General features: G+C 47.8%; 67 protein-coding genes, 1 tRNA gene, 1 other RNA gene and 1 other annotated feature (2 of these 70 running past the window's edge). Of the genes, 11 read left to right on the forward strand and 58 right to left on the reverse strand.

Translation table 11 applies throughout. The features are described from left to right. From H569_RS0106125 to H569_RS19395, 5 genes are all read right to left on the reverse strand, one after another. Nucleotides 1-15, reverse strand: the 5' end (the start) of a protein-coding gene (locus H569_RS0106125) for an anti-sigma-F factor Fin (RefSeq protein ID WP_027364282.1). The gene continues 222 nt to the left of window position 1, outside the view; only the first 15 of its 237 coding nucleotides appear in the window; the start codon lies at nt 13-15; its stop codon lies off the left edge, out of view. An 86-nt stretch (nt 16-101) separates the two neighbouring features. Next, nucleotides 102-506, reverse strand: a complete 405-nt coding sequence (locus tag H569_RS19390) for a hypothetical protein (RefSeq protein WP_051273345.1) — start codon at nt 504-506, stop codon at nt 102-104. Between the two features lie 148 nt (nt 507-654). After that, complete coding sequence (gene pth, locus H569_RS0106135) at nt 655-1,221, reverse strand: aminoacyl-tRNA hydrolase (RefSeq protein WP_238492486.1); 567 nt, start codon at nt 1,219-1,221, stop codon at nt 655-657. 102 nt (nt 1,222-1,323) lie between these two features. Then, nucleotides 1,324-1,644 carry a hypothetical protein gene (locus H569_RS0106140; protein ID WP_027364284.1) on the reverse strand — a complete coding sequence of 107 codons (321 nt, stop codon included), beginning with the start codon at nt 1,642-1,644 and terminating at the stop codon, nt 1,324-1,326. A gap of 83 nt (nt 1,645-1,727) precedes the next feature. After that, entirely contained in the window at nt 1,728-2,357 is a 630-nt protein-coding gene (locus H569_RS19395; protein WP_051273347.1) for a 50S ribosomal protein L25, read from the reverse strand. Between the two features lie 138 nt (nt 2,358-2,495). On the opposite strand from H569_RS19395, the gene H569_RS19400 reads away from it, so the two are divergent. Further along, nucleotides 2,496-3,194 carry a PRC-barrel domain-containing protein gene (locus H569_RS19400; RefSeq protein WP_051273350.1) on the forward strand — a complete coding sequence of 233 codons (699 nt, stop codon included), beginning with the start codon at nt 2,496-2,498 and terminating at the stop codon, nt 3,192-3,194. A gap of 29 nt (nt 3,195-3,223) precedes the next feature. On the opposite strand, the gene H569_RS0106155 is transcribed toward H569_RS19400, so the two are convergent. The 7 genes from H569_RS0106155 to ispE form a co-directional block, all read right to left on the reverse strand. Beyond that, nucleotides 3,224-4,168: a ribose-phosphate diphosphokinase gene (locus tag H569_RS0106155; RefSeq protein ID WP_027364285.1), complete on the reverse strand. Its 945-nt coding sequence runs from the start codon at nt 4,166-4,168 to the stop codon at nt 3,224-3,226. A gap of 21 nt (nt 4,169-4,189) precedes the next feature. Beyond that, nucleotides 4,190-5,581 carry a bifunctional UDP-N-acetylglucosamine diphosphorylase/glucosamine-1-phosphate N-acetyltransferase GlmU gene (gene glmU / locus H569_RS0106160; RefSeq protein WP_027364286.1) on the reverse strand — a complete coding sequence of 464 codons (1,392 nt, stop codon included), beginning with the start codon at nt 5,579-5,581 and terminating at the stop codon, nt 4,190-4,192. Nucleotides 5,582-5,810: 229 nt separating this feature from the next. Then, a complete protein-coding gene (gene spoVG, locus H569_RS0106165) occupies nt 5,811-6,065 on the reverse strand; it encodes a septation regulator SpoVG (RefSeq protein ID WP_027364287.1) in 255 nt (84 codons plus the stop codon). Between the two features lie 102 nt (nt 6,066-6,167). Further along, nucleotides 6,168-7,388, reverse strand: a complete 1,221-nt coding sequence (gene ilvA, locus H569_RS0106170; protein WP_027364288.1) for a threonine ammonia-lyase — start codon at nt 7,386-7,388, stop codon at nt 6,168-6,170. 190 nt (nt 7,389-7,578) lie between these two features. Beyond that, a complete protein-coding gene (locus tag H569_RS0106180; RefSeq protein WP_027364289.1) occupies nt 7,579-8,337 on the reverse strand; it encodes a nucleotidyltransferase family protein in 759 nt (252 codons plus the stop codon). Further along, nucleotides 8,330-9,022, reverse strand: coding sequence for a GntR family transcriptional regulator (locus H569_RS0106185; RefSeq protein WP_027364290.1), 693 nt, complete (start codon nt 9,020-9,022; stop codon nt 8,330-8,332). The genes H569_RS0106180 and H569_RS0106185 overlap by 8 nt, the downstream gene beginning before the upstream one ends. Before the next feature lie 71 nt (nt 9,023-9,093). Continuing rightward, entirely contained in the window at nt 9,094-9,945 is an 852-nt protein-coding gene (ispE, locus tag H569_RS19405; RefSeq protein WP_114679264.1) for a 4-(cytidine 5'-diphospho)-2-C-methyl-D-erythritol kinase, read from the reverse strand. A 115-nt stretch (nt 9,946-10,060) separates the two neighbouring features. Between ispE and H569_RS0106195 the strand changes: the two genes are divergently transcribed. Further along, a complete protein-coding gene (locus H569_RS0106195) occupies nt 10,061-10,609 on the forward strand; it encodes a L,D-transpeptidase family protein (protein WP_027364291.1) in 549 nt (182 codons plus the stop codon). Nucleotides 10,610-10,632: 23 nt separating this feature from the next. After that, entirely contained in the window at nt 10,633-11,352 is a 720-nt protein-coding gene (locus H569_RS0106200) for a ZIP family metal transporter (protein ID WP_027364292.1), read from the forward strand. Here H569_RS0106200 and H569_RS0106205 read toward each other — a convergent pair. From H569_RS0106205 to H569_RS0106215, 3 genes are all read right to left on the reverse strand, one after another. Further along, the gene (locus tag H569_RS0106205) at nt 11,341-11,787 is read right to left on the reverse strand and encodes a DMT family transporter (protein WP_027364293.1); all 447 of its coding nucleotides are present in this window, start codon (nt 11,785-11,787) and stop codon (nt 11,341-11,343) included. The genes H569_RS0106200 and H569_RS0106205 overlap by 12 nt on opposite strands. A 255-nt stretch (nt 11,788-12,042) precedes the next feature. Beyond that, nucleotides 12,043-12,270 (reverse strand): heavy-metal-associated domain-containing protein, encoded by a 228-nt coding sequence (locus H569_RS0106210; protein WP_238492481.1) that lies wholly within the window; start codon nt 12,268-12,270, stop codon nt 12,043-12,045. 28 nt (nt 12,271-12,298) lie between these two features. Beyond that, nucleotides 12,299-12,934 (reverse strand): hypothetical protein, encoded by a 636-nt coding sequence (locus H569_RS0106215; protein ID WP_027364295.1) that lies wholly within the window; start codon nt 12,932-12,934, stop codon nt 12,299-12,301. 106 nt (nt 12,935-13,040) lie between these two features. Between H569_RS0106215 and H569_RS0106220 the strand changes: the two genes are divergently transcribed. After that, on the forward strand, nt 13,041-13,397 hold the full coding sequence (locus H569_RS0106220; protein WP_027364296.1) for a hypothetical protein: 357 nt from the start codon (nt 13,041-13,043) through the stop codon (nt 13,395-13,397). A gap of 27 nt (nt 13,398-13,424) precedes the next feature. On the opposite strand, the gene H569_RS0106225 is transcribed toward H569_RS0106220, so the two are convergent. The 11 genes from H569_RS0106225 to H569_RS19425 all read right to left on the reverse strand — a co-directional run bounded on the left by H569_RS0106225 (nt 13,425) and on the right by H569_RS19425 (nt 23,435). After that, entirely contained in the window at nt 13,425-13,682 is a 258-nt protein-coding gene (locus tag H569_RS0106225; protein ID WP_027364297.1) for a hypothetical protein, read from the reverse strand. A gap of 17 nt (nt 13,683-13,699) precedes the next feature. Further along, on the reverse strand, nt 13,700-14,077 hold the full coding sequence (locus H569_RS0106230) for a YbaB/EbfC family nucleoid-associated protein (RefSeq protein WP_081410891.1): 378 nt from the start codon (nt 14,075-14,077) through the stop codon (nt 13,700-13,702). 20 nt (nt 14,078-14,097) lie between these two features. Then, nucleotides 14,098-15,195 (reverse strand): cupin domain-containing protein, encoded by a 1,098-nt coding sequence (locus H569_RS0106235; RefSeq protein ID WP_027364299.1) that lies wholly within the window; start codon nt 15,193-15,195, stop codon nt 14,098-14,100. Nucleotides 15,196-15,227: 32 nt separating this feature from the next. Then, nucleotides 15,228-16,766 carry a DUF3794 and LysM peptidoglycan-binding domain-containing protein gene (locus H569_RS0106240; protein WP_027364300.1) on the reverse strand — a complete coding sequence of 513 codons (1,539 nt, stop codon included), beginning with the start codon at nt 16,764-16,766 and terminating at the stop codon, nt 15,228-15,230. Nucleotides 16,767-16,938: 172 nt separating this feature from the next. After that, complete coding sequence (locus tag H569_RS23445; protein ID WP_051273352.1) at nt 16,939-18,489, reverse strand: CAP domain-containing protein; 1,551 nt, start codon at nt 18,487-18,489, stop codon at nt 16,939-16,941. Nucleotides 18,490-18,899: 410 nt separating this feature from the next. After that, nucleotides 18,900-19,292 carry a hypothetical protein gene (locus H569_RS0106255; RefSeq protein ID WP_027364301.1) on the reverse strand — a complete coding sequence of 131 codons (393 nt, stop codon included), beginning with the start codon at nt 19,290-19,292 and terminating at the stop codon, nt 18,900-18,902. Between the two features lie 54 nt (nt 19,293-19,346). Continuing rightward, on the reverse strand, nt 19,347-19,817 hold the full coding sequence (locus H569_RS19415; protein ID WP_157833472.1) for a chymotrypsin family serine protease: 471 nt from the start codon (nt 19,815-19,817) through the stop codon (nt 19,347-19,349). Nucleotides 19,818-19,921: 104 nt separating this feature from the next. Beyond that, nucleotides 19,922-21,559 carry a recombinase family protein gene (locus H569_RS19420; RefSeq protein WP_034629738.1) on the reverse strand — a complete coding sequence of 546 codons (1,638 nt, stop codon included), beginning with the start codon at nt 21,557-21,559 and terminating at the stop codon, nt 19,922-19,924. A 23-nt stretch (nt 21,560-21,582) separates the two neighbouring features. After that, a complete protein-coding gene (locus H569_RS22450) occupies nt 21,583-21,747 on the reverse strand; it encodes a hypothetical protein (protein ID WP_157833473.1) in 165 nt (54 codons plus the stop codon). Nucleotides 21,748-21,870: 123 nt separating this feature from the next. Next, nucleotides 21,871-22,749, reverse strand: coding sequence for an Rpn family recombination-promoting nuclease/putative transposase (locus H569_RS0106270; protein ID WP_309294774.1), 879 nt, complete (start codon nt 22,747-22,749; stop codon nt 21,871-21,873). Nucleotides 22,750-22,835: 86 nt separating this feature from the next. After that, nucleotides 22,836-23,435, reverse strand: a complete 600-nt coding sequence (locus tag H569_RS19425) for a replication-relaxation family protein (RefSeq protein ID WP_238492482.1) — start codon at nt 23,433-23,435, stop codon at nt 22,836-22,838. A 192-nt stretch (nt 23,436-23,627) separates the two neighbouring features. Here H569_RS19425 and H569_RS0106280 point away from each other — a divergent pair, with 192 nt between their 5' ends. Next, nucleotides 23,628-23,915, forward strand: a complete 288-nt coding sequence (locus H569_RS0106280; protein ID WP_027364303.1) for a hypothetical protein — start codon at nt 23,628-23,630, stop codon at nt 23,913-23,915. Nucleotides 23,916-23,967: 52 nt separating this feature from the next. On the opposite strand, the gene H569_RS19430 is transcribed toward H569_RS0106280, so the two are convergent. From H569_RS19430 to H569_RS0106295, 3 genes are all read right to left on the reverse strand, one after another. Then, a complete protein-coding gene (locus tag H569_RS19430) occupies nt 23,968-25,854 on the reverse strand; it encodes a type IV secretory system conjugative DNA transfer family protein (RefSeq protein WP_081410893.1) in 1,887 nt (628 codons plus the stop codon). A gap of 4 nt (nt 25,855-25,858) precedes the next feature. Continuing rightward, entirely contained in the window at nt 25,859-26,302 is a 444-nt protein-coding gene (locus tag H569_RS0106290; RefSeq protein ID WP_027364304.1) for a helix-turn-helix transcriptional regulator, read from the reverse strand. 91 nt (nt 26,303-26,393) lie between these two features. Continuing rightward, entirely contained in the window at nt 26,394-26,597 is a 204-nt protein-coding gene (locus tag H569_RS0106295; protein ID WP_027364305.1) for a helix-turn-helix domain-containing protein, read from the reverse strand. A 75-nt stretch (nt 26,598-26,672) separates the two neighbouring features. Here H569_RS0106295 and H569_RS23325 point away from each other — a divergent pair, with 75 nt between their 5' ends. Together H569_RS23325 and H569_RS21220 are read left to right on the forward strand one after the other, a co-directional pair. Next, nucleotides 26,673-26,909 (forward strand): helix-turn-helix domain-containing protein, encoded by a 237-nt coding sequence (locus tag H569_RS23325; protein WP_257720094.1) that lies wholly within the window; start codon nt 26,673-26,675, stop codon nt 26,907-26,909. 18 nt (nt 26,910-26,927) lie between these two features. Then, the gene (locus H569_RS21220) at nt 26,928-27,305 is read left to right on the forward strand and encodes a hypothetical protein (RefSeq protein ID WP_051273357.1); all 378 of its coding nucleotides are present in this window, start codon (nt 26,928-26,930) and stop codon (nt 27,303-27,305) included. 16 nt (nt 27,306-27,321) lie between these two features. On the opposite strand, the gene H569_RS21225 is transcribed toward H569_RS21220, so the two are convergent. The 3 genes from H569_RS21225 to yabG form a co-directional block, all read right to left on the reverse strand. Continuing rightward, nucleotides 27,322-28,242, reverse strand: a complete 921-nt coding sequence (locus H569_RS21225; protein WP_051273359.1) for a hypothetical protein — start codon at nt 28,240-28,242, stop codon at nt 27,322-27,324. Between the two features lie 115 nt (nt 28,243-28,357). Further along, on the reverse strand, nt 28,358-28,837 hold the full coding sequence (locus H569_RS19440; protein WP_207637527.1) for a hypothetical protein: 480 nt from the start codon (nt 28,835-28,837) through the stop codon (nt 28,358-28,360). Nucleotides 28,838-28,896: 59 nt separating this feature from the next. Beyond that, entirely contained in the window at nt 28,897-29,775 is an 879-nt protein-coding gene (yabG, locus tag H569_RS0106320; protein WP_027364308.1) for a sporulation peptidase YabG, read from the reverse strand. A 132-nt stretch (nt 29,776-29,907) separates the two neighbouring features. Here yabG and H569_RS0106325 point away from each other — a divergent pair, with 132 nt between their 5' ends. After that, entirely contained in the window at nt 29,908-30,720 is an 813-nt protein-coding gene (locus H569_RS0106325) for a glycosyltransferase family A protein (protein ID WP_027364309.1), read from the forward strand. Nucleotides 30,721-30,861: 141 nt separating this feature from the next. Here H569_RS0106325 and H569_RS0106330 read toward each other — a convergent pair whose 3' ends face one another. From H569_RS0106330 to metG, 6 genes are all read right to left on the reverse strand, one after another. Continuing rightward, nucleotides 30,862-31,332, reverse strand: coding sequence for a ribonuclease H-like YkuK family protein (locus H569_RS0106330; protein WP_027364310.1), 471 nt, complete (start codon nt 31,330-31,332; stop codon nt 30,862-30,864). 25 nt (nt 31,333-31,357) lie between these two features. Beyond that, the gene (gene rsmA, locus H569_RS0106335) at nt 31,358-32,221 is read right to left on the reverse strand and encodes a 16S rRNA (adenine(1518)-N(6)/adenine(1519)-N(6))-dimethyltransferase RsmA (protein WP_027364311.1); all 864 of its coding nucleotides are present in this window, start codon (nt 32,219-32,221) and stop codon (nt 31,358-31,360) included. Between the two features lie 91 nt (nt 32,222-32,312). After that, nucleotides 32,313-33,311, reverse strand: coding sequence for a 3D domain-containing protein (locus tag H569_RS23055; protein WP_051273361.1), 999 nt, complete (start codon nt 33,309-33,311; stop codon nt 32,313-32,315). A gap of 233 nt (nt 33,312-33,544) precedes the next feature. Then, the gene (gene cobO, locus H569_RS0106345; RefSeq protein WP_027364313.1) at nt 33,545-34,081 is read right to left on the reverse strand and encodes a cob(I)yrinic acid a,c-diamide adenosyltransferase; all 537 of its coding nucleotides are present in this window, start codon (nt 34,079-34,081) and stop codon (nt 33,545-33,547) included. 108 nt (nt 34,082-34,189) lie between these two features. Next, on the reverse strand, nt 34,190-34,981 hold the full coding sequence (locus tag H569_RS0106350) for a TatD family hydrolase (RefSeq protein WP_034629742.1): 792 nt from the start codon (nt 34,979-34,981) through the stop codon (nt 34,190-34,192). Further along, on the reverse strand, nt 34,982-36,565 hold the full coding sequence (gene metG, locus H569_RS0106355; RefSeq protein ID WP_257720096.1) for a methionine--tRNA ligase: 1,584 nt from the start codon (nt 36,563-36,565) through the stop codon (nt 34,982-34,984). It abuts the gene before it with no gap. Between the two features lie 187 nt (nt 36,566-36,752). Beyond that, nucleotides 36,753-37,021 (reverse strand) — a binding site (T-box leader). Nucleotides 37,022-37,207: 186 nt separating this feature from the next. Between metG and H569_RS0106360 the strand changes: the two genes are divergently transcribed. Beyond that, nucleotides 37,208-37,462: an AbrB/MazE/SpoVT family DNA-binding domain-containing protein gene (locus tag H569_RS0106360; RefSeq protein WP_027364316.1), complete on the forward strand. Its 255-nt coding sequence runs from the start codon at nt 37,208-37,210 to the stop codon at nt 37,460-37,462. A 6-nt stretch (nt 37,463-37,468) separates the two neighbouring features. On the opposite strand, the gene rsmI is transcribed toward H569_RS0106360, so the two are convergent. From rsmI to H569_RS0106390, 6 genes are read right to left on the reverse strand one after another with little or no spacing between them, the layout of a single operon-like run. Beyond that, nucleotides 37,469-38,341, reverse strand: a complete 873-nt coding sequence (gene rsmI, locus H569_RS0106365; RefSeq protein ID WP_027364317.1) for a 16S rRNA (cytidine(1402)-2'-O)-methyltransferase — start codon at nt 38,339-38,341, stop codon at nt 37,469-37,471. Between the two features lie 6 nt (nt 38,342-38,347). Continuing rightward, the gene (locus tag H569_RS0106370) at nt 38,348-38,623 is read right to left on the reverse strand and encodes an initiation control protein YabA (RefSeq protein ID WP_269464935.1); all 276 of its coding nucleotides are present in this window, start codon (nt 38,621-38,623) and stop codon (nt 38,348-38,350) included. Continuing rightward, nucleotides 38,568-39,500 (reverse strand): PSP1 domain-containing protein, encoded by a 933-nt coding sequence (locus H569_RS0106375; protein ID WP_027364319.1) that lies wholly within the window; start codon nt 39,498-39,500, stop codon nt 38,568-38,570. The genes H569_RS0106370 and H569_RS0106375 overlap by 56 nt, the downstream gene beginning before the upstream one ends. 2 nt (nt 39,501-39,502) lie before the next feature. Further along, nucleotides 39,503-40,477, reverse strand: coding sequence for a DNA polymerase III subunit delta' (holB, locus tag H569_RS0106380; RefSeq protein WP_027364320.1), 975 nt, complete (start codon nt 40,475-40,477; stop codon nt 39,503-39,505). A gap of 4 nt (nt 40,478-40,481) precedes the next feature. Continuing rightward, a complete protein-coding gene (gene tmk / locus H569_RS0106385; RefSeq protein ID WP_027364321.1) occupies nt 40,482-41,099 on the reverse strand; it encodes a dTMP kinase in 618 nt (205 codons plus the stop codon). An 18-nt stretch (nt 41,100-41,117) separates the two neighbouring features. Further along, on the reverse strand, nt 41,118-42,578 hold the full coding sequence (locus H569_RS0106390) for an aminotransferase class I/II-fold pyridoxal phosphate-dependent enzyme (protein WP_034629746.1): 1,461 nt from the start codon (nt 42,576-42,578) through the stop codon (nt 41,118-41,120). 358 nt (nt 42,579-42,936) lie between these two features. Here H569_RS0106390 and H569_RS0106395 point away from each other — a divergent pair, with 358 nt between their 5' ends. Next, nucleotides 42,937-43,194 (forward strand): hypothetical protein, encoded by a 258-nt coding sequence (locus H569_RS0106395; protein ID WP_051273366.1) that lies wholly within the window; start codon nt 42,937-42,939, stop codon nt 43,192-43,194. Here the strand turns inward: H569_RS0106395 and H569_RS21670 are convergent. The 12 genes from H569_RS21670 to H569_RS0106450 form a co-directional block, all read right to left on the reverse strand. Next, nucleotides 43,104-43,319, reverse strand: a complete 216-nt coding sequence (locus H569_RS21670) for a sigma factor G inhibitor Gin (RefSeq protein WP_081410895.1) — start codon at nt 43,317-43,319, stop codon at nt 43,104-43,106. The two genes, H569_RS0106395 and H569_RS21670, sit on opposite strands and share 91 nt — an antisense overlap. 86 nt (nt 43,320-43,405) lie before the next feature. After that, entirely contained in the window at nt 43,406-43,666 is a 261-nt protein-coding gene (locus H569_RS0106400) for a 4Fe-4S dicluster domain-containing protein (protein ID WP_027364324.1), read from the reverse strand. A 15-nt stretch (nt 43,667-43,681) separates the two neighbouring features. Beyond that, nucleotides 43,682-44,248 (reverse strand): 2-oxoacid:acceptor oxidoreductase family protein, encoded by a 567-nt coding sequence (locus tag H569_RS0106405; protein WP_027364325.1) that lies wholly within the window; start codon nt 44,246-44,248, stop codon nt 43,682-43,684. Nucleotide 44,249: 1 nt separating this feature from the next. After that, nucleotides 44,250-45,008 carry a thiamine pyrophosphate-dependent enzyme gene (locus H569_RS0106410; RefSeq protein ID WP_027364326.1) on the reverse strand — a complete coding sequence of 253 codons (759 nt, stop codon included), beginning with the start codon at nt 45,006-45,008 and terminating at the stop codon, nt 44,250-44,252. A gap of 132 nt (nt 45,009-45,140) precedes the next feature. Next, nucleotides 45,141-46,229 carry a transketolase C-terminal domain-containing protein gene (locus tag H569_RS0106415; RefSeq protein ID WP_027364327.1) on the reverse strand — a complete coding sequence of 363 codons (1,089 nt, stop codon included), beginning with the start codon at nt 46,227-46,229 and terminating at the stop codon, nt 45,141-45,143. A gap of 43 nt (nt 46,230-46,272) precedes the next feature. Then, nucleotides 46,273-46,947 (reverse strand): ATP synthase, encoded by a 675-nt coding sequence (locus H569_RS0106420; RefSeq protein WP_027364328.1) that lies wholly within the window; start codon nt 46,945-46,947, stop codon nt 46,273-46,275. 153 nt (nt 46,948-47,100) lie between these two features. Next, nucleotides 47,101-47,361, reverse strand: coding sequence for a pro-sigmaK processing inhibitor BofA family protein (locus H569_RS0106425; RefSeq protein WP_051273369.1), 261 nt, complete (start codon nt 47,359-47,361; stop codon nt 47,101-47,103). 60 nt (nt 47,362-47,421) lie between these two features. Then, a complete protein-coding gene (recR, locus tag H569_RS0106430) occupies nt 47,422-48,018 on the reverse strand; it encodes a recombination mediator RecR (RefSeq protein WP_027364330.1) in 597 nt (198 codons plus the stop codon). A 20-nt stretch (nt 48,019-48,038) separates the two neighbouring features. Further along, nucleotides 48,039-48,353, reverse strand: coding sequence for a YbaB/EbfC family nucleoid-associated protein (locus H569_RS0106435; protein ID WP_027364331.1), 315 nt, complete (start codon nt 48,351-48,353; stop codon nt 48,039-48,041). Between the two features lies 1 nt (nt 48,354). Continuing rightward, entirely contained in the window at nt 48,355-50,082 is a 1,728-nt protein-coding gene (gene dnaX / locus H569_RS19445) for a DNA polymerase III subunit gamma/tau (protein ID WP_157833475.1), read from the reverse strand. A gap of 253 nt (nt 50,083-50,335) precedes the next feature. After that, nucleotides 50,336-50,600, reverse strand: an RNA gene (gene ffs, locus H569_RS21675) — signal recognition particle sRNA large type. A 73-nt stretch (nt 50,601-50,673) separates the two neighbouring features. Continuing rightward, nucleotides 50,674-50,767: transfer RNA gene (locus tag H569_RS0106450), tRNA-Ser, on the reverse strand. Nucleotides 50,768-51,575: 808 nt separating this feature from the next. Here H569_RS0106450 and H569_RS19450 point away from each other — a divergent pair. Further along, a complete protein-coding gene (locus H569_RS19450) occupies nt 51,576-52,961 on the forward strand; it encodes an alanine/glycine:cation symporter family protein (RefSeq protein ID WP_034629748.1) in 1,386 nt (461 codons plus the stop codon). A 211-nt stretch (nt 52,962-53,172) separates the two neighbouring features. Here H569_RS19450 and H569_RS19455 read toward each other — a convergent pair whose 3' ends face one another. Together H569_RS19455 and typA are read right to left on the reverse strand one after the other, a co-directional pair. Further along, on the reverse strand, nt 53,173-54,609 hold the full coding sequence (locus H569_RS19455; protein ID WP_034629751.1) for a DEAD/DEAH box helicase: 1,437 nt from the start codon (nt 54,607-54,609) through the stop codon (nt 53,173-53,175). Between the two features lie 129 nt (nt 54,610-54,738). Then, nucleotides 54,739-56,433, reverse strand: the 3' portion of a protein-coding gene (gene typA, locus H569_RS0106465; protein WP_027364332.1) for a translational GTPase TypA. It continues 168 nt past the right edge of the window; only the last 1,695 of its 1,863 coding nucleotides appear in the window; the start codon falls outside the window, past its right edge — the gene reads right to left on this strand; its stop codon occupies nt 54,739-54,741.

Here is a 56,433-nt window from a genome sequence, read left to right on the forward strand (position 1 = left end):
ATAGTAAGTTTTCATAGTTTACTCCATTATGTTTGCTTCTGTGCTATCCTAAAAAACTTTTACAGATTATCCCGGGTGCCTGACACGTCGGGCATGCAAATCTATTTACTTTTTTTAAGATTGGGACCCAGCAGCACCACTGATGTATAGTTCCACATCGCATGCAACAGCACGGCCACCGTCAGGGCAAGGGCCAGCGATCCGTACAGGCCAAGAAGCCATTGGGTTGCAAACCCCAATATGCTGTGCAGCACCAGTGCCGCCAATCCGGGCCACACTCCCCGGCGGCGCAGGGTATCCATAACCAGCTCCAGGCTGCCGAAAACCACATGGGTGTAAAATATGCCGGCATTAAAGAGCATCGCTGACCCTGTTTTCGCTATTTCCTCCACCACAGGCCCAAGCAACACGATTACCGGTTTTGAGTTACTGTTAACAGCGACCGCTCCCAGGATAACCCTTGCCGACAGTGCGGAAAAAAAACCTGAAATGAGGTAATAAATCACGTGTTACTATTTAGGTATTCAGAATACAGTAGTCAGAATTCAAAAATACTTCGATACGATAAACCCTTCTCTCATTCTGACTTCTGACTTCTGACTCCTGAGTAGTTACAAATCATGTTATGCTTAGTATTGACACCCTGAAGATAGATTATACCACAGACATGCCGTTAAACTTATTCATGGCTGCCCCGACACCATTTTCAACGATTTCCCAAAGCACCTCCGGCACCATTTCCAATGCCCGGTTGAGTGCGATTGTCTCCTCGGGGTCCGGACGCCCCAATACCCAGTTGACAACGTCCCGCCCCTTCTCACGAGGCCTGCCGATGCCAATGCGGATCCTGTTGAAATCGCCGGATCCCAGTAAACTAATTATTGATGCCAGCCCACGATGGCCACCGTCCCCGCCACGGTGTCGTACTTTTAGTTTCCCTGGTTCAAGATCCATGTCATCATAAATTACCGTCATATCGCCCGTACTTAATTTATACCAGTTGAGTAGTTTGATCACAGCCTCGCCGCTCAAATTCATATACGTTTGAGGCTTGGCCAGTATTATTTTTTCACCCTTATGTAAACCCTGTCCCACAACAGCCCGCATAAAATTTTTGTCCAACTTGATACCAAGCTGGCCGGCAACCAGATCAACGGCCATAAAACCAATATTATGCCTCGATCGGGCATATTGAATCCCCGGGTTTCCCAGGCCCACCACCAGTTTCAAATTTTATCTACCTCCCTCCGCTTTGCCCCGGCTATTAAATTACCCCCTCCCCGCACGATGGGGAGGGGGTTTAGCCAGCTTATTGAGTTGAAATTACCTCCCCGGTGTCTCCGGCGGCATCGTCATAGGTGGCTGCTGCATGGGAATTACCACCGATGCTACTGCCGGCAGTTGAATGATAACCGCCTCATGGGCATTAGTATCTGTTGCCCGGTGAATTTCCAAATAGTTTGGTCCCACAGCGTGCAGCATTCCCATTACGGGCACATTTCCTTCACCGACATAAACTGTGATAACTCTCCCAACGCACCTTTGGAGCCTTTCATAAAGTGTCATTCCATAACCAGGGCCGTAGCCAGGGCCATAATTTCCCCCGGGTGGGTAGTACCCCCCAGCTCCAGTGGCATCAGCCATAAGAATCTCCTCCTTGAACATCATGTTGCTCCCATATTATGCAAAATAAGGATGATCTGTTAACGGATATAACTTATATAGATTTATTCTTCGGCGGCCACTGCACCTGCCCCTTCTCCGGTGCCGGCTGGTTCTTCGCCGGCAGGCTCTTCTGCTTTACGCTCGGGCAACACAGTAACAATTAAAGCATCAGGATCATCCAATATTGTGACATTATCTAAAGCAGTGATGTCCCTGACAGCCACCGTGTCACCAACATTCAGGCTGTCCAAGTCAACCGCAATTTCCGCCGGAATATTAGAAGGCAGGCAGGAAATTTGAAGCTCTCTTATACCATACTGAGGAATACCTGATTTTATTTCACCATTGAAAGTTATAGCCACGGAAGTGGTAATGGATTCTTTCATTGAAATTTGATGAAAATCTATATTCATTATCGCCCTATTGATTGGGTCATACTGCATGTCCTTGATTAATACCTTGAAGTTCTTAGGCGCATCAACGCCCTGAACGGTTAAGTCAATAATTGAATTCTTGGCATTAGCCAAAACGTTTTTCAGTGGCTTAAACTCCACTTCCACCGGAATGCTGCCGCCGTCGCCAACCTCCTTACCGTATACGACCCCGGGAACCATACCCCGGCGAATTAATTCCTTACGGTACGCCTTACCGGTTTTAGTGCGATAATTAACCTGTAAACTTACATTTTCCATATATGTAACCTCCTTTGGGATAATATTCCCTGTTTAAAGTTATATCAAACACATTATTATCATAACATTAATTAAATACTTATTGGGGACATTCCTCCGGTGTGTCCCCTTTCCTAAGAACGCAGGGGGGGGTTTGCCATGCGTAAAAGCAAACAATTTTATAACTTGCCTGTAATAAGCCTGGAAGAAGGCACCCAAATAGGGATAATTAAGGGGCTGATTATCAACCCCGCCGACAAAAAAGTTGTAGCCCTGGCCGTTGACCAAAAGGGCTGGTTTAACGACCAAAAATTTATCCCCTACGGGAAAATACACAGTGTCGGCGAAGACGCCGTAACCGTAAATCGCAGTGCTATAATCCAAAAAGGCAACAGTCTACCGGAAATAATCGGCCTGGTTAAGGAAAAAAACAATATCAGCGGCGCTCGCATAATATCAGAAAGCGGCACCATGCTTGGGATAGTGGACGATTATTATGTCAATCTTGCCTCAGGCGATATTGTAGGCTTGGAATTCGGGGGCGGTTATCTAAGCGGCGTTTACAGTGGGTCAGCTTTTCTGGACATAGATCATGTCCTTACCATCGGCAAGGAAATGATTGTATGTACAGATGAAGCCATGGAAAAAGCGGTCAAGCTTGACGGCGGACTGCAGGACAGATTGCGGGGAGTAAGTAAAACCACCGGCAAGCTGTTAGAAACCACGGTACAGAAAAGTAAACGTATCGGATCAAACTTAGGCTCCAATGTAACCAGGTCTATTTCGCGGCTAAAATGGAATAAAGATGATAATTCACCTCAGGATGAGGCTAACCCGGAGGAACCTCCCAAGCAATAATCTGATGCTAAGTGAACGGCTATTAGGTCTTAATCAAACAGCTTGCTTACCGACAGGTCCTCATGGACCCGGATGATAGCCTCTCCAAGCAACGGCGCTACCGATAGAATTTTAAGGTTATCAATTATTTTGCTCTGCGGTAAGGCAATCGTATTTGTTACCAAAACTTCTTTTATTGGCGCCTTGGGCAGTCTGTCCACCGCCGGACCGCTCAGCACAGGATGTGTGCAGCATACATAAATTTCTTCTGCGCCCCACTTTTTCAGTGCAGCCGCCCCCTGGGTGATGGTACCGGCGGTATCGATAATATCATCAATCATGATTACTTTTTTACCTTGAACGCTTCCGATAATATTCATAATTTCGGCTACATTGGGCTCCGGGCGTCTCTTATCGATGATAGCGAGGGGGGCGCCAATTCTTTCAGCCAAATCCCTGGCGCGCTGCACTCCGCCTAAATCAGGACTCACTACAACAACATCACTTAATTGCTGCTGTAGAAAATACTGAGCTATCAGCGGTACACCGGGCAGGTGATCTACGGGTATATCAAAAAAACCCTGTATTTGCCCCGCATGCAAATCCATTGTAATAACCCGCCTGGTGCCGCTGGCATATAGCAAATTTGCCACCAACTTAGCAGTTATGGGATCACGGGCCCTTGTTTTGCGGTCTTGCCGGGCATACCCGTAGTAAGGCATGACGGCTGTAATTCTCCGTGCCGATGCCCTGCGTACGGCGTCAACCATTACCAGCAACTCCATTAAATGCTCGTTGACGGGCTCCGAGGTCGGCTGAATAATGAAAACATCCGCACCTCTAACACTTTCATTTATTCTAACCTGAATCTCTCCATCACTGAAGCGGGTTACTTTGGCCGCCCCAACCGAAACACCCAGGTAATGGGCTATTTCCTCCGCCAAAGCAGGATTGGCGTTACCGGTAAAAATTTTAAGCCGTTGACGCGATGACATTTCTTAGCTTACCTCCAAATATTATTGATCGCCTTGATTATTGCCGGGCAACCTTTTTCTTTTTTCAGCCCAGTCGCTAATATTTTTTTGTTTACCCCGGGCCACCCCGAGCGCCCCGGCAGGTACATCCCGGGTTATTGTGGAACCTGCGCCTGTATAAGCTCCCTCACCAACCACAACAGGAGCCACCAAGTTAGTGTTGCTGCCGATAAACGCTTTGTTGCCAATTACCGTCAAAGACTTTTTCTCACCATCATAATTGCATGTAATCGTACCGGCGCCAATATTGGCTCCAGATCCGACCCGGGCATCGCCCACATAACTCAGATGGGGCACTTTGCTGCCTTGGCCTAACCGCGCGTTTTTTAATTCCACAAAGTCCCCGACCTTAACCCGGGCTTCCAGCACACAACCGGGCCGGATGTAGGCAAACGGCCCGATATTGCAGCCATCTGCTATGCTGCTTTCCAGGATAATAGAATTTTGAACTGTAACCCCGGATCCAATAGTTGAGTTTACCAGACGGGTAGAAGGACCAATAATACAATTCTCGCCAATCTTCGATTTTCCTTCTATGAATGTGTACGGATAAATAACTGAATCCGGCCCGATTTCTACTGAATCATCAATAAATGTAGAAGCAGGATCAACTATCGTAACGCCTGACATCATCAGCCGCTCCAAAATCCGGCGGCGTAACATACTTTCCACTGCAGCCAGCTGGCAGCGATCATTAATGCCGGTAATTTCTTCCGGATCTGCAATGACCACTGCGCCAACCTTTTTACCCTCCCGGGCATAGTATTGGATTATATCAGTAAGGTAATACTCTCCCTGAGCGTTGTTGGCATCTAAAGCTGCAAGCGCTTCAAACAAACCCTCCGAACAAAAACAGTAAATACCCGCGTTAATTTCATTAACCGCCAGTTCTTCGGGCTTCCCATCTTTTTGTTCCACTATTTTCTCCAGATTACCTTCATTATTCCGAATTATCCTTCCGTAACCTTTCGGATCGGGAAGAATAGCGGTAAGAACAGTGGCCGAGTTTTTTTGCTTAATATGCTGCCGGTAAAGTTCATTGAGGGTTTCCGGGCGAACCAAAGGAGTGTCCCCGCATAAAACAAGAATGTCTCCTTCATATTTACCAAGCAGGCCCCGCGTCTGCAGCAATGCATGGGCGGTACCCAATTGTTCAACCTGATAAGCAATTTCTGCTTTGTCTCCCACTAAATTGGCTACACGTTCACCCTGATGACCCAATACCATAACGATTTTTTGCACCCCTGCGTTCTTAACGGATAAAAGCACATGTTCCACCATGGCCTTCCCGCATACACGGTGCATTACTTTGGGCAGTTGGGATTTCATCCGGGTCCCCTTTCCGGCAGCAAGTATTACCGCAGCTAACTGCATTTAATAACCCCCTGAAATATTCGTACCTGAGTTGGGGACATTCATACGTTGGGGACATTCCCCGAAGGGGTGTGTCCCCTAACCGCTAAGTTGTGTCCCCTTTCCTATCTATTCAACAAAACATGATTATCCCCTGCCTGGTAAAAAAGGGACATGTAGACATGTAGACAGGTACTATGTCCCTGAAATATACTTTTCCAAAGTACATAAAAAGAGAGCTGGCGCTCTCTTAAATAGCATTTGCGTATGCTTCCAATACCGCGTTTTGTATTATTTCCCGGGCTGAAGAATTAATGGGGTGAGCTATATCTCTAAACTCCCCGTCTGGTGTCTTTCGACTTGGCATGGCTACGAACAGGCCGTTCTGGCCTTCCACCACCTTAACATCATGGATGACAAACATGTCGTCCAGGGTTACCGATACAATAGCCTTCATTTTACCTTCAGTGAGTACTTTGCGCACTCTCACGTCGGTAACATTCATTTACTCACCACCTTCCGCTATCCAAATATGCCTGATTTTGCATATTTTTCTCTATGCAAATGAAAATTCCTGCAATTTTCCAAAAAATTTAGGAAAACTTTACTAAATATTTTTGTCACTTATTATTTCGTAGCCTTTTGCCATTAATAAATTGCTGATTTCCCTGACATGTAAATCATTGCGAGTTTCCAAAAGCAATTTTACTTCAGCCTTTTTCAATGGTACCCGGGGGTCAACCCGGTCATGACTTACCGAAATAATATTAGCCTGCAACTCCGCTATTGCCCCCAGTAAGTTTTGCAGAGTTCCCGGCCGGTCATCCACAATAGCTCTCAGATATACCCTGCGTCCTGACCTGAGCAAACCGCGTTCAATTAAAATAGAAACAGTGTTAATATCGATATTGCCCCCGCTTAACACCACCACTACGTTCTTACCCGGCATGACCACCCGTTTTTGCAGCATTGCAGCCAGGCCTACGGCGCCCGCGCCTTCAACCACCATTTTAGAGCGTTCCAGTAGCATAGTAATTGCCCGGGCAATTTCTTCATCTTCCACTGTGACCATTTCATCAACACAACGGCAGATCAAGTCAAAATTAAGCCGGCCCGGGCGGCGCACCGCAATACCGTCCGCCAGCGTGCAAACCTGGCCAGGCAATTCCTGCCAGCATTTTGATTGATGACTTAAATACATGGCCGGTGCAGCCTCCGACTGCACCCCGATTATTTTCACATCAGGGCGTATGGATTTAACGGCAAGCGCCACCCCTGCAATCAGTCCGCCGCCGCCGACCGGCACCACTATGGCATCGGTTTCCGGCAATTGTTCAAGTATTTCCAAACCAATGGTACCCTGCCCGGCTATGATTTCGGGATCGTCAAACCCGTGCACAAAAGTCGCCCCGGTTTCTGCCTGCAGCTCCATAGCCCGGGCATAAGCATCATCATACCCCTTACCCGCCAGCACGGTTACCGCTCCGTAATCCCTGACAGCCTCCACCTTGGCTATCGGGGCATTGGACGGCATGACCACTGTGGCGCTGATGCCTGCTTTTGCCGCAGCATAAGCTACACCCTGGCCGTGGTTGCCCGCCGAGGCCGTGATTACCCCTTTATCCCGCTGCTCCGGGGTTAGTTTGGAAATTTTGCAATACGCCCCTCTAATTTTAAAGGAACCTGTTTTTTGAACGTTTTCTGTTTTAAAATAAACGTTACTGCCTGTCAGCCCGCTAAAAGTACGCGAATAATCGACGGGAGTCCTGTAAATCACTCCCTTTAATATCCCGGCCGCTTCAATAATTCCGGCAATGGTCGGGGACATCCGGTCCCAACCTCCGCTTTTATCAATTTCCACTATTTTCCCCCACCTTTAGCCCTAAAATACATAAACCCCGCGCTTGTAAAAAAGCCGGGGCAAATTAAATAACTACCCAGAAAAATCGTATCAATTGGGGACATACCTCCGACCCCAAAGCATTGACACCCTAAAGAGGAGGTGTGTCACCTTTCCTCTAAGCCAAACCTAATTGTGCATTTACCAGTTCCAAATCACTGGGTTTGTCAACATCAACCCCAACTTCGGGATACATGCTGATTACTACCTGGCCATGGACTCCCAAAAGCCGGGATACTTTCCTTTGTGCTTCCTGTAAGGTTATATTTTTCATTAAAAACTTAATTAAAAACATAATCCCTACAATTCTGCATAGCTTTATCGGGCTTTTTCTAGCTTCGACCAACTTTTGCCCGCGGGGTAGACACTCCTCAACAATGCCGGGGTTAAACATGAACATATTACCCCCTGTAAAAGACCCTTCCTTTAAGCTGACATAGGTTCGGTTGCAGAAAGCGTATCTCTTTTCAATAACTTCCCTGGGCACAATTGGGTAATAAAGATCAGCTTTAACTTTTTCACATTGTTTTATAAAATCTTCAATGGCAGTGTGCGTGATTAAAGGAATGTCAGAAGTAAATAATAATACCTTTTTTGATCCCGGCAACTTTTTTAGCCCCAGGAGCACATTTTCGGTTAGCTCACTGCCGTGGTCAATCAGCAAAATATGATCATCTTCAGTGATATACTTGGCTAGCTCGTTGCGCGGCCCCACAATGGCAATCCTGTTAATCCGCTTGCATTCTTTTATTGCCTCAATCACATATTGCACCATTAGCTTGTCACCAATGGTAATCATGGCCTCATAAGCTGCTTTGCTACAGGAACTGAGTGCTCCATTGTTGGGACTGCCGGCAAGAACCAGGGCGTCAATCATATTTTTCCTTGACCTCCCCCATGGCAGTTAAGAATAATTGCTCGGCTGTTTCTATATGCTCCCTGGCCAAATTTCCAGCAAGTTCTACGTTTCGGCTACTGATGGCCTCAACAATATTTTTGTGCTCCTCCACTGCGTGTTTGCCGCGACCGGGAAGGGCCAAAGACGTGGTGCGAAATCTCTGTATCTGCTCTTTTAAATGAACCAATGTCTGCACTAGCCGCTGGTTGCGGCTGGCTTTGTAGATTAATTCATGAAAATTGGTATCACGTTCAACCAAAGTATTAAGATTATTGCCGTTGCTAACCTCATAAATTTGCAGCACGGCTCTCTCCATTTCCTCCAGTTCCTCGGCAGTGGCCCTCTCCGCTGCCAGTCCGGCCGCCAGTGCCTCCAGCGCCGCCCGAACTTCAAAAACATCAACTATATCTTTGACTGATATGCCCGCAACGTAGGCTCCCTTGCGAGGAACCATCACCACAAAACCTTCCAACTCAAGTTTTCTGATAGCTTCCCGCACTGGAGTGCGGCTAACACCCATTTCCTCGGCCAATTGGATTTCCATTAAGCGCTCGCCCGGCTCAAGCCGGCCCTGAATAATTGCCTCACGCAACGTCTCGAAAACTATTTCCCGCAGGGGCTTATAATTATCAAGTTTAATGGGGACCAACCTGGGTTGTTCCATTCCCCCCGCCTCCTTAAAAAATTACTTCACTTATTCTACCTTTTTTAAGCTTACCTAGCAAGCCGGACCAGTTAGAGTGTTGGACCGGTAAATTCTGTTGCACAGACCCAATTATCGCCGCGCGCAAATTTTTCTACAGCCCGTGCAGCGGTGCTACGGTCAGGGAAAATGCCAAACACAGTTGGACCGCTGCCGCTCATCAAAACACCCTGGGCCCCGGCAGCCAGCATATTATTTTTAATATCACCGATTAAAGGGTGCATGGCGATCGTTACTGCTTCCAGATCGTTGGCAAGCAGGCTTGCAATTTGGCCGGTTTCACCCCGCCTAATCGCTTCAACCATTTCCAAGCAGCAGGGCTCAGGCAAATCGACAGCCTGGTCGTACCTCCGGTAAACATCTGCAGTATTCACGCCGAAAGGAGGTTTAGCCAAAAGAACACCAAATGGGGGCAGATCCGGCAAAGACTCAATTAATTCCCCCCTGCCCCGGGCCAGGGCAGTACCTCCGGATAAACAAAAAGGAACATCAGAGCCAATACTGGCGGCAAGTTTCAGCAGCTCTTCCCGGGTCAACCCCAACCTCCAAACCTGGTTAAGGCCACGCAAAACTGCGGCAGCATCCGAAGAGCCGCCGGCCAAACCCGCCGCTATAGGAATTCTTTTAATTAACCTGATCCGAACCCCCTCGCGACAGCCGGTTTCACAACGCAACAAATCAGCAGCCCGGTAGGCAAGATTCTCCGGTCCGGACGGCAAATCTGCGCCATCTACTGTAATTTCAATACAATTTGCCGGGCTCAGCTCCAGAACATCATGAAGAGCCAGGGTTTGCATGACAGTTTCCAATTCATGATAACCGTCGGTTCTAACTCCGGTTATATTTAGTGCCAAGTTAATTTTTGCATAAGCTTTCACCAACATAACAATTAAAGTATATCCAAAAAATACCGGACAAGCAAGTAGGAGCGTAAAGCAACCCAAGAGAATTCATTAACCTGCAACTTTGATCATATATTTATTTTTAAGGAGGGATGATATGAGATCGGATAAAGCAAGCAGCGCAGGCAAGCGCCTTGCTATCAACACTGTTGCCCGGCGTTTAAGCCATTTTGACGGTAACCGGCTGGTCAAGGAATACCCGGTGGCGGTAGGTAAACCGTCCACCCCTACTCCCAGTGGCAGTTACAAAATTAAAAACAAAGTGGTCAACCCCGGGGGTGTACTGGGCACAAGGTGGATGGGAATGGACATACCCGGTGGTAATTACGGCATTCACGGCACCAACAACCCCGCTTCTATTGGCACAGCCGCTTCTCTGGGCTGTGTGCGCATGTATAACCATGACGTTGAGGAGCTTTTTCCCAATATCCCCATAGGAACTCCCGTACATATTAGCGGCACTAAAACTGACTGGTCAATTACCAATAAACCCGTCCCGGGCAAAAGAACCTATACGGTTAAATCCGGGGACACCCTATGGCAGATTGCCCGGAACTTCAATATTTCTCTTGACGAATTGATTGCTGCCAACAACATCGGCAACCCTGATCAGATCCATCCCGGGCAGGTGATTATAATCCCCTGACCCGAAACGGGGGTAAGATTTTATTGGTCGAAATATTATTACAATCCACCGTCGCGGGCCTCGGAACCTGCCTTGGCGCCGGAGCAGTATTGCTTTTCGGCCCGATGCGCAGCGGCGTCCTTTCATTACTGCTGGGATTTGCCTCGGGAATAATGGCGGCAGTGGTAATTATAGATTTGCTTCCCACCTCGCTCCATTATGGTCAGCCGGTTATTTGTATTTTGGGCTTTTTAACCGGTTTTCTTTTCGTTACGGGAATGGACTATTTTATGGGCAAAGCAATTCCGGGACACCGGTTACAACAAATCTATCTGCGCATGGGCTATCTGATAGCTCTCGGGATTGCTCTGCACGACCTGCCGGAGGGAATTGCCATAGCAGCGGGTTATTCAGCCTCTACAGCGTTAGGGCCTGTTCTGGTGCTGGCCATTGGCATGCATAATATCCCTGAGGGAATGGCGACAGCCGCGCCGTTAAAGGCCGGCGGGGCCAGCGGCAGACTTGTGCTGGCCTTAAACGCGCTGGTCAGCCTGGTCACCCCCCTGGGCACTTTACTTGGGCTTTTTATTTTGCAAGTTTCAAAAGAAATGAATGCCCTACTGCTTGCTCTGGCCGCCGGCGCCATGATTTATATCATTCTTGAGAAATTGTTGCCCGCATCGATCGGCAACAACGGTTTCGCGGCCTTAACCGGCCTGGTTACAGGCTTTTTATTTATGTATGGACTTCATTCACTTCTTTAAAAGCAACCAGGACCCTGATGCCATTAATAATGTACCCGCCACCCGGTACCAGTTAAATGGAATTCTTTCCAGACCGAATAAACCAAGGTGATCGATCAATGCGGCCGTCAGTACCTGCCCTACAATAATCGCTGTGGTTGCAACCGCCACTCCTAAACTGGGGATGCTTTTTACCACTCCATAAGTAATCGCAACGCCCAGAACCCCACCCAAATAAAAGTACCAGGGAACACCGGCATAATGCTGCCAGTTACCGCCTCCCAGGCTGAAAACAAAAAGCAAAATTCCCACTAACACCAGCCCCACCAAATTGACAATAAAAGTTGTTTCCAGCAAACCGATAATCTTCCCCAGCGCGGAATTTAATGAACCCTGAACCGCCATGGTAACCCCGGATAAGGCGGCGATCAAAAGGGCCAAAACCTTTATGCTCATTATATCCCCCCTATCACAAACAACGCCTTTATTATTTGCTGTTGATCAAACAATAATGCTCACTGGTGTAAATATGTTTTTGATCATGTTACTGGCGCATGGGATTAATTCCTGGCATAAATAAAAAGACCGCTGACAGCACTGGTCAGCAGCCGTATAGAAAATATAACCAACTGTGATCTGATTAAAGCGAGCGTAGCGCTTCATTCCTCCGACCCCAAAGCCATGACCTCAAAGAGGAGGTGTGCCCCTTACCTAAATGTACGGAGAATACCCCAGTGAATTTAGTGTACGGAGAATATAGTCGCTATTAATCACAGTTTTATCAAAATTTACGGTAACTGTCTTGTCGTTCAGGGAAACCTCAACCTCCTGAACCCCGTCAATTTGGATCAAATTGTGTTCAATTTCCTTTTTGCCATCCTCGTCGCTCAACCCGCCAACCCGGGTTGACATTCCGGTGCCATTCTTTACAACGTCCAAATTACCCACCCCCGAAAAGGTTATAGCCTTAAGATGCCCCGAATTTCCATTCCAATACCTCACCGGGCTTGGGCAGTTTTTCTCTAATTTCACCATCTCCAACACTCTTTATTATTTCTGTAGAGGGTTTGTTATCCTTAAACTTGCTTTCCTTGATTTTATTTTCTTTTAAATCGAGGTTAATTTCCCGCTGTACTGGCTGGGGCGGGCTGCCTGAAGTACTTGCTGCATCGCTCTGAACCGGACTTGGCTTAAAAACACCACCCTGCACCCCCAATAGAGGTGCTAATAGCCACATCAGACCCGACAAATCCGGCGACCCACCTTTGGGCTGACTGCCTTTGGACTGTCCTCCTCCCAAAGCACTTAAAAGATTGAACAGCATAGCTGGATTAAACGGTGGTTGCTTGCCGGCATCCCCTCCGCCACTGCCCATGCCACCCACCATTAACCCCAAAAGTGGCCCAAGCATGGCTTGCAAACTGTTCGAGTCGAAAGTCGCCGCACCGGCAGGTTTATCCCTGTTTAAAACGTCTATCATGGTCATTAAGCTGATAAGACTCATCATGGTCATTAAATCCTGGATGTTAACATTATGTTCTTTCTGGTAATCCAATAATTTAATTAAGGTTTTTTCCATTTTTTCCTGCTCTTCAACGGCCATAAACACCACTCCTTTCCCTAAAGAGGCGTGACTATTGTAACAAATGCTTCAAAAATTTCATAGGATGTTTAAAATAATTTTTCCAAATAAAAGGGGGTATTGATATTTGAATAACCCAACAAGGTTTGTAAACCCGTTAATACTTTTTTTAATGCCGGTGCTGTTTGGCATCGGTATTCACAGCCTTAGTTACGAAACGCGCCGGTTCGCCATATTACCGGCCGGCAATGCGGGGAAAAGCGAGAAAGCGGCACCTGCTATACTAAAACCAGAAGGGAATCAAATCGAAAATGAAGGTATTTCCGTTGTTCAACCGGACACGGTTGAACAAGATGAAGGTGCTCCCATAGATCATCCGGATAAAACAATGCAAAATGAAGCCACTAAAGAGCCTCCAGCTATTGAAGTAGCAACGGAAACACCCCCCAAAGCTCTTCCGACAATCCGGTACAATAGAAAATAATGCTCCGGGGCAGCTTCCTTCGCTGCCCTAACTTTCATTCTGCTGTTTAAATTTAGGACCTCCAAACATGCCCATAAACGGAGCTGCATCCGCCGGCGAAAACGGTCGACGGCCCCCTTCACTTTTTTGTGTGCCGTGAGCCCGCCGATCGAGTAGATTTAATATTTCCATCAAATTCACCATGCCCAGCATAATTAAGAAATGCTCATCACTCATATTGGATTTGCTTTTTAATTCCAGCAATTCGGTAACCGCTTGTTCCAATCCCTTTTCAGAACCCGGCATAGCACCGCCTCATTTCTTTAAACCAGCCCCGGAATTGTAGGGATATTCATACCACCGGTCAGCTTGGCAAGCTCCTCCCGCACCATTTTTTTAGACTCCCGCATGCCTTCATTAAACGCTTCTGCCGTTAACTGGGCCAGTTGAGAAGGGTCCTTTAGAACATCAGGTTTAAAATGTATCTGCACAACTTCCTGGTTGCCGTTCATGGTTATTTGGACAGCTCCATTGCCGGCACTGACCTTGACATTCATATTTCGCAACTGTTCCTGCAGCTGCTTAACCATTTGCAGCATACCATCCATATTTCCCATCATGGTTAGCAATTCCCCCTCATATTTGATCTCTTTACAAATATATGTGGAAAATCCATAAAAAAGAGATGGTATAAATACCATCCCTTTCCACAACCTAGTATTTAACCGGTGTAATACTTTTCATAATACTCGTTTTGAACCCTGGTGCACTCCAGCATAACATTGCCGATCAACACTTGGGCGGTATTAACAGCGGTATTGGGATCAAAGTTGAACCTTACCAGCGCGCTCTTGGCTTCTTCCGGCGCCATGGCATTAATACAGTACCTGGTCCTGGTATTATCCGGAAGCTGGCTGGCAGTCCATGACTGGGATTCACTGGTCACCACCCTGCCGGCCCTGTCATAGAACACCAGCTCGGCTGTCAGGGTATAGGCCGATTGGCCGGCTCCAGTTGCAGCCTCATCCGTTACATCAAAGCACAGCCGGTATGTCCCGGTGGGAACAATACCCTCGTTGACGGTCTGGAACAATGAAGCTGCTCTGTTGGCTACATTGCCCAATTCAGCGCCTGCTGTACCTTCACGTATGACATTGCTGGCACCCCAGAATACGGGAGTGGTATCGGTTGCCCACGATTCCAGGTTACCGTCCTTCAGCAGGTTAACCCCCTTAACACATTTTTTATCAAGCTGTGGGCAAACATTAACGAAAACTTGCCTGTCTTCCACAACTTTTATTTCAAAAATCATTACGCCGGTCTGCTGCAGCCTCGATCCCCTTCTCAAATCCCAGCGCATATCAATTTTTTTGTGATGTATTTTAACATAGACATTATTTTCATTGACCACAGGCTGCGGCACATCCAGAGTTACGTGGTCGGCAAAAGGAATATCCTCCCCGACGTGTTTGACAACATCATTTTTGTCAACATAAAAGATTTGCTTGTGCAGCGTTCCGCTGACCAGTATTTTTTTAACCACCGGCTGCCTGTGTTCGCTCCAACGCCAGCCGAAGCGGTCCCAACCTTCTTCTTCAATTACACTAATCCACCTATCGCCGTTTTCATGTATGAAAATCGGCCTGGCATCAAATTCTTTCAGCATCGCGTCAATGTGATCCACCTTCTGAGCCAGTTCAGGCAGAGTAGCAACGTTATCAACTATAAATTGAATTTCGGTATCGGCTAAAACTACCGGAACATTGACTTTCACGCATAATACATTTTCCGGCTCACTGTAGAAGTACTCTATAGGCATAAATTGAACCTCCTTATAAAATCAAGTAAACATTAACCCTTGGCCCCGCAGGGGATTTGAATAACCTGGCCAACCTTTAAATTGTTGGGGTCAATACCCGGATTATGGGCTATAATCTGGTTGACGGAAGTGCCGTACCGTTTTGCCAGTTCGTACAGGGTATCACCGGATTTGATGGTGTAACTGATCACCTGGCCAACCGGACACTCCTCTTCTTCCCCGACAATCTCGGCACAAACCTCTTTGCGCATCGTTTCGGTAACCCTGGCCTTGACCTTGATCACCGCTTCAATATTGACATCGCAATCTGCAGGTTCCGCATCAATATATTCAACAACAGGTTTAACATCTACATCCATGCCTGCCTCAGCGCCCTTGATTTCCACAAAGGTGCGGAAATTCAGCCGCTGGTGCATCGCGTGCACAGCCTGGTCCGGTTTCATGGATACGTAGATAATTTTGACCTCGACATAGCCGCGGGTGATTACCTTGTTTTTGATGATTTTTTTCTCTGTGACTTTTGTTTTATCGATGGTCACGTTGAGCACTTTTTCCGGGCAGGGTTTGGCGTCAGGGACTGCAAAGTTTTCCCGGACTACTACCTGTGAGCTCTTTTCACCAACCAGATGTTCAACATTCAACTCAACGGTTTTTACCGTAGTTCCGGCACATCCTGTAACGACCCTGACCTCCCTGGGCTCGGTAACCCTGGCGTCCAGCTTGATGACGCAATCCGCCGAAAAGTACGGGTCACCTTTTATTTGTACATCGCAATTTTCAACCGTTGCATCCACCACAGCATCCATGTCCGGCTTTGCGCCCGGCACTTCAACATAATCGGTAAAAGTAATTGTTTTGTGCATATCATGCACACTTTGTTCCGGTACCGCACCCACATACATAATTTGCAGGGTGATTTCCCCGTCAATAATTACTTTATCAGCCACAATCTTAGTGTCGGTAATTGTAACAGTTGAATCAACGTTCAAAATTTGTTCGGGTTCCGGTTTCTCGGGTGGATTGTCAAACTCGTCACTTACGATAACCTGGGTGCTTTCCTTACCCACCACGTCATCAATATGAATTAAATCATAATCAGCTTCCATATTGCCGGGCACTTCGACCAGCACATCCACATCCTGGGTTTCGGTGACCTTGGCTGAAACATCCAATACCGCCGTCACATTGTATAATCGCACGTCTTTATCGCTGGGAACAAGCCTGGCATCCTCAACTGCAACATCAACCTTAACGTCCATATCCGGCAATGCGCCCGGCAGATCGACATAAGCAGTGAAGGGAACCTGCCCGTGCATCGAATGAACTGATTGCGCCGGTTCAAAGGCAACGTAAACAACATGAAGAGTTATCAACCCCTCAACCACTACTTTATCCGGTAAAAGGCTGGTATTTTTTACGGTGGCCGTACTATCCGTGGAAATAATCTGCTCTACGTCCGGCTTGGGATCAGGTATTTTAAAGGTCCCACGCACTACCGTTTGTTGCGAATTTTCACTAACGACTTGGTTAACCGTAATTCTTTCCTTAACCGGTGCATTATTAGCAGCCATAAAACTTCCCCCTTTCAAGAGATTTCTATAATAATATATGAGTGATTTATTAAAATGTGCAGAATATCTTGTATGAAGGAGCAAAAGGAAGGAGCAAAAGGAAGGAGCAAAAGGAAAAAAAAGAAGGATTTTACATCCTTCTTTTTACTTATATGGATTTTTTTACTGTCCTTTACGGTTTGATAAACATTTGAACTAACATTTTTCCATAAGGTCCCCCATCCACAACACCAATTCCAACTTCAGTAAAGTTCGGGTTCAATATGTTGCGCCGGTGTCCCTCTGAGTTCATCAGGTTGGTATGAGCTGAATCCACCGTGGGGGCGCCGGCGAGGTTCTCCCCGGCGTAGCTGTAACTTACTCCATACTTTTGCATCATCTCAAAAGGTGACCCGTAGGTAGGAGAATTATGATCGAAATAATTGTATTTGATCATATCCTGCGCTTTCATCCTGGCCAGTTTAACTAAATTTTCATTAATTTTCAACGGGGTTACACCGTTCGCTGCTCTTTCCCGATTAACCAGTCGGAACATTTTTAATTCATCCGCCGTTAAAATATTAGTTCCAAAATTTTGGTCAGCCCCGGAAGTTGGGCTTGGACTGGGAGCAGGGCCCGGTGCCGGAGCCAGGTTAGGACTGGGTGCAGGCTCCGGTGCCGGAGCCGGCTTGGGCCGGGGAGCTGGAACGGAACTCCCCCCGCTCTGGCCACCGGTAAACATTTGCACAACGTACTTGTAGCCGCCGCTGCCGATGATGCCGATACCGACCCGGTCATAGTTCTCATTTAAAATGTTCGCCCGGTGTCCGGAAGAATTCATCAAAGCGGTGTGGGCTCCGTTTACCGTAGCTGCCTTGGCCAGGTTTTCACCGGCGTAGGAGTAGCTTATGCCGGCATTGCGCATCATTTCAAACGGTGAACCGTAAGTTGGCGAGGTATGATCGAAATAATTATTGTCAATCATGTCCCGGGCCTTTTGTCGAGCTAATTTTAACAGCGAAGAATCCATTTGCAGAGGTTTAATACCCTGCTTGGCCCTTTCGGTGTTAACAAGCTGCAGCATTTGCTGTTCGTCGGCCGTATACCCGGTATCAGGCTTAGGGGCGGGATTTGGCTGCGCACCGGTGCCGTTACTGCCCTGGCTGTTACCACCGGCAGAAGGCGTGTTTGAATCGTCCTTTAGGCTGTCAATAAACACTTCCACAACGTAGTAATTACCATGACCGTCTGCCTGGCACCCAATACCCAGCTGGTCAAAGGCCGGGTTCAGGATATATGTTTTAGTAGAGCTATAACGCATGAAATATTTATGCGCTGAGCCGGGGCTGCCGACCTTGGCCAGATTTACTTTGACTTCCTGGTACTTCACCCCGGCCTGGCGTAACATGTCCTCCATAGTGCCATAGGCAGGAGATTGATAGGATAACTGCCTTCTGGACGCCATATCTTCTGCCTTCACGCGAGCCATTTCAGTCAACATAAGATTTGGCACCAGTTCTGGAACACCGGCTTGTTTTCTGGACCCGTTAATAGCTTCAATTAATTTTGCTTCATCAGTTGATAAATTAACTGTCTCAGTGCCGGCTACTACTACCGGTGAACAAGCCGGCACCCCTTTCCCGTTAAAATTCTCACTGCCCAGTGCCGACACGGCCATAAAAACCATAACCAGCACTACCAGCAGCGCGGGTATAACTTTGGCCCAAGTTGTCCGCGAGTGCAAAACTCACACTCTCCTTTCCAATGTCAATTTTTTGCACCATACCCGAGATCAAATACAATGTGTCTGTCCAAAGTATGGAGATCTGATTAATCGTACCAGAACAGATTTACTATAGCAAACCGGGTAATATAATGATTACCTCCAAAATATATGATAAACCTGCAATTTTTGGTTTACTAACCTTCTTGTCTAAAAAAACGGCAGTATGGTTATTTTTGGTGCACTTTATTCACCAGCGCTTGTCCCCGGGCTAGCTCGTTCTTTGAATAAAGCCCCTACGCAACCCTCCGGCAGCACAAAGCACCGCTATATGATAGTTTTCAGGGGGGGACTCATTAATACAAACAACGCGCGCGTCAATCAGTATATTGCGCACGCGTTGTTTGCCAGAAAATGCCCATAAGGTCGGTTTACCCGGGTGAATAAAGCACGGCCCCCATACCCTCTGTCAGGGCCAGACACGAAAGCTTTCCGTCCGGTTCATCAAAAAAACAGGTCAGAATAAAAAGATTTCTTTTTAATCCCCTCTTAAACCGCTGCAGCATTAGTTCATCCAGATTACTCAACGTTTCCAGCGCCATTCCCGTGCCCTTGATCACCAGGGTATATCTGCCATCCGATTGTTTTAAAAAGCGTATACTGCACCGGGGGTTTCCCTTTTTTTCCCGGGAAAGTTGGTCAATCATGCCCAAGTAACTTTTTGCCACTTTCAGTGCATCCCCCTTACTGGGCAAGCGAGGGCCTATAGCCGGAATATCGTTAAGGAACGTTAATGCAACATCATTCGTTTGGTATATTTTCACGATAAGCAACCCTCCCCGGCAAATTGACCCCGGGTCTAAAAAGACATGGACTAATCAAAATTCAATTTGAAGTAAATCCATGACATTCTGGATCCGGTTAAATATGCAATAAGTATCCGAGCCGGCAAAAAGCAAACCTACGGCCCTGTTATCCTGATCCAATATGAGAGAGCCACTGTCTCCGGGCTTGCAAACCAGATCAGAAACCACCTGATCACTGAACCAGCCCGCCTCTTCGTCGGAGAGATCGACCTTTAAAGTTACCCCCCTGGCTGTGATTTCACCACTGGTAACTCCGCTTGACCGGCCGCTTTTTTGTACCACCACGCCTTCTTTAATTTCACCTACGCCCGCAACCCGCCCGATTTCAAGTATTCTGTCGTCTATCACACCGGGGCTGACCGGTTTAGCCACAGCACAGTCCACCATGTTCGCAGAACGGGTAAGTTTGTAAAGCCTTAATTCATACGAGGGACGTATAATTTTAATAATACTGTTGCCGATACCGGCCGCCTTTGCCGCCACAGAGCACTCCGGCTGTTCATATTCCCTGACCAAAGGAATAAACCTGTATAATTCCGCAACCTTATCAGCATCTCTGCCGCCGTCATAAGGGCCGGGTTGTAACCCTATATTGAAAAACTATCGCCGGGGGACAATTGCTTTTGGACCACAGGCATTACGTTATACAGGATAATCACTTTGCCGGTCATTTTAACCAGCTGATTCTGACTAAATATCAAATCCAGTCCAAACTTTTCAATGACTTTTGCGCTGATTTTTTCGCCTTCCTCAAGCACAATGATTTTTTTAACGTATCTTTCCAGAAAGGCCCTATCAATGTCGCTGGCATCCAGCTCCAGCCTCATGTTGTTAATTTTGCCGATATCCTCCTTAATTCGTTGGAGATCAGACATTTGGGCCTGCAATTTATTCAGCCGGTCTGACAACAGACCGGCCTCTTTTTTCAATATGGCACTGGTATCCAAAAACATTTCCTCCGAAATAATTCCTTTGAGTTTATCCAAATACAGAGTTTGCTGCTGCCGCTTGATACCGGCAAGGTCAGCTTCCAATTTTTTTGTTTTAGCGGTTATGTTTTCATCATTAGCAACATTTTGTTTAAATTCCTCAATCAGTTGGTAATGAAATGAAACCCCTTCGGCCATATGCCGGATGTCATTGACAATGAAATCAACCAGTTTTTTTTCCTGGATATAATGACTGGAGCACCCGCTGCGGCCAAACCTGTTATACCGGCCACAGATGTAAGATTTTCTCCTGTATACATGACATGTGCCGCAAGCCGCGCAAACAATGAAACCGGTGAATAGATGCGGTTGACCGGCCATGTTTTGTCTTGGGCCGCCCCCTTCCTGCCACCGCTTCATTCGCACCTTTTGAGCCAGTTCCCACACATCCCTGGTAATAATGGCTTCGTGGGTGTCCTGCACGACAATCCATTTATCTTGATTTTTTCGCCTGGTTTTGCGTGATTTGAAGCTGACCTTTTCGCTAACCCCCTGCACACTGTCGCCGCAGTATACCCTGCTGGTAATAATCCTCCGAATGTGCTGTTCATCCCAACGGTCGGATTTTGGTTTATTGATATATCCTTTCTCTTCGCTGGGTGTTGGAACACCCTGGTCTTGAACGTAATTCGCCAATGCCCGGTACCCCCATCCTTTTATGTATAGGTCAAATATTTTCCGGATGATCTCACGGTAGCGCTCATCCACTACTAATTTATTTTTTTCCACTTGTGACTTTTGGTACCCAAAAGGCGGTCGCCCCAAAAACTCTCCGTTCTGCATCTTTTTTTTCAAGTTGTAACGAACTTTTTTACTTATGTCCCGGGCATAGTGTTCATTGTACCAGGTCTTAATGCCAAGGATTCCGTCATCGTCTCGGAAACTGTCATAATTATCCGTAAGTATTATCAGCCGAATATTTTTTTCAGCCAGAAAATTAATATATGTCAAAGTCTCTGCGTTGTTGCGGCCTAACCGTGAAAGGTCCTTTATTACAACCGCTTTGATACAGCCGGCATTAATATCATCGGTCATTTTCATCAGCCCCGGCCGGTCAAAATAAACTCCCGAAAGATCGTTATCTACATACAATTTAAATTGGCCCAACCCGTTCTCCAGTACATACCCTTTCAGTAAATCACACTGCGTTTCAAGACTTTCATCACGCTCACCGTTTTCATTCACAGACAGACGGGCATATATGGCCACCATCCTTGCATCAGCAACAGCAGTCATAGAAACCTCCCAAAATATTTAATTTACTTTCCTTTAATTTGTGAACTACGCAGCGCCTGGTTATTTAAAACATGTTTCAGCTTTCGATACGCCAGGAACACCAGCATATCACTTATATTCTTGTCACCGCACATAATTGAAATATGTTCTTGATTTTCCACGATTTGTACAGCCTTTTTATTCGCCATTTCAACACCTCCTGTCATACAATATGCGTAAACTAGATTGAAAATAAGTTGTCCTGTAATGAAACAAAATTAAAACCCCCGGAATAATTAATTCCGGAGGCTTAATTTATGCACCTAATTAACTTAATTAGGCATTAATTCTTTTAGTGCTATTTCGAATTCTTCCATAGTCTTTGATTTGACCGCCCGCCGAAGAATTCTTTTAAGCAAGTCTTTGTCATTAACTGCAGACAGGCTTTCTTTAATCCAGTTCGGCCTTTGGCCGGTGTTCTCTTCAAGAGTTTCTATTATGGATTCAACAATACCTTCGCCAAGATACTTAGCTTTCCATTCTTCCCGGATGCCGTCAAACAATGGTAGATTTTCTATTTTAATCACCTCCAGCACCTTTAGAATTAAATCTTTGGGAAACCTCAACGAAGACAAAGCAGCCAACGCAACGTACAAAACATCCCTGTCGCTATCGGATTCGACTTCTTCATCAAACCGCCGGGCGCATGTCTCAAGGACTGCTTCAGGCGGATCTTCCTGTTTCATTAGTGGAGCCAAAGGCAACAGCTCCACAGGTCCTTTATACAGAAAGTCCTGGCCAGGCATGTCTTGTAAATTTAACTGTCGGTAGTTAAATTCCACCACCGTTAATTCCAGGCAATCTATAGCGTAACGTCCATCCTGCCGTCTATCGCTGCCGGTAAGGTTAATTACCACCGGATAAACAGGCCTTTGGTGCCGCCGGTGGTGCATGGCTACATATTCCAGCAAGCGCCTGGGCATTTCCTTATCCGGACGGGCCTGAAACTCCACCAGCATTATGTATTCGTAGCCATCTTCATTAATTTTGTACAGCACATCTGAGCTGCGCTGCACTGCCACCGCTTCTTTGTCGGCATCCCGAACAGCCTCTACCGACACTTCAATACCCCGGACAAAGGCTGCGATTTGTTGACTATACCGCCCGGCCAAGGCCTTGATAATTAAATCATACTCGGCCAAGGACATCATCCCTTCTAAATTTAATTATAGCATAAGAAAACTATTAGCTAGAAACTGTATTTCATGTAGCTACAATTTTTCCAACCACCTCGTTCCTAACTGCCGCCATATCGGGAGCTTGGGCTAATTGCAAACCCGTCCACCTTCTCCCGGATCTGCGCGGGTGTATACTTCCCGCAATCAGTTTCAACAAAAACCTCTCCGCCATCATCACTCACATAAGAAGCATCCGGCACAACATCACCGCCCCCGGCATAGACCTTATTTTCAATTTCCAGCGCGTCACCGGTACGCCAAGACTCCCGCTCACTTCCGGAAAGATTAAAATAAACATCATTGGTCCGCACCTGGTGCACCACCTCATTTGCCTTGCCCGGATGAGTAAAAACAATACTCCTATCCAACCCAGGCCCCTCGGGGCCGGTGGCCCAACGTTTGCCCTTATTGTCCAAGCTGTACACCCTAATATCCATACCGGGTTTTTCCCCGGCAACCGTATGCTCAGTAAGATAACCCGCCTTTTCAAGCTGCTTTAATCGTTCCTCGCAGGTCCTTTCCTTGGCATTTGGCCAATAGGCTTTTTTCACTTGTTCGAAAGACAGCACCCGGCAGCGGGTCAGGTCGGTAAGAGTAGCTTGATCCCGTTCAGTCAGCTGTTTGGCTTTGGTAATACGTGCGATAAAAACCACCTCCATTCAAATTCCACAGCGTCGTGGAGTTTGAGTATAAACGCATCCCCACCACTAAAAGGGCGAAGCCCCAAAGGGGGTCCGGGGGAAAAATTCCCCCGGCGGGGGATAGGGGATTCTAAGGGGAAAGGGGGCAGCGCCCCCTTTCCCCTTACGCGCCGCAGCGGTAACGTTGGGGCGCGGGAGCAGGCCGGGTGAGTGCGAAGCACGAACCCCGAAGGCCAAGGCGGCAGGGGCGAAGCCCCCTTGCCGAGCGAAGCGAAGGTGCCGCCGAAGGCCGGAGCGCCGCCTAGAGTCCGTGCGAACGATAGTGAGCTACGGACTATTGGCGGGGGGACTGCTCCAACTCCAACGGGCAATGCCGCAAGGCGGTCATTGCCCGTTGGAGAAATACTGCAACAGCGCGGGCTAAAGTGTACCAGTGCCTCGAAGAACGGATACGAAGAAAGCACCCGAAGCGAAGCGGGGGGCTGCACTTCGAGGTAGAACTTCGAGGCGCTAAATACAATAACTGCCTCACATGGCAGTTATTGTACCGCTATAAATTTACTTCTACTGCTTCACCAAAGCTATCCCAGATACCATTCTTTACCAAAATAACCTGTTTTTTATTGCCCGGTACGCTGGAATTTTCATTGGCTTCTACACCAATATTTTTGTCTTGGACCAATTTCAGCTTAGCAATATTTACAAATTTTGCAATTGTATTAACTGGTTCCGGACTCTGTTCCGGAATTTCCGGCTCCGGCAGCGGCAGTTGTTCCAGCCGGTCTTTTTCGGCTTTGTAAATCAGGTAGGAATGATTGGCCAGCATGGCCAGCTGCCCGCGCCTGATGATCACCGATTTGCCCGGGGGCATGGCTTTAAAAAGATTCGGGTGCAATAAAGGCACCTCTATTTCGGTGTTGTTCTTACCCACGGTGTTTCGCTGGTTGTTTCCGCTTTGTATCAGACCACTGGTCATGGTTTTGTTTTCGCTCCAGCTCGTGACGGTATGCAGTACTGTACCGGTATATTGCGAAAAGAGTTCAGCGTCAGCCGGGGTGTCGGCATTAAAAATGATTTTGGTCCTGGTGTTCACCTGGATGGTGTTTACAAAGTCGTCACCCACCGCCTGCAGGTCACCCATAGCCTGGTTTGCCAGTATCAAGCTGTAGTTGGCGCTCCGCACTTTTGAGATAACGTTCCGGAACGCCTGGCAGGCCATGTTCTGAAATTCGTCTATGGCTATGATTACAGGTCGGGACTGGGGCGTTCTAAAGGCCGCCAAATATTGCAGGTCCTGAGCGATCATTTTACCCAGGGCCGAGCAAGCCTCCGGTGCCAGGGCGGACTTGAGGTCGAAGTACACTACGTCCCCGCGCTGCATTATTTTTGCCAGGTCAATATCAGGCCTGGCTGAGTTGATCTGCCCTAACTCGCTGTACGGGGTCAGCGCGGCGGTCAGGCCCTTGATCTGGTTTTCATCGACATTTTGGCCGGTTAGTTGGAAAACCAAACCCGGGTTTTGAAGTATACTGTGTATGTCGGCCAGGGTATATTTCACTCCCCGGGCATCCAGCGCCGTCAAAAGCGGGATGAATGTCGCCTGCTGCACATAGCTATAGAACTTCGCCTCACCGTGGAATACCAGCTCTAATGCTGTCATTATACGCTCCACTTTACCCAGGGCAGTACCGCTGGCCAGCGGGTTGTAAGTGTTTGTTTTTTCCCGCGGGTCCAGGGTGAAAATGTAAAACTTTTTGCCGTTTGCCCTGGCTTCCCGGGCTAATAGTTGGATGGCCTGCCGGTCCTCTTTGAAGTCGATGACGACCAGGGATGCACCTTTGCGGACGGCTTGCGTGCAAAGGGGTGTAACACCAAAAGCGGTTTTACCGGTGCCGGAGCCGCCCATGATGTGAATGTGCTCCGTTATGCTCGCAGCCGGTACGGTTAAGGGCCGCAGTTTATCGTCCAGGCCGAGGAAGTACCGGTCTTCCGGGGTATTGACCAGGTACTTGTTGATGTCGAATTGTATTTTTTTGAATCGTATTTTCCGGATGTCCCGGTGGTCGCCGGTGTCTTTTTTAAGCCGCTTTGCCCAAATGGCAATCACGCTGGCCAGGGCCATAATCCCCAGGATGCTGTTTAGATATAGCCAGAGGGTAAGCACTCCCGGGTTGGACAGTTTGTCCACGTCAAACAGCCAGGCCCGGGCGACGAACAGCGGGTGGTGCCAGTACCAGGTAGCCAGGCTCAAATCAGGTGACTTGGGAAAATGCTTCAATCCTTCGGCGTATGCTATGATATATGCCGCGGCAGTACCCAAAAGCAAAACATCTAGAATATACAGGATCAGCAGCGCCAACAATACCAGGACGGCCAGCGCAGGCCAGCGGTATTTTGCAGGGAGCTGTAGGAACCGGTCACGAATTTTCTCCAGCATGCATTCAGCACCTCACTGCTTTTATTGCTGCGGGTATTCCGCAGCCTGGAATTTTACTGGTATACTGCCCCAGGCTTTTGTCATATTCATAGGCGCTTCCGGCCAATCTAAGCCAGCCGTCTTTATATATCCCTCGTTTTCCTACCCTAAGACCTGCGTCAATTGAGTTAACCTTTGCATCTATAGCCTGTTGCCGTTCCATGTATGGGTCATATGTGCCACAGGTGAATTTCTTTCTGCCAGCTCCCCGCCTTGCTCCACCGTGACCGGCAGCCGGTGGTATGTTGTATTTTTTGCGAAAGGATCTGAATGTCCTTACGGATACATCCAGCTCAGCAGCTATTTCCCGGTCTGTTTTTCCTGCCTGCAACAGTTCAAATACCCTGGCCAGGTCAATATTTTTTTGCGGCCTGCCGCGTTTCTTTTTTGCAGCTTGATTATGGGGCATACAAAGCTTCACACCCTTCCGTTCCGCTTCTTTCTCAGTCTGCCGAACCGTTACTTTTTACTGATTCTGTGTTAAAATTTCTTGATAGACTTTACTGTTGATGCTGTTTGGATTCAGCCAACAACTCACTGGCTGGGATGCCGAAGAATTGTTCAAGGCGTTGAGCTACTTCCCATGAGGGGTTACGACGACCAGACTCTATATTACTTAGATGCCCAGGGCTAATTTTTAAAATCTTTGCAAGTTGCTCTTGGGTAAAACCTTTTGTTTGTCGCAGGTAGATTAACTTAACCATAAATACCTCCATAAACTTTTCTTTGAGAAAAGCCCTATACTTGTTATACTTTTCCCTAAGAAAAGTATCAAGGGGTTGATTATAATTTTTTCTCGTGATAAATTCTCATATCGCCTAAAAGAGCTCAGAAAATCTAGAAGTGTAAAACAAAAAGAGCTTGGCCAAATTGTGGGGTTAGCAGAATCGGCTATCAATAATCTTGAGAATAAAAGAAGATCCCCTAGTATAGAAATTGCCGTTGCCCTAGCCGACTTCTTCGACGTCTCCCTGGATTACCTGGTGGGCCGCTCCGACGATCCCCGCCGGCATTAAACCGAAAGGAGAACCAATATGGACAACGACAAATTTCAAGAGTTAGTGCTCCAACAATTTCAAACCATGGACAAAAGATTTCAATCTATGGACAAGCAATTTCAAGCCATAACAGAAGAACTCCAAGCCCTAAAAGAAGGCCAAACTCGCATGGAAACCCGCATGGACAAGCTTGAAAAATCCCAGGACATACTGGCCACAGAAGTTATGTCACTTATATCTAAAACGAATGAAATTGACACCAAATTAACCAAGCTGGCCATACGCGTCGAAAACGCAATCGAACCTCAAATCAACGCCTTATTTGAAGGACACAAGCAACACACTGAACAACTAACCCGCATTGAAGAACAGGTCAGCAAGCATGACGAGTACATTTTGAAGCGGATTAAATAGCTGTAATACAACAATCTCAATTCATGTAAAGTGACTTAATCAATTCTATCTTACGCTCGGCCTCCGGGCTATCCGGCCCCCTGGTTTGCGCTTTTTTCCGGCCTGCTTGTCCACCGGGCGAGGCCCTTTTGGGTTGTTGCTGTGGCTGCCCGGGCAGGAGAACGTAATCATCCCTTAGCGCAGCAATAAGAAAGCCCGGAGCATTTCGGGTTTGAACGCTTCCGAGCATTTGGATTTTCTCCTTCACTTTTTCTCTACCGTATTCATCGACAAGCTTTCGAAGCAGCACCGTAGGTATCTTTACACCGCAGGCTTTTTCCGCTTGCTGCTGAAGTTCTTTGATGTTGTTGTCTGGTTCGCCAGCAGGTGAGCTTTCGGGAATACTATCCTCTCGACATTTTTCGACAGTCGTTCCTTCAACAACAACAGTATCTGTAGTATTCTCTGTTGTATTCTCTGTATAGATAGTATGCGACTTTGGGGCAATCTTGTTTGCACGATTCGTACATTCTAGATTGCCCCTTTCGGGCATACTAGAATGTTCACTCTCGTCTTCCATATTTGGCGAATTTGGACCATTTGGATCAGAATTTTTAAATTTCCTGTAATATTCGCTTAAACACTCTGCCAATCTCTCCAAATCAAGCCGATAATATAATCGCGCTGGCTGCCCCCGGCGCTGCTCATGTAATATTCCTTTTTCAACCAGTTTTTTTCTAGCCGTTTCTTGCTCTTTTCTTGACAGGCCAGTTTCTTCGTACCATTCGGATTGAGTTTTATAAATCCATTCATCGTTGCCACGACCGGTCCAGTAGAGTAATTGCGCTAAAAACACACAAGCCGTAACGCTCTTTAGCATTTTAGCGACGTCCGGATGATAAGCCACCGGCTTGTCCATCAGTAGACCAAAAATAATTGCTTTGCTTTGATCAGTCACCAGGGTGAACCTCCTTGATTCTCTTTGAAAAATAAAAAACAACAAAGCTTTACGCCTTGTCATCAATTGCCCCAAGTGATAAAATACTTCTCGAAAGCTGGTTTCCAACCGGCTTTCAGCTATTTTTACGGTTTTTCAATATAGGGTCACAGCCGCCGGGCTGTAATATTGGGTCACCGATACCGGCCCTTCCATCTTTTCCGTCACTTCCGTTTGCCAGAATATGATTATTAGATAGAATCAGCTTCTCACCTGTTTTTCGGTCCTTAACCACGGCGCCAAAGGTGCCTGCAGTTATTTTATAGTGTCCAATACTGCTGCCCGGTACGGCAGGTCGCACTTTTTGCGGGCGCTCCAGCAATTTAACCCGGCCAATCTCAATCACATCGGTTTCCAGGCCTTTTACTTTACCCGGCACCCTGTGATCCCGGTGCAAAGCTCCGACCGGCAGCTTTTTCTCAACAAATACTATAATAGCGGGCTTATCGGTTCTGGTCATGCCAACCCGCTTATATCCAACACCCACACCCCTTACGTTAGGTAAACCAAGTATATGGTGGCGCACTTTTTCCAGGGTGCGATAATGCCTATCCATATCACTCCCTCCTTTGCTGATGCCATTTTATGCACGGGAAGTAAAAATGGTTACCATGGTTAATAAGGGGATCGCGGAACGCCAAGCCTGTGTTTACCTCGCGTTTCCATGCCGCCGATACCTTCGAAGCCCGTTATGGTGCCGGTAATTACATCTTTAAGAGGAATTGGATCATAAATAGAGGTGTAAGCTACTTTTTCAACTACAAAAACCGGATCAAATGCATGAATAAGCACTCTTTGAGGCGAACTGGCAAAATTTGCCCCAGCCTCTAAAATTGCCTCATAATGACTTTGGCAGGCCCCGGCAAATATCACCAGATCATCCCTGCTTTTTTCATAACGGCGCGCTGCCTTAACCGCATTAACAAAATTTAAAGAATTATAGTAATTGTTTATATCTGAAAAATCTTTTGTACCCTTTTTAAAGCCGTCATGCCCTGTTAATACCAATAAATCCGGACGGTGCTCTTGCAATAAGTCAAAAATTTTTTCCGCCTGCTCACGTTCGGAGATTTTATATCCGTCAGCCGGTATGCTTAGCTGGCGATAGGTGGTCATGCAAAGATCCAGGTATTCGCCGTCGCCGTCCACATGCAAAACTCTGCCCGGAATATCGAAGCTCTCCACCTCAACTGGTGATTTATGAGCTTCCACAGACCGCATTAATTGTCTTTCCCGTTCCTGTTTGCGCCGCATAAATACCCGCCGCATCGCCTCGTGGTTTTTAACCATAGCCATGCGCCAGTAATCGGCCACTTTAGCTGATTCAATTTTTTCCAAATCTTCAATTGGGGCAGTTGCACAAAGGCGCATATCAAGTCCGTTTAAACGTGCCATCTTTTTATCATTGTCTTCGACAATATCCATTATTTTAAAGTAGATATCCAGCCCGTAAGACTTTCGCCCAACCACATCACCAACTTTTAATTCTCCCATAGGCAAGCTCCTCCAACTTTTTTTCCATACTATGACTATTCCGGCTCAAGATGTGAGTCAACATAGAAACTTTTTTGGGCATTTAGCATAATCTGGAATAACCTGGCAAATAATTCGAAAGGGGCCGTGGATATGATTGTGGCTATAATACCGGCCAAGAACGAAGCGAAAAACCTTAAAAAGGTTATCATGAAATTGCCATTGGATTCCATTGATTTAATTATTCCGGTACTAAACGGTTGTACTGATGATTCATTAGAGGTTTTGAAACAATTAAACTGCCCTGTACTGGCACCGGTTATCTTTAAAGAATCTCTGGGGATTGACGTCCCCCGTGCCATAGGTGCAATAATTTCAAAAAAGATGAACGCCGAAGGGTCTCTTTTTGTGGACGGAGATATGCATGGAGTTGAAACGGAGGTATTAAAGAATTTAATTCAAGCGGTTAAATACCGGGATACCGATTTAGCCCTAACCAATTGTTACCCTGATTATATTAGCACCCAATTAAGCCCAACTGCGGCAAGTCTGATTGAAATGCGGAAAGATCTGAACCGCCATCTAAAACTATTTGATAAAATCAGCTCAGCTACACCTTCTCATGGTCCCCATGCAGTATCGAGAAAATTGCTTAAACTGGCTACACCATACGATTTCTCGGTACCGCCTCTCTTATTGTCAAAATCAGCCGAGGCCAACCTAAAGGTAGCGGTCGCAGCTGAAATACCTCACCTGTTGCTTGGTTCCACGTTAAGGAGCTATGATCACGTTGATAAAATTGCTGAAACAATTATTGGAGATTGCCTTGAAGCACTGACCAGGCAGAACGGAAGACCGGGAAACAGAGTCAAGGAGGGAAAGGCATACATCGGATACAATAAAGAAAGGCGCTTTGACCTTCTTGAACAATTTGAAAAGGGAGAGATCAAGCATAACTTTTTTTAGATATAAAAATACGGCCAACGAACAAGCTTCAAATAAATGGGAGCTTGTTCGTTGGCCGGCAGTTCAATTAATATGCGGCTATAAAAAAGGTGCTGTTAGTTTTACCTGCTTGTCCACTTTCGTTTTGCATTATTAATACCATTACTTTGTGTGTTTATCAGCAACGCTGGATGCGCCGTAAGCCTCAGGTTTAATTTTTGCCTGAAACCCGCTGCCGGTTACCATACCCACAACTTCTTTAATTAAACTTTTTGTTTCCCCTTGTAAACCAACATCAATATGAATTTCCACCTGTAATTCCGCAAAGCCGCTTTCTGAAAAAAACTTCGCTATTTGCCCGCCTAATTCAAGACTTAAGGCTGTTTCATAAAAAACCTTCTGCCTGATGCTTTTAATTTTTCGATGTTTTATTTTGCGGTAATAATACCTTGCTCCTTTACCCAGCCGGTGCACCACAACGGCAGTAATAAAACAAGTTTCTTCCCTGACCATGGAATCCGTGCCGATAATAATTTTATACGATGATAAAGGCAAACCTTTGATATATTCAGTTATGTCCTTCATCATTTTATCAAAGGAAAGCCTCCCTTTTGAGGGGCTGATAAAGACCAACAGGTCCATCTCCTTTTTGTTACAGTTACTTGCGACGGGTATATATATTAGCCAGTAGAGCGAATTCCCCCAGGTCCAAAGTTTCTCCCCGGCGCGAGGGATCTATTCCCGCCTCGTTGAGCATACCCAACCAGTCTTCCCTGGAAAGTTGCTTATCTACTCCACCAAGCGCATTAAGCAAAGTTTTACGCCTTTGCTGGAACGCCGCTCTTACCAGAACAAAAAAATTATCCCTGTTTAAAACGCTAACAGGAGGACCATCCCGTACATCAAGGCAAACAACCGCCGAACCGACTTCAGGCTTCGGAATAAATACCGTTCGGGGAACCCTGAATGCTGTTTCCACGCTGGCATAATAATTAACAGCAACGGTCAGCACCCCGTATTCTTTGCTTCCCGGCATTGCCGCCAGCCTGCGGGCTACCTCCTCCTGAACCATGATTACAATTCTGCCGACATTAAAACTATTTTCAAGAAAGTGCATAATTAATGGTGAAGTTATGTAATACGGCAGATTGGCAACTATTTTATAACGCTCAACAGGACCGGAGCACTCCCCGACCAGCCGGTTAAAATCAATTTTTAAAGCATCTGCTTCGATTATCGTTACATTATCATATTCGGAAAGTGTTTCCTCCAGAATAGGCAACAGGGTGCTGTCAATTTCCACTGCTATAACCCTGCCCGCCTTTTCCGACAACCTGCGGGTGAGGGAACCGAGACCTGGACCAATTTCAACTACTGTATCTGTTGGTTTAAGACCAGCAACCTCAACAATTTTTTTAATTATATTATCATCAATAAGAAAATTTTGTCCAAAACCTTTTTTTATTCTGAAATTATATCGACCCAGCAAATCCCGGACTAAACCCGGTGTCAGGGAACCCATATGTCTCCTCCGCTTCATTTTTTACACTACCTATTATATTAACCGATTTAAACCTTAAGTCAAAAAAAGAGGGGTTTTTTTACCCTCTTTTTTAATTCAGCAAGTAAACTTTTACATTTCGCCTGCCCCAACTTAATGCCTGGCTTCTGCTATCCATAAACACGTCAATTCTATTCCCCTTGATTCTACTACCTATATCCGCCGCCTGGCAGTACCCGTAACCCTCAACATACATTTTGCTGCCCAGTGGTATTACCGAGGGGTCCACCGCGGCCACCCCCACCCTTGGTGCAATACCGGTGTGAGTGTTTCTCCCTGTATGGGTGTATGCAGTCGCTACCATGTTTAACGCTTTGGAAAACCTGATCTGGTGGCCGCCCCGGGAAACTGTTTGAAGCGTTCCCAACCTGATAACCCTGTCTACAGGCTGCTGAACGATATTGCTGGCCAACAGTCGTTTTTCTGTTTCCCTGCCGTTTTTGAAAATAATTTCCCATTTTTTAACCGCTAAGCCCTGGCTGCCCTCTCGAACAACCTTGACTACACCCCTAACCAGGTTGTTATCTTGTTCACGTTTGATCTTATTTGGTATCGGAACTTTTTCTTCAATAATTCCGGTAGTGATTTTATCCACCTGTATATCCATACCTTTCTTAACCGGTTGATCAACTGCGGGATTGACGATATCAAGTTTACTTAATGTTATTGCGTTTTCTTCCAGCACCTCATCCACAGTAGCGGCAGCAGTGATCACCTTCAATTTGTTATCCGCTACCTGTAAAGTAACCGGCACAGCCTTCCTTACCGTTACAGTCATATTATCTTCCAACTTTTCTGTCAACCCGGGATAAACCCTGTCCTTTTCGCCCAACCTGACGTCATTCTCATTAAGCAGACTGTTAACGTCAGAAGCAAAAGTTTTTACTGTAATCTGTTTTCCGTCTACCACAAGGTTTATACTTTTTTTGGAAGCATTATAGGTTAGCAAGATCACGGTCGAAAGAATGAAAACCGCCGCAACAGCCGCTACACGCCTCACAGCAAAGTTGGCGGCTGACGCATTACTTACCATTTTTTGATTAATGCTCATTTTTACCTCCTCAAGGGTACCGACAACAGACCAACTGCCCAGCTTAAATCTTTGGTGCACTATAGACTGGCAATTTAAATTATTCGCCAAGTTGCAGCTTGTTTCCTGCCGGTATATTTTTTTATTTTTTCCAACTCCTTCTATATATATGAAGAAGGTTTATAAAAATGTTCATTCCTTGGGAGATTTTAAAACAAAACAGCCGCCCCGGGGCGGCCATAATTAATGATAAACTAAAACTCTATTCCCTTCTGGGCAGGTATACCGGCAGCATAAGGGTGTTTTACCTCGCGCATTTCCGTAACCAGGTCGGCCAATTCCACCAGCTCTTCAGCCACGTTTCGCCCGGTAAGCACCAAATGCATCCCGGGCGGTTTGGATCTAATTACATCAATAACGTCCTTTAATTCCACCAGCCCGTATGATAACGCGTAATTTATCTCATCCAGGATCACAAGGTCATGCTCGCCTGCACGTACAGCCTGTGCGGCTTCAACCAATGCCTTTTGGGCAGCGGCCCGGTGTGCTTCCAGCCCGTCACCGCCGGTATCTTTTATAAAACCCTCTCCCATTTGGCGCATCTCAAAATTTGGCCCTAATTTTTCCGCAGCAATTAATTCACCATATTTCCAACCGCCTTTAATAAACTGCAGCACCAGCACCTTCATCCCCTGCCCCCAGGCGCGCAGGGCCATACCTAAAGCCGCGGTTGTTTTTCCCTTGCCGTTACCGGTAAAAACCAGCACCAGTCCCTTTGTCTCCTTGGCCAACCTTAACCCCCCATTCTTATTTAATAATTTATTGAGATTGCTTCGTCGCTTCGCTCCTCGCAATGACAAACTATATTTTCATCCCCATCTGATGCCCGGCATTGTGGCCTACCCTGAAAATTGTGGTTCTATTTTAAACAGTTTAATGGCGTTGGAAGTGGTATTTTGGGCTATCTCTTCCAGGCTTACCCCGCGCAGTTCTGCAATATGCTCGGCAACATAGCGGACAAAAGCCGGCTCATTGCGGCGGCCCCGGCGGGGCTCGGGCGCCAGGTAAGGACAGTCGGTTTCAATCAGCAGGCGATCCAGCGGCACCCGGACGGCAATTTCTTTTAATTTAACGACGTTTTTAAAAGTAACCGGCCCGGCCAGTGAAATATAAAAGCCCATTTGCATACATTCCCTGGCCATCTCCCAGCTGCCGCTGAAACAGTGCATCACCCCGCCCGCCTTACTTATGCCGTCTTTACGCAGTATGTCCAGCAAATCGCCAAAAGCGTCCCGCACATGAATAATTACCGGCATATTTAATTCCCGAACCAGGGCCAGCTGTTCCCGAAACACCTTTTGCTGTATTGGTCTCGGGGATAGGTCGCGGTAGTAATCCAGGCCCATTTCCCCCAGAGCAACCACTTCCGGCCGGCGGGCCAATTCAGCCAGCCTGGCCAGGTAGTCCGCGGGAACGTCCTCCGCATCGTGGGGGTGAATACCCACAGAGGCCCGTAAACCCGGCCGGTTTTTCACCATAGCTACAGATTTTTCCGATGAATTAATATCAAAAGCTATACATAATGCGCGGGTAACACCGGCATCAGCCATCCGGTCAAACACGTCTTCCAAATCGCCTGCAAACTGTTCGTCGTACAAGTGCGTATGGGTATCGAACAGCTCCAATGACATTTATTCAGCCTCCAAGGTCGCAGGATCAATACGCGGGAATAAGGGCTCGCCGCGCTTCAGGACCGTGCCCGGAGGCAATTTGCCCCATTGCAGGGAATCCCAGCCCTGCAGGTCAGGGCGATCTTCTATCCCCAGCAGCGGCCAAGCCCGGACCGGCAATCCCGGCATAAACGGCGTAATCATCACCGTAGTTATACGCAGCACTTCAGCCACATTGTATAGAACGGTATTCAACCGGCCTTGTTTTTCGGGGTCTTTGGCCAGCGCCCAAGGGGCCGTTTCTTCAAGGTACTTGTTGGCCCTGCCTGCCAGTCGCAGTATTGCCGCCAGTGCGTTGGAAATCTCCCTGCGGTCCATGCATTCTTCCACGGCCACAGGGGTCTTTTCCGCCAGTCCTATAAGCTCGGTGTCAGGGCCCTCCGGTGCACCTGGCGCCTCCAGTCGTCCTTTAAAATACTTGTTCGCCATGGCACAGGTACGGTTGAACAGGTTGCCGAAATCATTGGCCAGGTCCTGGTTGATTCTGTGCACCAGGGCCTCCTCCGAGTAATAGCCGTCAGCGCCAAAAGGCAATTCCCTTAGCAAATAATACCTGATGGCATCCACGCCATATTTGTCAATAAGCACCAGGGGGTCCACCACATTACCCTTGGATTTGCTCATTTTACCGCTCTCCAATAACAGCCAGCCATGCCCCACAACCTGCTTGGGCAGCGGCAAGCCTACAGCCATAAGAATTATCGGCCAGATAACGGTGTGAAAGCGTACAATATCCTTACCCACAAGGTGAATATCCGCAGGCCAGTACTTTTGATACAGTTCATCATTTTCTTCCCCGTAACCCAGTGCGGAGATATAATTGGTCAAAGCGTCAACCCAGACGTAGATAACATGTTTTGGGTCGAAGGGCACCGGAATGCCCCAATCAAAAGTAGTTCTCGAAACGCATAAATCTTCCAGCCCGCTTTTAATAAAACTGATCATTTCGTTGCGCCGGGAAACCGGCTGGATAAACTCCGGGTTGTCTTCGATGTGTTTGAGCATCCTGTCTGCATACTTTGACATTTTAAAGAAATAGCTCTCTTCCCTCAGCAGTTCCACCGGCCGCCCGCAGTCCGGGCAATTGCCTTCTTCAAGCCGGCCTTCCGTCCAAAAGGTTTCACAAGGGGTGCAATACCAACCTTCATAACCGGACTTGTAGATATCACCCTGGTCATATAGCTTTTGAAAAATCTTTTGCACCACACGCTTATGTCTTTCCTCGGTGGTCCTGATGAAATCATTGTTACTGACGTCTAATTTTTGCCACAAATATTGGAAGCCGGCTACTATTTTGTCGACATATTCCAGGGGCGTTTGTCCTCTTTCCCGGGCTGAACGCTCTATTTTTTGGCCATGTTCATCGGAACCGGTCAAAAACCAGACATCATAGCCGGTAAGCCTTTTATACCTGGCCATAGCATCAGCGGCCACTGTAGTGTAGGCGTGGCCAATGTGCAAATTGTCGCTGGGGTAATAAATAGGTGTTGTAATGTAAAAAGTCTTCTTGTCAGCCATGATAAACTCCTTCCTGTCCTGAAAAATTGTGTTTTGAGGGCCGGTGGTCCCCGCCGCGCGCTGCGTAAATTTCCCTTACTGTCATTGCGGGCGTAGCGAGATTGCCACGTCGCTTCGCTCCTCGCAATGACAGACCAACTATATTTTTATCCTCTGCTGGTGCCGCGTTAGCAACATGGATGTCTACAAGTTAAATTAAAAAAGCCCCTGGAAACCCAGGGGCGGGATGATCCGCGGTACCACCCTTATTTTGCCCTATCCTAATCCAGGATAAAGCCTTTGCAAGACACGGGGAACGTAAATTCCCGATATCCCAAGCCTGGTAACGGTGCTTAACCCGGTACGGCCTAATTAAACGGCAATGGCGTTTGTTCAACCGACGGCTCAGAAGCCATATTCAATCCGTGCTGCCGGCGGGTTCTCACCTTGCCCCGCTCTCTGAACGGATCCTCCGGATCTACTCTTCTTCTTCATCGCCTTTGACAAAAAAATTTTAAATTAAAACCTATATCTTGTCAAGTTTTCCCTGAAACTTAAACTTTTATGCATAATTAACCAGAATTTCTCAAAAAAACGTTGACTTTTAATTACATCATTGGTACCATTTACTTGTGTATTAAAATCAGTTTATGTCGAAAAATGTAATGTATTATTTTGGGAGGGATAATCATGAAATCAACTGGTATTGTAAGAAAAGTGGACGAGCTTGGCCGCGTAGTGATTCCTATTGAACTACGCCGCACCCTGGGCATTGATGAAAAAGACGCGCTTGAAATCTATGTTGACAATGAAAAAATTATTCTTAAAAAATACGAGCCGGCTTGCGTATTCTGCGGCAACGCTGCCGATGTGCAGCATTATCGCGGCAAGCTGGTTTGCAGAAGTTGCGCCGTGGCCATGTTTGAAAATGTAAAAGCCATCTAGCTTTGGCTAGTTCCTTGATCGGTTTTTATTTGTTTTTAAAAGACGGTATAATTCCCGCCTGGGAACACCCATCTGGCGGGCAACTTTTTTAATTGCCTCGTTGGGAAGCATACCCTCACCTGTTAAAACCCGCACCTGTTCGTCCGGTGTCAAGGAACGGTACTCCTGCCCTTCTTTTACCGTTTTCCTTGACCCGGAATAACCTCCTATCACCAATACGAATTCGCCCTTAGGTGCTTGTGAGCTAAAATGTTCCAACAACTGGCCAATGGTACCCCGCCTGACCTCTTCATACCGTTTGGTCAACTCCCTGGCCGCACAAGCCGGGCGATCTCCCAGGTGAGCCAGCAGTTCCTCCAGCGTTTTTAGCAACCGGTGCGGGGCCTCATAGAAAATTATGGTTCGAACCTCTGTGGCCAGTTCGGTTAAGCGTTCAGTCCGGTCCTTGTTTTTTCTGGGTAAAAAGCCTTCAAAAACAAATCGTTCTGCTGACAGGCCGGATACAACCAGTGCCGTAATTAGTGCGCTGGGACCGGGTAAAGGAACGACAGGAATACCTCTGCTTAACGCTTCCAGCACCAATTCTTCACCGGGGTCGGATATTCCAGGCATACCGGCGTCGCTTACCAGAGCCACGTTCCGCCCGGCTGCCAGCTGTTCCAGCAAGTTTTCGCCCTTGCTGCGGCGGTTGTGATCATGGTAGCTGGTTAATTCAGCCCGTATATCATAATGGTTCAGCAGCTTGCGGGTGCGGCGCGTGTCTTCAGCCGCAATTAAATCCACTTCCTTCAACACCCTTAGCACTCTTAAAGTAATATCCTCCAAGTTACCTATAGGCGTTGCACAAAGATATAACACACCGCTTTCCGGTGTCGTCAAAAAGCATCACTCCTGATCCTTGCGTAGAAAGGCAGCACAAAACAGACAGCCTTCAAGCCTGGACTGCCCAAAGTGGAGGTTGCAGATATGAAAGCCGGCATCGTATAAATTAAGCAGGTTTTGCCTGCCCGTAACCTTCTCATCGCCCTGTCTGGCAGCACCGGCGCCGCCTGCATCTTCAGACTCAATTACACCATGTAAAAGCGCCAGTTGCCTCCTTAGTTTTTCATTTTCTGTTTCCAGCGTTTCGACCAGGCTTTTCATGCCTTTGATTTCGTTCAACAGATCCTGCGCTTTGATCTCCAGCGCTTTCATTTTTAGGGTTAGTGGCTTCAATTTGATCACCTGCCACGGGTTCAGTTTCTTTAACGATATTCAGGAGATATTCCTTGACTAACTTACTTTCACGCAGTTCAACACTCACGGTTTGCTTAAAAATATTTACACCGGTCACCCTTCCGTCACCATCAGGAGTTGTAACCCTCCTACCCAATTCCGGAAATATCTCCTTGGCCTGTTCATACGCATCGTTTTCAAATTTTAGGCAGCACATCAGCCGCCCGCAAATACCCGAAATTTTAGTGGGATTCAATGACAGATTTTGATCCTTGGCCATTCGGATGGACACTGAAGCAAAATCCGACAGCCACATGGCACAGCAAAGTTCCCTTCCGCAGCAGCCCAGTCCGCCCATCATTTTAGCTTCGTCCCTTACGCCAATCTGGCGCAGTTCGATGCGTGTTCTAAAAACTGAAGCCAGGTCTTTAACCAGCTCTCTAAAATCAATGCGGCCATCCGCCGTAAAATAAAAGATAATCTTATTCCCGTCAAAGGTTTGTTCAACATCAACAAGTTTCATGGGCAAACCGTGGGTTGCTATTTTTCCCAGGCAAATATCAAAGGCTTTTTTTTCTTTTTCCAGGTTAGCCTGCAGCTGCGCATAATCTTCGTCATTGGCCCGGCGGAGCACCTGTTTCAGGGAACCCACCACTTCTTCCTCCGGTACCTCCCTGGGGCCGATTACCACAGTGCCATACTCAATACCACGGGATGTTTCTACGATCACCCCGTCATCTATTGCTAAATTTAATCCATTGGGATCAAAGTAATATACTTTCCCGGCCTTTTTAAAACGCACTCCGACGACCAGATACGACAATATTATACCTCCCTTTCGCTCCCTGCTATTTGAAGCACCAAGGAGTCAAACAATAGGCGCCGGTTAGCGTTTCCCGCCAGCCTGCGCGCAGATCCTTCCAGTGTTAACAGTATGTCCAACAGTTCCTCTTCCTCATAAGTGCCGGCCAATTCGGCTATAGCTTCTTGATAATCAACATTTATTAATAATTCCTTAGAACCGGAAATTTTCCACACTAAAGCGTCTCTAAAAAACAATTTGGCGCAATTGATAAACCTATCCAGTTCTTCCCGCCCGTCCAACCCGTCAACTGGCATATAACGTCGCTGCCTGGTCAGGCACAGCAGCAAATTCAGCATTTTTTCCCTTTGATCCAATCCATTTAACATCGACAAAGCACGGCCGGGGCAGCCCATGGACATTTTTGCCGCCACCCGGGCTTTTTCAATATTGCCACCTAAATTCGCGCCTATTACTTTAAGAACTTCCTCTTCGCCGAGCGGGTTGAACCGGTAATGCTGGCAGCGAGACATTACAGTTGATAGCATTAAAGTGCCGTCATCCGCAACGAGGATAAATACCACCTCCGCCGGTGGATCCTCCAGTATTTTTAATAAGCAATTTGCCGCCGCGTTGGTCATTTTTTCAGCCTGCTCTATTAAATAAACCTGTCTGCCCCCTCTAAAGGAAGTAAGGGCAGCGCTGTCTTGAAGTTCCCTTAATTGTGCTATTTTTATGAAAGATCCCTGGGGCCTGATGATTTTTAAATCCGGGTGCACCCCGCGTTCAAACCACAAGCAATCGTCACAAAAGCCGCAGGCATCGGTATCGCCTTTTTTACATAAAAGCGCCCTGGCAAAGGCCAGTCCTGCAGTTTTTTTACCTACACCGGGCGGCCCGCTGAACAGGTAAGCATGGGATATACGTTCCAACTGCCGGGCTTTAAACAAGCTTTCCTTTATTCTTTCATGTCCCGCAAGATCATGCAAGAACAGCATTTTCCTACCTCCAGTCAAGGGCTGCCAGCACCCTGCGGTTAACTTCCATTTTATCTGCACCGGCCTGGATCACTCGAAATATTTCAGGGTGGAGTTTGGCCTGTTCAAGATAACCCTGGCGCACCCGCTGAAAAAACGCATTTTTTTCAATTTCCAGACGGTCAGGCAAACGCTCACCCAGGGCCCTTTGCAATCCTGTATCCACATCAATATCCAAAAGGATTACCCTGTCCGGAACCAGCCCATCGCTGGCCAACCCGTTTAAACTGGTCAAAAAACCGGTGTCTATGCCGCGGCCCCAACCCTGGTACGCTATGGTTGAATACAGGTACCGGTCGCAAATAACAATTTTGCCCTCTTCCAGCGCAGGCAAAATCACTTCGGTTACATGCTGGGACCGGTCAGCGGCGTAAAGAAACGCCTCCGTACGGGGATTTATATCTCCATTGGCGGGATCCAGCAAAAATTTACGCAGCATTTCCCCGATTCTGGTACCGCCGGGCTCGCGGGTGCAGAGAACCTGCAGGCCCTGCTCTTTAAGGTTTTTGGCCACTAAATCAATCTGGGTGGTTTTACCCGCACCATCTATACCTTCAAATACAATAAACTTACCGGATACCAAACTTTCATCTCCCCGCAGTCAGCAATCCACAACCTCAATGGTAGCCAGCATGGGATCGGCCGCACCATGTATCTGCAAACCGCATTCCCTGGCAATTAGTAAATATTCTATAATCGCAGGAGTAATTTCCTCCCCGGGGTAAATTATCGCAATTCCGGGTGGCTGGACTGCTACCACCTCGGCGCTTACCAACCCGGCGGACGCCTCCAACCGCACCTGTCGTTTGCGGGCAAGCCAGGCCCGACGCGGTGTCATAATTTGCGCAGGCAGCCCGGGCCTGGCCGGCGGCGGCCTGTCCCCTGTAATTACGGTACCTCGTACTTTGCTGCTGATACCGGCCAGGGCATGCACCAGCGCCTCCACATCCTCCCGGTTGACCCCTAACGGCAATACCGCCACAATGTTGTAGGCGTCAGCCATTTCAACGTAAATATTGTATTCATCAGCTAAAAGCCGGCCCGCCTCATATCCGCTCAGACCCAACCCCCTAAACGAGACTACCAGCCGGGTGGGATCGTAATCAACCGCCCCCGGAAGATTAAGATGTTCCGGCCCCAGAACCGTCAAACCTGGAATAGTCTTGATCTTCAATGCAGCTTCCAGAGCTATGTCCCGCGTTTCATCAAGGCGCGCCCGCCCGTATAGGGCCAGCTGCCGCCTGGCGGCATCCAGTGAAGCCATTAACAGATAAGAAGGACTGCTGGACTGCAGGAGGCGCAAAGCGCTCGCCACTTCCCCCCGGTCTACCCGCCCTCCCGGCGCCAGGTGCAGCCAGGAAGCCTGGGTTAATGCGCCTCCCGTTTTATGCACGCTTTGGACTGTGGCGTCAGCGCCCTGTTCCAGCGCATCGGGCGGTAAATGGGGGCTAAACCGCAGGTGAGTCCCGTGCGCTTCATCGGCCAGTAAGGGAATATTATAGCTGCGACAGATTTTTACTATTTCAGCAAGGTTTCCAACCACCCCGTAATAGCAAGGGTGAACAGCCAGCACAGCAACAATGCGGGGTTCAGATTGCAGAACCTGTTCCAAAGCTGTTCCTGTAAAACCAGCAGCGAATTCAAACCAGGGCACTATTTGGGGCTCAATAAAAACCGGCCGGGCCCCGCTGAGCACCAGGCCGCCCAATACCGACCGGTGGGCGTTGCGCGGCAGCGCTATCGCGCTGCCGGGCCCGCTGCAGGTAGCGGCAATTAGTGCCTGAACTCCAACAGTGGTACCGTTCACCAGAAAAAAAGTATGCCGGGCCCCGTATAGCCCGGCGGCTTTTTTTTGAGCCAGCTCAATCACCCCGGAAGGGCTGTGCAAGTCATCCAAGCCGTCCAGCTCCGTAACATCCCAGCCAGGCAAATTCGCCTTGCGCAATTCCGAGTAAATGGCTCGTCCACCACCATGGCCCGGCACATGAAACCGCAGTGGTTTTTTGCGGCTAAAATGCTCTAAGGCAATAACTATGGGTACCTCGCTATGATCACCAGACAATGTTTTCACCCGTTTTTTTTAAGGTACTCAGAATTCAGTAGTCAGAATCGTAAATGTCCCGATAATCGCTACGAAAAATCGTATAGCTCATACTTCGAAAAACGCCCCGGATAGACGATAAACCGCAAGCACGAACAAGTGCGCCTTCTGCCATACCAGTCAGTCTTCAAATGCTTTCGCCGGTTCTCTCATTCTGACTCCTGACTCCTGACTCCTGACTCCTGACTCCTGACTCCTGACTCCTGACTCCTGATTCCTGACTCCTAATTAATCATAAATCGTGATCTCCTGTTTTGCAATTCATTTACATTATAAAGATCATAACACGGGTCAAAATAAAGTAAAGGAGTTGATGGGCATGTCCTGTTCAAATTTCGATACCAAGGAACTTTGCCGCAAGTATCGTACCAATGTGCCCCGCCTTATCCGGGCCTGGAAAAAAGGCCTAAATGATCTGGAGCTTTCCAGGGTTACCGGAGTTAATGTTGCCACGCTGCACAGAATTAGAAGTGAAATTGAATTATATCACCGCCGGGCAAGGCTGGCCAGAATGGTCTCGGCTGACGGGGAGCAAGCACCGGCGCAACGCCACATTTTTTTAAGACCGCTTTTGTAAAAATCATAATTGGCGTCGCCTGCGTCAATGGTTACAATTTTGGACTCACAAAGTGCACAGATATGGCTTCCCAAAACCCAAAGCCCGTCAGCGACTGTTTTTTCTCCACAGAAAATACAATTCATTATCAATCACCTGTTTTAGTATATGCACTTTTAAATGATCCGGTGCAAACCAAAAGCTGCGGTAATTCCCGCAGCTTTACAAATTTTTATTGTTTTTCTTTTTCTTCCTTCTTTTTCTCTACAGCTATGGCACAGTCCGGACAAAAATTTTGGCAGATACCGCAGGCGATGCACTCATCGTTTATCTCAACCGAAGGAGTGCCGTATACACCCAGCACATCGGACCAGCTCATGCATTTTTTAGGACACTTTTGAATACATAGGCCGCAGCCCTTGCAAAGCCCGGGGAATAATGTCCAAAATCCCTTTTCTGTTTCCAGGGTTCGACCTTTAAAGGTTTGAGTCATTCATTTATACCCCCTTTACATTACGCTGGCCACAAGTTCCATGCCGCGCTCAATGGCCCGGAAGTTCATTTCCCGCAGCTTGGGGTTTTTCTCAAATTTATAGCCAAGCTTTTTCTCAATGGCAGCCTTGGCATCTTCCACAGCCACCACTTCAGTTGCTTTAATCACCGCGCCCATAATGATAATGTTGAATACCCGCGGATGCAACTCTTTCTTGGAAACCTCAATGGCGGGAATACCCAAGACCTTTTTAGCATTTTTGGGCAAATCTTCCTCTATGTTTTCAATTCCATTATCGTAAACAAAAACTGTTTCCGGGCCAACGTATTGATTCGTTCTCCGGACAGCCCTGTCACTTAAAGCCACAACAATATCCGCCGTCTGAAACTTGGGCGCTCCGATAGGCTCATCACCTATTTGCAGGTAGGCCACCGAGACGCCGCCGCGCTGCTCAACACCGAAGTTTGGTATATAAAGGGCCTCGCGCCCTTCCTCATTGGCCGCCTCAGCAATGATTTGGGCCACGGACTGAACCCCCTGGCCGCCTTCACCGGCCAGAGCGATTTTTACCATTTTACCCATACTATTGTCCCTCCTTCTCCCGGGGACCGGGTACTTTAATCTCCCCTACCTTGAAATACTTGGTCATTTCCTTTTCAACAAAATTCCAGGTTTCTTCTGCATTGGTGCGCCAGTTGGTGGGGCAGGTGGATAATGCTTCAACAAAGCTAAACCCGTTCCCGGCTATTTGATTTTCCAGTGCTTTCTTAATGAAACCCTTCAACTGTTTAACATTTGCCACCGTACCCCTGGCCACATAAGCCCCCTCCGGGGTTATTGCCGCCACCATTTCCGGACCCTGGGTGGGGTAACCGGTTTTTTCAGGATCACGACCGTAGGGCGAAGTTTCGGTTTTCTGCCCCGGCATGGTAGTTGGGGCCATCTGGCCACCGGTCATGCCATACTGGGTGTTGTTAACCAGGATGGCCGTAATGCGCTCATTACGGGCAGAGGCATTTACCAGGTGCTGCGAGCCAATGGCATACCCACCCCCGTCGCCCATATAGGCTACAGCAATAACGTCCGGATTGGCCCGCTTAATACCGGTGACAACCGGAGTTGTGCGGCCATGGTGGGTCTGAATGGTATCACAATTGAAGAAGTCCCAGGACAACAGTGAGCAGCCGATATCACAACCGAAAACAATCTTATCCTGAATGCCCAGTTCATCTATGGCCTGCCCAAGAGCTTTGAGCACCAGGCCATGTCCGCAACCCGGACAGAATTTATGGGGTTTGGATTCAATGCGCCAGCATTTTGGCATGGCAGGCTGTACTGACATTAATTAAAGCCCCCTTTCAATCTCTCTCGGCAATATTTTTACGCCGTACCCAAGAAAACAACTTTATGTCATCATCTAATATTTTTTCTATTAACCAGCCGTAAATTATATCTATATCTTAAACTAAACTTACTAACCTTTTATCTCCTTAACCCTGGACACTACTTCCTCGGAAGTTATCCCCACTCCCGGCTTGAACAGGGACAGCATCTCAACCGTTGAGCCGAAGATAGCCTCTTTGACCAGCCTGTCAAGCTGCCCGTTGGCGGATTCCACCACCATCATTTGCTTGCATTTGCCGGCTGTTTCCCTTAACTGGTCCACCGGCAGCGGGCGCAGGGTAATGGGCCGGAAGTAACCAACTTTATAACCTGCCTCCCGGAGTTCCTTAACGGCAGCCTTACACGCCCTGGATACCACACCGTGTGAAACAATCACCAAATCCGCATCTTCGGTGTCGAAAGCGTCGTATTCGGCTATTTGCGGCGCAGCCTTGGCATAGTCGGCCAAATACTGTTCAAGCACCTCATACAGTTCTTCTTCAACATTGTAAGTATTTCTCATATGTGTGGGAGGCCTGTCCGTGCCAGGCAGTCCCGGCTTGCCAACATAAGGCTCGGTGGGCACCATTTCAATTCCCCTGGTCTGCGGGTCATAAAGCACCAGAGACTCTCTCATCTTGGCCTGATAGCCGTCGCCTAAAACAAAGGTGGGAAACCGGTATTTCCAGGCGGTATTGAAAGCTTTGATGGTATAATCGAAAAGCTCCTGGTGGGTGGCGGTTGAATAAACCACTCGCAAACCTTCACCGTTACCTCCCAGTGTAGTCATGGTAACTTCCTGCTGTGAATAAATAACCGTAGCTGTCGAGGGACCGCCGCGCTGCTGCACCACCACGACAACAGGCAACCGCATCGCCTCTGCCATGCTTAAAGGCTCTTGCATCAGAGTGTTCCCGGGTCCGGCTGTAGCTGTAAAGGCCCTTTTGCCTGCCAAAACGCCGCCCACGGTTGTGAAACCGGCGGATAGCTCGTCCTCAGTCTGTAAAAACCTGCGGTCGTACTTGGGGACCATTCTGGTCCAGTAATGCATGATCTCATTTTGGGGAGTGATGGGGTAACCGTACATAATTTCGGCTCCCGCCGCCAGGGCTGCCCAGGCTACTACCTCGTTACCGGTCATAAACGCCCTTTTTTCTCCCTGAATAGGTTTTTCCGGCATTGATTTATGCACCTCCTAAATCTTTAATCCCTAATGGAATTGCTTACCATAATGTGCGCGGCATATACCTTACCAGCTTCCTTACCGGGTTTCCTGCACTATCTACAGGCCCAATCAACGCCGCAATTTCGTCCACCGCCGTGGTTGCCACCACCGGCAGGCCCAACTTTTCCGCAGCAACACCTACCACCCTGGCGCCTTCAAGCACAATTTCCAGATCCGTGTCGTCACCCAGGTGGCTGTTATTGATTAACCCGTGCACCTTGCCCAAATCCCTGACGTACTGAACAATTTCATTGACAGTTGAAGTCATCGGGCGTGCAATATTAATTACGGCAAAAATCTTTAAATCCGGATCGGCCCCGGAACCCTCAAGCAGGTTCAATGTTTTAGCGCCTTCCACACCATAACCCACATCCAAGATGATATCGCCGGAACGCCGCAGCGCCCAGCGGTTTTCAGCCCGGAGCACGTTACCCGTCTCACCCAGCCCCACAGTATCCCTGGTTTCCCAGGCCAGCACCGTGATACCCTTGGCCTCAAGTTCTTTTTTAATTGGGCGTAAAGTATAACAGGGTTCCACAATATCCAGGTCAACCAGGACAACCTTGCGTCCCCCGGTTGCCAGGTCCAGCGCCCTGTTTACCGCCACCTCGCTTTTACCGCTGGCATACTCTCCGATATAGGCTTCCACAACCCGCGGGTCAATAGCTCCCACCCCCGCGCAAAATTCTAGAAATTATTTTAATAGTTTTAATAAATTAGAAATAGTTTATGTAGAAACCAAGAATACTATTTAAGTATATTTCAAAAGCCCAAAAAACGTCAAGAAAGCTGATTATTTACAGAATTTTGCAACTGCATACGGTATTCAAGTAAACCATTGATTGATTATTAAAAGCATAATTATTCCCGGCACCTGCAGAATACCAGCTATAAGTATGGTAAAAAAATTAACCGCCAAATGCATGTTTAAAAAACCTAGAATAAAGTTGCAGATTGATAAAAGAATCACTCCGGTCACTGCGGGTATAGCCAGTTTAATTAATAAGCCCAGTGGTTTGAACAGCCCCGCCAGGAAAAAAACGCCCGCAAACACAGTTGCTCCTATAATAAGCAAATTCCATTCCAAGGCTTGCACCTCCAGTAAAGACTTTATTACCAATATATGGGGTGCAGGTGGAATTAATTACTAGATTTCTCTGCGGCCTTCCATAGCTTTTCCCAGAGTGATCTCATCGGCATATTCAAGGTGCGCGCCAACCGGCAGGCCGTGGGCAATTCTGGTTACCGTTACGCCCAGGGGCTTAATCAGCCTGGCCAGGTAAAGGGCGGTGGCGTCACCTTCCACGTCCGGGTTTGTGGCCACAATAACTTCCCTGACCTTTCCGCCTTCAAGCCTGGTCAACAGATTTTTTATATTCAGTTTTTCAGGTCCGATGCCTGCCAGAGGTGACAGTACGCCATGCAAAACATGGTAAACCCCCTTGAAACCGCGGTACTTTTCAACAGCCGCGACATCCCTGGGGTCCTGGACCAGGCAAATAATACCCTTGTCCCTGCCCTCATCAGTGCAGATTCGACAGGGATCCAAATCTGTCAGATTACCGCAAACGGAACACCGCCTGACCCTTTCCCTGGCTTCCCTGATGGCCGAAGCCAGTTTTTCGGCAGTTTCCGGGGGTTCGCTCAAAAGAAAGAAAGCCAGGCGTTGCGCGGTTTTAGATCCAATCCCGGGTAACCTGGCCAACTCGCCGATTAAGCGCGATACTGCTCCGGCATATTGCATTTATTATTCACTCCCGCTTTTTAAAACAGGCCTGGAATGTTGAGTCCACCCGTCAGCTTGCCCATTTCCGTAGTCATCATTTCCTGGGCCTTTCTCAGTGCATCATTAACCGCTGTCAGGATCAGGTCCTGCAGCATTTCCACATCCTCGGGGTCAACGGCCTCGGGTTTGATTTCCACAGCCAGGAGCTCCAATTTGCCGTTGGCCACCGCTTTAACCACACCGCCGCCCGCCGAGCTTTCCACCGTACGGTTGCCCAGTTCCTCCTGCATTTTGGCCATCTCCGCCTGCATCTTCTGCACCTGCTTCATCATTTTAGCCATATTACCGCCCATGTTATTTTACCTCCTTATTATTATCCTCTATATCTTCGCCAACAGCTATTTCCTCCGCCTGGAATAAACTTATGGTACCAGCGCAATCCAATTGTTTATTCTCCCGATCTTCCCAGCCCGGCGGTGGCGCTTTATAATAATTGCAACGAACCTGCCAGTTATTGCGGGTAAACGAATATAGTGTTTGCACAAGCAACTCTCTGGTAGTAGCTTCTTCCACCATTTGCCTGGAAAAAACATCTCCTTCCGGTACCCCAAGCACCAGGCAGTGCTCATTAACTTCAGCCGGCCAAGCCTGGCAAAGATAATTGTATGCAGCAAGGCTGTTTTTTTTAACCATTTGCAGCAGATCCGGCCACCATTTTTGAATTTGTTCCAGGTCATATAAAGCTGCCTTAGCAACTTTTTCTTCGACTGCCGCAGTCTCTTCCACTTGATGGCTTAGATCCTTTGGAGCAATAGGATCATATTTGATAGTATTTCCTTCCAAAACCGGTTTCTTACCGGCCGGCTCAGGTGAAATCTCCACCATAACCGGGCTGTCCTGCGCTCTTTTATTTTTTTTGCGGGCCGGGGTTGGGCCGGGCATACTCATTACCGCCTGTTCCAACCGCTCAATCCTCGCCCAAAGCTCATCACGCGAGCCAACGCCGGTTTCCCTGCCGGCCCTGATCAGCGCCAACTCGAAAACCACCCGGGGGTGGGAACTGCGCCGCATTACTTGCTCCGCCTCCACCAGCAGGTCAATGGTGCGAATCAACCGGTCGGGGCTGAAAATAACCGCAGGATTTTCGTCCCGCGCAGCTGAAACATTACCCCCCGTTTGCCCGGGCACCAGCATTGAAACCAGCATCCCCCGCAGGAATTCAGTTAGTTCCGCGGCTAATAGATGTAAATCCTTACCCTCTGCGACAATGCGTCCAACCAGGTTTAAAACCGCGGGCACATCTCTCCCGGCAATACCCCTGGCCATGGCCCACAATGCTTCTTCACGCACTGTACCCAATATACCGTGCACAACATCATCCGTAACAGCTGCATCCCCTGAAAGCAGCAGCGCCTGGTCCAGCACGCTGAAAGCATCCCGCATACTGCCGCCGGCAGCCCGGACTATAGCTTTAATTGCGCCGCCGTCCACTTTTAAACCGCTTTTAACAGCTACCTCCTCCAGACGCCCGGCAATTATTTCGTCCGGTATGGGCCTGAAATCAAAGCGCTGGCACCTTGACAATATAGTCAGCGGAACCTTATGGGGTTCCGTTGTGGCCAAGATAAAAAGCACATGCGCCGGCGGCTCCTCAAGTGTTTTCAACAAAGCGTTGAATGCTTCGCTGGTGAGCATATGCACTTCATCCACTATGTATACCCGTCTGCAGCCGAGGGACGGGAAATATTTAATGTTTTCTTTTAAATCGCGAATTTCGTCAATTCCCCGGTTGGAAGCGGCATCTATTTCAATTATGTCCATAGTGGCGCCGGATAAAGCTGCCCGGCAGTTTTCACACTGATTACAGGGTTCACCCCGCTCCTGGCCGGAACAGTTTACCGCCCTGGCCAGCACTTTGGCGGTACTGGTTTTACCCGTCCCCCGGGGGCCGCAAAACAAATACGCATGGCTGACCCGCCCGGAAATAATGGCGTTACGCAGAGTTTCAGTAACGTGTTTCTGACCGACTATTTCACTCAACAGTTTAGGACGCCACTGGCGGTACAGAGCTAGGTAGCTCAAAATATTCACACCTTTAACCAATTTATTGCCACCAAGTTTTATTCGCTAGTGCAGCCGATTTTCCCTTCCATGGTAAAGATATCTTTAAAAAGCAAGAAAAGCGCTAAATAAGTTCCCTTAGAACGCGGCTTAACCCTTGCTAAAGCGGAAAGGGGACACACCCCTTAGGGGAATGTCCCCAATATTTATAGCCAGTATATTTTCCAAAAGTGCAATAAACCGGCTTTGGCCGGTTTTGATAAAATTTAAATGGCCGTACACCTGCCTTCGAATAATGACTTCCGGGCGCTACTCCTGCAGGTAGCTCGGGCCAGGCTCCCTCGCGGCACCCGAAGTATCTTCCTTAGTGCTGCTTCCGTCAGGACCTGACACGGTTCAGAAGGCTCCGTCGCGCAAGACCCAGCCGTCAACACCCCTTACAGGAGCCGGACCCCACAAGCCAAACCCTAGGGCAGGAATTCAACCCCGCTACAGCGGATTGCGGGTACAGGGCACCGCTACCTCCCCGTCTAGCACGGCCAAATTTAAAACTTTTTACTTATGGACGAAGACGGACCCAACAATCAAAGGCCCGTCCCCAAGCAGTCCATATGGCGGAGAGAGAGGGATTCGAACCCTCGAGACGGGTTCACGCCGTCTACGCGATTTCCAGTCGCGCGCCTTCGACCAACTCAGCCATCTCTCCGTGGTCTACATACAAAATTCTATTTAACTTCCCAACTGCGCAATCTCTATTATACATGCATTAGCGGGTTACCGCAAGTCTTTTTGTCTGGGGGAGCTTTTTAAAATGTTTCCACGGTTGGGCATCTATACATAGCCATTACTAAGTCATTGTGTTTCAGCCAAAATTTAAAGAGAGAAGGCCATGCCTTCTCTCCAAAGCAACCATCCCTACAGCCTATACGTTCCCGCAACAATCTTGACAACCGATTCAGTCATACCTAAGACGTGCTAACGTGAAACTACCGAGAAAAGGTTAGCTTAAAATCCTCCTTAGAAAATGTGATTTTTCAGGTCATAAAATCTTAGACTAACTTTGCTTTTACCAAGAAACACTATCCTCTGACTATGGGTAAACCAACAAGTAACTTAAAACACTTGCCAATCGACACAACCTGAGTCCTGTAAGGATGGTGCTTAACTATATAATAGCATTAACTCGTGCAAATTGCAAGATTATTCTATCAAATCCTGATGCCGGGTCAAAAGCTGCCAGGGCAGGAATTACCTGCAATTCAGGCCATCACACTTCTATTTGAGCGTATAGAGAAATATTTTCCTTTGCTGCCAACCTTTTAATCCTCCGGTCCAACTTGACCAAGGCTTGAAAATTATATCACATTAATGCAATAAGGTTATAACATTTAAAAGCCTTTCAGACAAAAGAAAATTAATATCCTCATACAACTAAAAAAGGGACATATTATTTTTATGTCGAATACATACAAATGTTAATAAAAAAATTTTATCATGGGAGAGTGGTGTATCAATTGGAAGCATTTTCAACCTTTATCGGGACAATTAACGGGTTTGTGTGGGGACCGTGGATGTTGACCCTGCTGGTTGGCACCGGTATCTTTCTTACCTTGCGGCTTGGTTTTTTACAGTTTACCACGCTGCCTTATGCCTTAAAACTGGCTTTTTCACCAGCCCAGCAGGATAAAAAATCCAAAGGAGACATTTCCCACTTTCAAGCCCTGATGACTGCACTGGCAGCCACCATCGGCACCGGTAATATCGTCGGGGTCGCCACTGCGGTTGTGCTCGGCGGACCGGGCGCCGTATTTTGGATGTGGGTCACAGCCATTTTCGGCATGGCCACTAAATACGGGGAAGGAGTTCTGGCAGTAAAATACCGTGTTACCGATGAAAAAGGCGAAATGGCCGGCGGACCTATGTATTACATAGAAAAAGGCCTGGGGCAAAAATGGCTGGCCTGGCTGTTTGCCTTTTTTGGAGCAGTAGCCGCTTTCGGCATCGGCAACATGGTGCAGGCCAACTCGGTGGCCGGCGCCATTCATGATACTTTTGGCATCGCCACATGGATTACAGGACTGATTCTTGCCTTATTAACCGCCGCGGTGATCCTGGGCGGCATTAAATCCATCGGCAAGGCAACAGGTGTACTGGTTCCTTTCATGGCAGTTTTTTATGTTCTGGCAGGACTAATAATTATTTTAAGCAATTTTGGTAAAATACCCGCAGCCTTTGGCATTATTTTCAGCAATGCCTTTAATTTGCAGGCAGGCTTTGGTGCATTGATAGGTTCAACTGTTCGTTACGGCGTAGCCCGCGGCGTATTCTCCAATGAAGCCGGCCTTGGCTCCGCCCCCATTGCAGCGGCGGCGGCAAAAACAGACCATCCCTGCCGGCAGGCCCTGGTATCCATGACCGGAACCTTCCTGGATACTATAGTAGTCTGCAGTATTACCGGTTTAACCCTGGTCATGGCCGGTCTTTACCCCGGATTGGAAAAAACACAGGCCGCTGCTCTTACCAGCCGGTCCTTTGACGCGTTTTTTCCTGGCATCGGCAGCCTTATCGTCACCATCGGGCTTGTTTTATTCGCCTACTCAACAGTGCTGGGCTGGTCTTATTACGGTGAAAAATGTTTTTATTATCTGGTGGGACAGCGGGGAATCACTTTCTACCGGGTACTTTTCAGCATAGCCGTACTGGTTGGGGCTACACTAAAACTGGGCCTGGTCTGGGACATCGCCGATACCCTAAACGGCGCCATGGCCATTCCCAACTTGATCGCCCTGCTCGCCCTGTCCGGTGTGATTGTCTCGGAAACCCGTGAATTTAAAAAGATCCGTGCCAAAGAAACAGCCCCCAACACGGCAAATCCTAATAACGGGCGTTTGCCAGCCTAAATATTTCTTAACTTATTAATAATTCTATTTAATAATTCTATTGCGGCGAGTTTAAAACACAGCTCTAACCACTTTTTTATCCGTGGAGAGCATAACTATATAGTTGTCTAAAAGAGGGTTGGCTTTTTAAGCCAACCCTCTTTTAAAAGTTAAAAAGCCTCAAACAAAATTAGCATCGCCACGACGGGAAAAAAGCCCGACTTATGATTGTTTATTTGCCGAACCTGCTTTTACCGCCCATTCTGCCGCCCCGCTGGAAGCCCTTTTTGTTACTGCCGCCCCTTGCAAAACCTCTATATCCGGTGCTAAAATTTTTACTTTGTTTTATCCTTAGGGGCTGTTCTTCGGTTAACTTGACCGGAGTTTGATCAATTTCTTTGGTGAGAACTTTTAACGCTGCTGCAATAAGTGTAACAGAATCAGTTTCATCCAATAAATCTTCGGCCAAGCCCTTGTAATGCTCAATATCCCCTTTTTCAACAGCATTCATTAGCTTTTCCACGGCCAGGCGCTGCTGCCCCTCAATGGCTTCTTTAATTGTTGGAATAGGTTTCCTGTCAATTTTACCCCTGGTCGCATTCTCAATTGTCCTTAAATGCCTGATTTCTCTGGGAGTAACCAGAGTAATGGCGGTACCGGTTTGCCCGGCACGGCCGGTTCTACCGATCCGGTGAACGTAACCTTCCGGATCCTGGGGAATATCAAAATTATAAATGTGAGACACCCCGCTGATATCCAGGCCTCTGGCGGCAACGTCCGTGGCCACCAGTATTTCAATAGTGCCGTCTTTAAACTGCCGCATCACCTGGTCCCGCCTGGATTGCGACATATCTCCGTGAATCCCTTCGGCCGAATAACCGCGCTTGTTCAGAGCCTCAAAGAGTTCATCGACCCGGCGCTTGGTACGCCCAAAAACAATACTTCGGGCAGGCGACTGGGTGTCAAACAAACGGCACAGGACATCAAATTTTTGTTTCTCTTCCACCTCAATATAGCTTTGCTCAATCATAGGAACGGTAACTTGCCTGGATTCAATCCTAATTACCTCCGGGTTGATCATAAACCGCTGTGCCAAAGTTTGAACAGGACCGGGCATGGTCGCAGAGAAGAGCAACGTCTGCCTCTCCTTGGGGATGTCCTTAAGGATAGTTTCAATATCTTCGATGAAGCCCATATTGAGCATTTCATCCGCTTCGTCCAATACTACCATATTCACCTGGTTAACTCTAATTGTCTTTCTCCTCATGTGATCCATAAAACGGCCCGGGGTGCCGACAATAATCTGGGGTCTATTTTTCAGCGCCCTGATCTGGCGGCTGATATCTTGTCCCCCGTATATCGGCAGTGCTCTAATACCCTTAAACTGGCCGATTTTATTTAATTCTTCCGCTACCTGAACGGCAAGTTCCCGGGTAGGAGTTAAAACCACTCCTTGAATCTGCCCTTGATCAACTCTCAACAACTCAACCATTGGTATGCCAAAGGCTGCCGTTTTACCTGTCCCTGTGTGAGCCTGGCCGATTAAGTCCCTGCCCTGCAAGCCAACCGGAATAGCTTTTTCCTGTATGGGCGTAGCTTCTTCAAAACCCATATTGTTAAGTGCCCGGATTACGGGCTCGGTCAGACCGAAATCGTTAAATGATATCATTACTTTACCTCTTAAAAAAATAAATTTTCCTACTATTATTTACCATTAATTAATTTTTCATCCCCAATTAATGTCCGTAAAAATAAAGGGTTACCCAACCCAACAATGGAAAGAGCAACCCTTTGCCATCTATAATGTAGTCTGGAGCTCAGTCTGGGAGATGTTATTCAAACCGGATTGTGCATACTTCTGATTCTTAACCCGGTCGTGTTTATTCAATATCTGCTTCCTTAACCGAAGGTTTTGGGGAGTGATTTCCAATAGCTCATCCGTGCCAAGGTATTCCAAAGCTTCTTCCAGACTAAAGCGGCGGGGTTCTTCCAGGCGGACAGCTGTTTCTGCCGTGCTGGAACGCATGTTGGTAAGGTGTTTTTTCTTACATACATTGATTTCCAAATCATGTTCGCGGGTATGTTCCCCAACCACCATGCCTTCATAAACTTTAGTCCCGGGTGAAATAAACAACACGCCTCTGTCTTGAACGGAATGCAAGCCGTACAGGGTGGCTTCCCCGGTTTCCATAGCGATCAATACGCCCCTGTACCTGCCTTTGATTTCCCCTTTATAAGGCTCATAGCCCAGGAAAATATGGCTCATTACGCCATGCCCCCTGGTCTCAGTTAGAAGCTGCGAGCGGAGACCGATCAGCCCCCTGGCCGGAACTCTGAACTCCAGCCGGAGCTGGTTGGGGCCGATATTGATCATATTGGCCATCTCACCTTTCCTGGCCCCGATAATCTCCATAATCACACCCATTTTATCTTCAGGGATATCCACCATCAGAAGCTCTATGGGCTCCAGCAGCCTGCCGCCTTCACGGCGGTAAATAACCTCCGGCTTGGATACCTGAAGTTCAAAGCCCTCCCGCCTCATGGTTTCAATTAAAATGGAAAGGTGCAGCTCCCCGCGCCCGCAAACCTGGAACACGTCAGGACTTTCCGTTTCCTCCACCCTTAAACTGACGTTCCTTTCCATTTCTTTAAACAGCCTGGCCCGCAAGTGACGTGACGTCAAAAATTTGCCATCCTGGCCGGCAAACGGGCTGTCATTTACCATAAAAGACATTTGTAATGTCGGTTCGTCAATGGTAATTGGCTCTATTTGTTCCGGGTTATCCTTACAGGCCACGGTCTCTCCAATCTTAATGTCATCCAAGCCTGAAAAAGATACTATATCCCCGCAAACAGCTTCCTGAACCGGCAGCCTTTCCAACCCTTCATAAGTATAAAGAGTACCAATGCGCCCCTGGCGAATACTTCCTTCATGGGCAATGATATTAACCTGCTGCCCCGGAGACATGGTCCCCCTGTTGATCCGGCCCAACCCCATGCGCCCCACAAAATTGTCATATTCCGTAGTGTTTATCAACAGCTGCAGCGGTTCGTCCGGGCTGCCGGGCGGCGCCGGTATATGCTCGATAATAGCCTCAAACAAAGGTTTCATGTTTTCTCCCGGCACGTCCGGGTCCATGGTGGCGGTCCCTGCTTTGGCCGAAGTGTAGATAACCGGGAAATCAAGCTGTTCGTCACTGGCTTCCAGCTCGAAAAAAAGCTCGTATACTTCTTCAACAACTTCGGATACCCTCGCGTCCGGCCGGTCTATCTTATTGATTACAACAATGGGCCTCAGCTGCAGTTCCAGGGCCTTGCGCAGCACAAAACGGGTTTGCGGCATGGCCCCCTCAAAAGCGTCCACCAGCAGCAATACCCCATCAACCATTTTAAGGACCCGCTCAACCTCGCCGCCAAAATCGGAATGTCCCGGAGTATCCACAATATTGATTTTGATATCACCAAACCGCACCGAGGTATTTTTGGACAGAAT

The organism is Desulfotruncus alcoholivorax DSM 16058 (assembly GCF_000430885.1).
Lineage (GTDB): Bacteria > Bacillota > Desulfotomaculia > Desulfotomaculales > Desulfallaceae > Desulfotruncus > Desulfotruncus alcoholivorax.

Coding starts and splice junctions, on each gene's coding strand:
- H569_RS0106435 (WP_027364331.1), bottom strand. CDS start 48,353: ATGGGCGGTAATATGGCTAAAATGATGAAGCAGGTGCAGAAGATGCAG.
- H569_RS23055 (WP_051273361.1), bottom strand. CDS start 33,311: ATGAGCATTAATCAAAAAATGGTAAGTAATGCGTCAGCCGCCAACTTT.
- ilvA (WP_027364288.1), bottom strand. CDS start 7,388: ATGTCCCCGACCATTGCCGGAATTATTGAAGCGGCCGGGATATTAAAG.
- spoVG (WP_027364287.1), bottom strand. CDS start 6,065: ATGAATGTTACCGACGTGAGAGTGCGCAAAGTACTCACTGAAGGTAAA.
- H569_RS0106235 (WP_027364299.1), bottom strand. CDS start 15,195: ATGCCTATAGAGTACTTCTACAGTGAGCCGGAAAATGTATTATGCGTG.
- H569_RS0106290 (WP_027364304.1), bottom strand. CDS start 26,302: ATGCCCCATAATCAAGCTGCAAAAAAGAAACGCGGCAGGCCGCAAAAA.
- H569_RS19425 (WP_238492482.1), bottom strand. CDS start 23,435: ATGGAGGTGGTTTTTATCGCACGTATTACCAAAGCCAAACAGCTGACT.
- H569_RS0106195 (WP_027364291.1), top strand. CDS start 10,061: ATGAGATCGGATAAAGCAAGCAGCGCAGGCAAGCGCCTTGCTATCAAC.
- H569_RS0106185 (WP_027364290.1), bottom strand. CDS start 9,022: ATGGAACAACCCAGGTTGGTCCCCATTAAACTTGATAATTATAAGCCC.
- H569_RS21220 (WP_051273357.1), top strand. CDS start 26,928: ATGGACAACGACAAATTTCAAGAGTTAGTGCTCCAACAATTTCAAACC.
- H569_RS0106230 (WP_081410891.1), bottom strand. CDS start 14,077: ATGGTATTTATACCATCTCTTTTTTATGGATTTTCCACATATATTTGT.
- H569_RS19430 (WP_081410893.1), bottom strand. CDS start 25,854: ATGCTGGAGAAAATTCGTGACCGGTTCCTACAGCTCCCTGCAAAATAC.
- H569_RS0106205 (WP_027364293.1), bottom strand. CDS start 11,787: ATGAGCATAAAGGTTTTGGCCCTTTTGATCGCCGCCTTATCCGGGGTT.
- H569_RS0106215 (WP_027364295.1), bottom strand. CDS start 12,934: ATGGCCGTTGAAGAGCAGGAAAAAATGGAAAAAACCTTAATTAAATTA.
- H569_RS19440 (WP_207637527.1), bottom strand. CDS start 28,837: ATGGATAGGCATTATCGCACCCTGGAAAAAGTGCGCCACCATATACTT.
- H569_RS0106180 (WP_027364289.1), bottom strand. CDS start 8,337: ATGATTGACGCCCTGGTTCTTGCCGGCAGTCCCAACAATGGAGCACTC.
- rsmA (WP_027364311.1), bottom strand. CDS start 32,221: ATGGGTTCCCTGACACCGGGTTTAGTCCGGGATTTGCTGGGTCGATAT.
- H569_RS0106360 (WP_027364316.1), top strand. CDS start 37,208: ATGAAATCAACTGGTATTGTAAGAAAAGTGGACGAGCTTGGCCGCGTA.
- H569_RS0106410 (WP_027364326.1), bottom strand. CDS start 45,008: ATGTCAGTACAGCCTGCCATGCCAAAATGCTGGCGCATTGAATCCAAA.
- holB (WP_027364320.1), bottom strand. CDS start 40,477: ATGCTGTTCTTGCATGATCTTGCGGGACATGAAAGAATAAAGGAAAGC.
- H569_RS19420 (WP_034629738.1), bottom strand. CDS start 21,559: ATGACTGCTGTTGCTGATGCAAGGATGGTGGCCATATATGCCCGTCTG.
- H569_RS0106295 (WP_027364305.1), bottom strand. CDS start 26,597: ATGGTTAAGTTAATCTACCTGCGACAAACAAAAGGTTTTACCCAAGAG.
- H569_RS0106240 (WP_027364300.1), bottom strand. CDS start 16,766: ATGGCTGCTAATAATGCACCGGTTAAGGAAAGAATTACGGTTAACCAA.
- H569_RS0106415 (WP_027364327.1), bottom strand. CDS start 46,229: ATGCCGGAAAAACCTATTCAGGGAGAAAAAAGGGCGTTTATGACCGGT.
- H569_RS0106270 (WP_309294774.1), bottom strand. CDS start 22,749: ATGATGTCCTTGGCCGAGTATGATTTAATTATCAAGGCCTTGGCCGGG.
- yabG (WP_027364308.1), bottom strand. CDS start 29,775: ATGGGAGAATTAAAAGTTGGTGATGTGGTTGGGCGAAAGTCTTACGGG.
- H569_RS0106395 (WP_051273366.1), top strand. CDS start 42,937: ATGTCCTGTTCAAATTTCGATACCAAGGAACTTTGCCGCAAGTATCGT.
- H569_RS0106140 (WP_027364284.1), bottom strand. CDS start 1,644: ATGGCTGATGCCACTGGAGCTGGGGGGTACTACCCACCCGGGGGAAAT.
- H569_RS19455 (WP_034629751.1), bottom strand. CDS start 54,609: ATGATATCATTTAACGATTTCGGTCTGACCGAGCCCGTAATCCGGGCA.
- H569_RS0106225 (WP_027364297.1), bottom strand. CDS start 13,682: ATGCCGGGTTCTGAAAAGGGATTGGAACAAGCGGTTACCGAATTGCTG.
- recR (WP_027364330.1), bottom strand. CDS start 48,018: ATGCAATATGCCGGAGCAGTATCGCGCTTAATCGGCGAGTTGGCCAGG.
- glmU (WP_027364286.1), bottom strand. CDS start 5,581: ATGCAGTTAGCTGCGGTAATACTTGCTGCCGGAAAGGGGACCCGGATG.
- H569_RS19395 (WP_051273347.1), bottom strand. CDS start 2,357: ATGGAAAATGTAAGTTTACAGGTTAATTATCGCACTAAAACCGGTAAG.
- H569_RS22450 (WP_157833473.1), bottom strand. CDS start 21,747: ATGGCGAATAAAAAGGCTGTACAAATCGTGGAAAATCAAGAACATATT.
- H569_RS19400 (WP_051273350.1), top strand. CDS start 2,496: ATGCGTAAAAGCAAACAATTTTATAACTTGCCTGTAATAAGCCTGGAA.
- ispE (WP_114679264.1), bottom strand. CDS start 9,945: ATGTTGGTGAAAGCTTATGCAAAAATTAACTTGGCACTAAATATAACC.
- H569_RS0106155 (WP_027364285.1), bottom strand. CDS start 4,168: ATGTCATCGCGTCAACGGCTTAAAATTTTTACCGGTAACGCCAATCCT.
- H569_RS21670 (WP_081410895.1), bottom strand. CDS start 43,319: ATGAATTGTATTTTCTGTGGAGAAAAAACAGTCGCTGACGGGCTTTGG.
- H569_RS0106405 (WP_027364325.1), bottom strand. CDS start 44,248: ATGGGTAAAATGGTAAAAATCGCTCTGGCCGGTGAAGGCGGCCAGGGG.
- H569_RS0106325 (WP_027364309.1), top strand. CDS start 29,908: ATGATTGTGGCTATAATACCGGCCAAGAACGAAGCGAAAAACCTTAAA.
- H569_RS0106350 (WP_034629742.1), bottom strand. CDS start 34,981: ATGTCATTGGAGCTGTTCGATACCCATACGCACTTGTACGACGAACAG.
- H569_RS0106400 (WP_027364324.1), bottom strand. CDS start 43,666: ATGACTCAAACCTTTAAAGGTCGAACCCTGGAAACAGAAAAGGGATTT.